This is a genomic window from Cupriavidus phytohabitans (genome assembly GCF_017815025.1).
GTDB lineage: Bacteria > Pseudomonadota > Gammaproteobacteria > Burkholderiales > Burkholderiaceae > Cupriavidus.
Window position 1 is genome coordinate 1 of sequence record NZ_JAGIQB010000032.1, and the last position, 57,212, is coordinate 57,212.

Here is a 57,212-nt window from a genome sequence, read left to right on the forward strand (position 1 = left end):
GTATGGCGAGCGATTTACCGCAGCCCGAGGCTAACCGAATTCAAAACTGCCTCGCACACAAAAATACGGACAGGTCCGCCTGCGGTTTTCAGGGGATATCACCAGCGATAACGTCGTGCGAGCGCAGCGACGCAGTCCTGCCCCAGCCGCCTCCCCCGCGATACTGAGCCGCGCGCAGCGCAGCCGAAGGCGATGATGCGAGAGCGCCGGCAGCAGGCGGCCTACGTCCGTCCTGGGGATCGTTCAAAAGTGGGAATTCGCCAGGCACCCACACTCACTCACCTGGCGTAGCAGGGTCGAACCGGGACCACGCGTCACTGAGACCAAAGCCGCCCATATGACCGGAAGCGCCAAATTGGCTCAGCCAGCCGCAGGCGACGCGCTTTTGCCTACTTTTGCCGCTCGGGCAAAAGTAGGTCGCCCCTTTAGGGGCGAAACCAGGGCATATCAACATCTACCAGATGCCAAGCCGCAGGCATAAACCAGCCCCCCCACCCCCATTCCCTACTACGCTACTCAGGTAGCCCCCATGCAACTCCCCACGGTCTTACATCCAAAAACCCATTGATTTACTTAAGTTTTCCAACCACAACTCTTATATAAGATATAAGACATTTGACCAGAACCCGACGAAGGACTACAATCGCGACGTCAACAGAAGATTTTCTAAACCTAATTACTCAGCAGGTTCCCATGCTTGAAAACTATCGCGCACATGTGGCCGAGCGCGCCGCGCTTGGTATCCCTCCTCTGCCCCTGACCGCCAAGCAGACGGCCGAGCTGATCGAACTGCTGAAGAACCCGCCCGCCGGCGAAGAGCAGAACCTGGTCGAGCTGATCACCAACCGCGTCCCCGCCGGCGTGGATGACGCCGCCAAGGTCAAGGCCTCTTACCTGGCCGCTGTCGCCCTGGGCAAGGAAACGTGCGCGCTGATCTCCCGCGCCAAGGCCACCGAACTGCTCGGCACCATGCTGGGCGGCTACAACATCTCGCCGCTGATCGAGCTGCTGGACGACGCCGAAGTCGGCACCGTCGCCGCCGACGCGCTGAAGAAGACCCTGCTGATGTTCGACGCCTTCCACGACGTGAAGGAAAAGGCCGACAAGGGCAACGCCAATGCCAAGGCCGTGCTGCAGAGCTGGGCCGACGCCGAGTGGTTCACCAGCCGCCCGGAAGTCCCGCAAAGCCTGACCATCACCGTGTTCAAGGTGCCGGGCGAAACCAACACCGACGACCTGTCGCCGGCCCCGGACGCCACCACCCGCCCGGACATCCCGATGCACGCGCTGGCCATGCTGAAGAACAAGCGCGAAGGCGCGGCGTTCCAGCCGGAAGAAGACGGCAAGCGCGGCCCGGTCAAGTTCATTGAATCGCTGAAGGAAAAGGGCCACCTGGTCGCCTACGTGGGCGACGTGGTCGGTACCGGTTCCAGCCGCAAGTCGGCCACCAACTCGGTGCTGTGGTTCACCGGCGAAGACATCCCCTTCATCCCGAACAAGCGCTTCGGCGGCGTGTGCCTGGGCAACAAGATCGCCCCGATCTTCTACAACACCATGGAAGACGCCGGCGCGCTGCCGATCGAGCTGGACGTGTCCCAGATGGAAATGGGCGACGTGGTCGAGCTGCGCCCGTATGAAGGCAAGGCCCTGAAGAACGGCGCCGTGATCGCCGAGTTCAAGGTCAAGTCGGACGTGCTGTTTGACGAAGTCCGCGCCGGTGGCCGCATTCCGCTGATCGTCGGCCGTGGCCTGACCGCCAAGGCGCGCGAGGCGCTGGGCCTGGCCCCGTCGACGCTGTTCCGCCTGCCGCAGAACCCGGCCGATACCGGCAAGGGCTTCACGCTGGCGCAGAAGATGGTCGGCCGCGCCTGCGGCCTGCCGGAAGGCAAGGGTATCCGCCCGAACACCTACTGCGAACCGAAGATGACCTCGGTGGGCTCGCAGGACACCACCGGCCCGATGACCCGCGACGAGCTGAAGGACCTGGCTTGCCTGGGCTTCTCGGCCGACCTGGTGATGCAGTCGTTCTGCCACACCGCCGCCTATCCGAAGCCGGTCGACGTCAAGACGCACCACACCCTGCCCGAGTTCATCAGCACCCGCGGCGGCATCTCGCTGCGCCCGGGCGACGGCGTGATCCACTCGTGGCTGAACCGCATGCTGCTGCCCGACACCGTCGGCACCGGCGGCGACTCGCACACCCGCTTCCCGATCGGCATCAGCTTCCCTGCAGGCTCGGGCCTGGTCGCCTTTGCCGCTGCCACCGGCGTGATGCCGCTGGACATGCCGGAATCGGTGCTGGTCCGCTTCAAGGGCCAGATGCAGCCGGGCGTGACCCTGCGCGACCTGGTCAACGCGATTCCGCTGTACGCGATCAAGCAAGGCCTGCTGACCGTGGCCAAGCAAGGCAAGAAGAACATCTTCTCGGGCCGCATCCTGGAAATCGAAGGCCTGCCCGACCTGAAGGTCGAGCAAGCGTTCGAGCTGTCGGACGCCTCGGCTGAGCGTTCGGCCGCCGGTTGCACGGTGCGCCTGAACAAGGATCCGATCATCGAATACATCAACAGCAACATCACGCTGCTGAAGTGGATGATCGCCCAGGGTTATCAAGATCCGCGCAGCCTGCAGCGCCGTATCCAGGCGATGCAAGGCTGGCTGGCCGAGCCGAAGCTGCTGGAGCCGGACGCCGACGCCGAGTACGCCGCCGTGATCGAGATCGACCTGGCCGACGTGCATGAGCCGATCGTGGCCTGCCCGAACGACCCGGACGACGTCAAGACCCTGTCGGACGTGGCCGGCGCCAAGATCGACGAAGTCTTCATCGGTTCGTGCATGACCAACATCGGCCACTTCCGCGCAGCCTCCAAGCTGCTGGAAGGCAAGCGCGACATTCCGGTCAAGCTGTGGGTGGCTCCGCCGACCAAGATGGACCAGAAGCAGCTGACCGAGGAAGGCCACTACGGCGTGTTCGGCACCGCCGGTGCCCGCACCGAAATGCCAGGTTGCTCGCTGTGCATGGGCAACCAGGCACAGGTCCGCGAAGGCGCCACGGTGATGTCGACCAGCACCCGCAACTTCCCGAACCGCCTGGGCAAGAACACCAACGTGTACCTGGGTTCCGCCGAACTGGCTGCGATCTGCTCGCGTCTGGGCCGCATCCCGACCAAGGACGAGTACATGGCCGATATTGGCGTCATCAACCAGAATGGCGACAAGATCTACAAGTACATGAACTTCGACCAGATCGAGGACTTCAAGGAAGTGGCTGACCAGGTGACGGTGTAAGCCGGGTAGCCAGATTGGCATGAAGAAGAAGGGGCCCTGCGGGGCCCCTTTTGTGTCTGGAGCGGGGCGCCGGCACGGATTGCGCCGGCGGGCTATCATCCTCCGTTTCCGCCATCCGTTGCCCGCCGTGCTGCGGGCAGCGCGCCACTGGAGCCCACGTGCCAGAGCCTTCCGACTTCCCGATCACCCGCAAATGGCCGGCGCAGCACCCCGACCGCATCCAGCTCTATTCGCTGCCGACGCCCAACGGCGTCAAGGCATCGATCATGCTCGAAGAGACCGGCCTGCCGTATGAGCCGCACCTGGTGCGCTTCGACACCGACGACCAGCTCTCGCCGGAATTCCTGTCGCTCAACCCGAACAACAAGATCCCCGCGATCCTCGATCCCAACGGCCCGGGCGGCAAGCCGCTGCCGCTGTTCGAATCGGGCGCGATCCTGCTGTACCTTGCCGAGAAGTCGGGCAAGCTGATTCCGGCCGATCCGGCGCGGCGCTACGAGACCATCCAGTGGCTGATGTTCCAGATGGGCGGCATCGGGCCGATGTTCGGGCAGGTCGGCTTCTTCCACAAGTTCGCCGGCAAGGCCTATGAAGACAAGCGTCCGCGCGACCGCTACGTGGCGGAAAGCCGGCGCCTGCTCAACGTGCTCGAGCAGCGCCTGGCCGGCCGCGCGTGGATCATGGGCGACGAGTACACCATTGCGGACATCGCCACCTTCCCATGGGTGCGCAACCTGGTCGGCTTCTATGAGGCAGGCGACCTGGTCGGCTTCAAGGACTTCGCCAACGTGCGGCGCGCGCTGGACGCGTTCGTGCAGCGTCCGGCGGTGGTGAAGGGGCTGGATACGCCGCATCGGGGCTGAGCGCCGCCGCAAGCGGGGCGGGCGTGGGCATTGTCCTACGCCGGGGCTTCCCGGACGCCTACAGAGGGGCTGCCGGCCCGCTCCTATAGTCCAGAAGCGGGCGCATCCTGCCTTGCCCGAGGAGTCCGGACCATGCCGCTGCCCAAGCCCTTCCCGTCTTCGTTCCGCTGGTCTTCCCGCTGGTGCGGCGCAGCGCTGCTGGCGGGTGCCGCCGTGGCGCTGGGCGCGTGCGGCGAATCGGCCAAGCTGCCCTCCGAGGCGGGCTTCGGGCCCACGCCGCAGCTGCCGCCGCCGGACCAGACAGCCATCCCCACCGTCAAGATCGCGCCCGCCGTCGGCTGGGCCGAAGGCCAGCGCCCGGTGCCGGCCGAGGGCATGGCGGTGACCGCCTTCGCCGACAAGCTCGATCATCCGCGCTGGGTCTACGTGCTGCCCAATGGCGACGTGCTGGTGGCCGAGAGCAATGCCCCGCCCAAGCCCGACGACGGCAAGGGCATCAAGGGCTGGATCAAGAAGAAGATGATGAAGCGTGCCGGCGCCGGCACGCCCAGCGCCAACCGCATCACGCTGCTGCGCGACAGCAACGGCGACGGCGTTGCCGACCAGCGCTCGATATTCCTGAAGGACATCAACTCGCCGTTCGGCATGGCGCTGGTCGGCAATGATTTCTACGTGGCTGCCACCGACGCGGTGCTGCGCTTCCCGTACCAGCCCGGCCAGACGCAGATTGCCGCGGCGCCACAGAAGGTGGTGGACCTGCCCGGCGGGCCGCTCAACCACCACTGGACCAAGAACATCATCGCCAGCCGCGACGGCCGCAAGCTCTACGTGACGGTGGGCTCGAACAGCAACGTGGCCGAGAATGGCATGGACAAGGAAGCAGGCCGCGCCGCGATCTGGGAGGTCGATCCCAGGAACGGATCGCACCGCATTTTTGCCAGCGGCCTGCGCAATCCCAATGGCATGGCGTGGGAGCCGGTCACCGGCGCGCTGTGGACCGCGGTCAATGAGCGCGACGAGATCGGCAGCGACCTGGTGCCCGACTACATTACCTCGGTGCGCGACGGCGGCTTCTATGGCTGGCCGTACAGCTACTTCGGCCAGCATGTCGATAATCGCGTCAAGCCGCCGGCGCCGGACCTGGTGGCCAGGGCCATCGTGCCTGACTACGCCGTCGGCGCGCACACCGCGGCGCTCGGACTCGCGGCGGCCACCGGCAACAGCCTGCCGGCGCGCTTCAACGAGGGCATGTTCGTGGGCCAGCATGGGTCCTGGAACCGGCGGCCGCTGGCGGGTTACAAGGTCATCTTCGTGCCGTTCAACAACGGCCGCCCGCACGGCGCGCCCTTCGACGTGCTGACCGGTTTTGTCGACGGCGAGGGCAATGCGCGCGGCCGGCCCGTGGGCGTGGCGATTGACAAGCGCGGCGGGCTGCTGGTGGCGGATGACGTCGGCAATGTCGTCTGGCGTGTGAGCGGAGCGAAGTAAAGGCCGTGCCCATGCCGGCCAGCGCCGGCGCGGCCGCGCCACTAGAATGGGCCGGGTCCCCGTTCGCTCCGATCCCGCGCGGCTGCGCGCGTCCGTGCCATGTCCCTGACCGTCTTCGCCGTCGTCCTGCTTGCCGCCTTCCTCCATGCCGCCTGGAATGCGGTGGTCAAGGGCGGCGGCGACAAGATGCTGTCGACCGTGATGGTCGCCATGGCGGCCGGCTTGCTCGCCGCCGTGGCTTTGCCCGCGCTGCCGCAGCCCGCCCCTGTCAGCTGGCCCTTTATCGCGGCTTCTGTCGGCGTGCATGTGGTCTATTTCGCGCTGGTGGCGCGCATCTACCACGTCGCCGACATGAGCCAGACCTATCCGCTGATGCGCGGCTCGGCGCCGCCGCTGGTGGCCGTGGCCAGCGTGGCCTGGCTGGGCGAGCACCTGTCGGCGCTGGCCTGGTGCGGCATCGCGGTGATCAGCGCCGGCATCCTGGCGATGGCGGTGCTGCCGGCCGCGTGCGCGCGTACCGGGGCCAGCCGTGAAGGCATCTGGCTGGCGCTGCTGAACGCGGTGGTGATCGCCGGCTACACGCTGATAGACGGCAACGGCGTGCGGCGCTCCGGTGCGCCGGTTGCCTATGCCTTCTGGATCTTCGTGCTGACCGCGCTGCCGCTGGCGGCGTGGGCGCTGATGTCTCGACGTGCGGCGCTGGCCGGCTATGTGCGGTGCAACTGGGTCTTCGCGCTGGTCGGCGGTAGCGGCACGCTGGCTTCGTACGGACTGTCGCTGTGGGCGATGACGCGCGCGCCGGTAGCGCCGGTCGCCGCGCTGCGCGAGACCTCGATCCTGTTCGGCGCGTTGATTTCCGGGCTGTTGCTCAAGGAGCGGGTGGGGCCGGCGCGGCTGGGCGCCGCCTGCCTGATCGCTGCCGGGGTCGCTACGCTGCGCTTCGCGTGAGCGCAGCCCATTGCCTGGCCATTGCCTGGCAATGGGCACCGCCGCGCTGACTATACTTCGCCTGGAGGGGGGCGCGGCGCATCAATCGTGCCCGCTTCGTCCCCGCGCAAACCGCAGCCTGGACACCGACGCCTGGGAGGGGGGCATGGATCACACCGGAGATTCGTTTCGCGCCTTTGAGCTGGCTGGCTGGGAAGACCCCGAAGTCGTCAGCCGCTACCAGGAGCACCTGTCGCACGTGACCCGGCAATCGATCGGGGCGTTGCTGGACGAGGCGCGCGCCGGCAGCGGGCTGCGCGTGCTCGATGTCGCCAGTGGTTCGGGGCATATTGCCGCGGCGGCGGCGCGGCGCGGCGCCGAGGCCATTGGCATCGATTTCTCGATGGCGCAGGTGCAGCTGGCGCGCAAGCTTTATCCCGACATCGATTACCAGCAGGCCGACGCGCAGGCGCTGCCCTTTGGCGACGCCAGCTTCGATGTCGTGGTCAACGGGTTCGGCATGTGCCACCTGTCCGATCCCGATGCCGCGCTGCGCGAAGCCTTCCGCGTGCTGCGTCCCGGCGGGCGCATCGCTTTCACGGTGTGGGATGCCCCCGAGCGCGCGGTGGGCTTCGGCGCGGTCTATGCCGCCATCCGCGCCTATGGCTCGATGGAAGTCGACCTGCCGGCGGGGCCCAATTTCTTTCTCTTCAGCGATCCCAACCAGTGCCGCAGCGCCTTGCAGCAGGCCGGCTTTGTCGCCGCGTCGTGCCGGCACGTGCACCAGGTGTGGCGCTTTTCCACGCCGGACCAGCTGTTCGATGCGCTGGCGCAGGGCACCGTGCGCGCAGCCGCCACGCTGCGCGCGCAGACCCCGCGGGCGCGCGACGAAATCCGGGCCGTGCTGCGCGGTACGGTCGCCGGCTATATGCGCGGCAGCGGCTTCGAGGTGCCGATGCCGGCGGTGCTGGCCGCGGCCGTGAAGCCCTGAACTGCGGGCGGTGTTGGAGGGATACCGACAGCTTTTCGCTGGTCGTCGGTCCGGTCCCAACGGGTGATCGTGGGAAAGGCCCGGGAAAGTGCACCACACTCCGCTGCAGGCGGCGCAGTGGTGGTGGCACGGTCATTGCGGAATGGAGAGCGAGCGCGGCGCCGATGCTCGTTGTCCCACCCGCCAGCAATGGCTTCCCGGAGAACACCGATGAACCCCCAATCCCCCTGCCAACGCGGGCAGGCCGCATCGCGCCCGCAAAAGACATTGCTGCACCGCCCGCGCCGCGCCATCGCGCTGCTGCGCATACTGGGGCTGTGCCTGAACAGCGTCGCCTGCGCACAGGTCGAAGCGCCGCAGCCCGCCACCCCGGTGGTCGTGGCTGTCACCCCTGAACAGAAATTCGCCCCCGGCTACCTCGAGGCCGTGTCCACTGGCTATGACAATGGCGTGGCATGGCAGGAGCCGGAAGGCATTGCGCCACTGCGGCAGCCGCGCGAGGCGCGTGGGCCGGCTAGCGGAGATGCCGGCGCGGCGGTGCGACCGGTGTCGGCAAAGCCGCCAGTCCGTTGAGCGGGGTCCGAGGAAGTCATCGAGAGATTTCCGATTCTCGGTTGGGATCTGCCTACAATGCGTCACATCGGCCTCACATCGGCCCAATGCAGCCCCGACCATGGACATCGAACTCGCCCGCACCTTCCTGCAAGTCGTGCGTACCGGCAGCCTGCTGGCGGCCGCCGACAAGCTGCACGTCACGCAAACCGCGGTCACGGCCCGTATCAAGAGCCTGGAGTCACAGCTGAACTGCCGGCTGTTCGACCGCAACAAGGCCGGCGCGCGCCTGACTGCCGACGGCCAGCGCTTCCTGGGCTATGCCAGCCAGCTGGTACAGACCTGGGAGGCGGCGTGCCGCGAGCTGCCGCTGCCGGCGGGGCTGGAAAGCCTGTTCCGCTTCGGCGCGGAGATCAGCCTGGGCAATCCGCTGGTATTGCTGTGGGCCACGCGCCTGCGCCAGCAGATGCCGGCGCTGGCGGTGCGCGCTGAAGTGGGTGAGGGTGAGGCGCTGCAGTACAAGCTGCAGTCGGGCACGCTCGATGCGGCGCTGGTCTACCAGCCTGAGTATGCGCCCGGCATGCACGTCGAGGCGCTGATGGAAGAAACGCTGATCCTGATCCGCTCGACCCAGCGCGACGGTCCCTATGTCTACGTCGACTGGGGGCCGGAGTTCCGGCGCCAGCATGACAGCGTGCTGCCCCAGCATGCGCGCGCATCGCTGTACTTCAACCTGGGGCCGCTGGCGTTGCAGTACATCCTGCAGTTCGGCGGCAGCGGCTATTTTCGGACGCGGGTCGTGCAGAGTTACCTGGACACCGGCGTGCTGGAGCGCGTCGACAGCGCATCGGAATTCTCGTATCCGGTGTTCCTGGTCTGCGCCAGGAAGCCAGCCGGCACGACGCAGGAGGCCGTGCGCATCCTGCGCGATATCGTGCGCGAAGAATCTGACTGGTCGCAGCGCTGGGACGTGCCGCTATAGCCGGAGCCACCGGCATCAGGCGCGCACTGGCACGGGCTGGGCCAACCCCGCCCAGCCGGGCGTGACCCCGGGCACCAGCCGGTATTGCCGCACGCGCTTGCCGCCGCGCGGGCGGCGGGGCGGCCTCGGTTCCAGGCCGGCGAAACGGCCATGACGCTGCGCGCGCTCGAATACCGGCTCCGGTACCCGCGTGCCGACCAGCCAGGTGACGGTGCCTCCCAGCGCCACCAGCATCAGCGCCAGCGCAATCCAGAGGATGGCTTCCATGCTTTCCCGCTCCATCGAATAGGTGTCTGAGCTTCCAGTATCGGCACAAAGCATGCCCGTGGGTAAATGAAAGCTATCGCAGGTTCATATCAATAAAATTGCATTGAATGGCCTGTCCCGGCAATCCCGGCGCGGGCACGGCTGGTAGAAAAATCATCTTTTCCGACGAACCTCAGACAAGCGGCACGGCAGACACTCAACCGATCCGCACATCAAACCAGAAGGGGACGCCAGCCATGCAACGCCTGATCTTCGAAGCCGAACACGACGCCTTCCGCGAATCCGCCCGCCGCTTCTACCAGCGCGAGGTCGGGCCGCACGGCGAGCGCTGGCGCGAGCAGGGCTGTGTCGACCGCGAGGTGTTCCGCAAGGCCGGCGAGCAGGGCTACCTGCTGATGTGGGCCGACGAGAAATATGGCGGCGCCGGCGTCGACGACTTCCGCTATGAGCAAATCCTGATCGAGGAAAACGCGCGCCATGGCGACTCCGGTTTTTTCGGCACGCTCCATTCGCGCCTGGTGGCGCCGTATATCGGCCGCATCGGCAACGAAGAGCAGCGCCTGCGCCTGCTTCCGGCCGCGGCGCGCGGCGAGGCCATCTTCGCCATCGCCATGACCGAGCCGCAGACCGGTTCCGACCTGGCCGGCATCCGCACTCGCGCCGAGGATCGCGGCGACCACTGGGTGCTGAACGGCGCCAAGACCTATATTTCGAACGGCCAGCTGGCCGACTACGTGGTGGTGGTGGCGCGCACCGACCCCGAGCGCAGCCACGGCCTGACGCTGTTTATCGTCGAGCGCGGCATGCCGGGCTTCGAGCGCGGCCGCAAGCTGCGCAAGATGGGCCTGCATTCGCAGGACACCTCGGAGCTGTTCTTCGACAACGTCAAGGTGCCCAAGGCCAACGTGCTGGGCGAGCCCGGCCAGGCCTTCCGCTACCTGACCCGCCACCTGGCCGAGGAACGGCTGATTGGCGCCTGTGGCTACATGGCGTCGGCGCAGGTGGCGTTCGACCTGACACTGGATTACGTCAAGGAGCGCAAGGCCTTCGGCCGGCCGATCGGCACCTTCCAGAATTCGCGCTTCAAGCTGGCCGAGCTGCGTGCCCAGCTCGACGCGATCCAGACCTTTGTCGACCAGTGCGTGCTGCAGCATAACGCCGGCACGCTGACGGTGGAGACGGCGGCGTCGGCCAAGCTGCTGACCTCCGAGCTGCAAGGGCGCGTGGTGGACGAGGGCGTGCAGCTGCACGGCGGCGCCGGCTATATGGAGGAGTACCGCATCTGCCGGATGTACGCGGATGCGCGGATCTCGCGTATCTACGCCGGCAGCAGCGAGATCATGAAAGAGATCATCGGGCGCAGCCTGGGGCTGGACGACCGCGTCAAGGCGTAGGCCCCGCCACAATAGCCAAAGCTGAATAACGGCCCGGAAGCCGCTGACCCATGCGTCGGCGATTCCCGGGCCGTTTGCTTTTTTGATCGAAGTCGCACGGGAATGGAGTTTTCACGCAGTTAAAGGCTTTTGTCAGCTATATGAAAGCCGTTTGTAAAGCGATTCGGTTTGAATGCCGTCGGGAGATCGTGTCCGGGTGGCGTTTCGAACATCGGGACAACGGGCGAGGGTGCGGCAAGACGGCCCAGCCGGGCGGCCGCGGAGACAGCCGCCTCGACGGATGAAAACTCGTCCGTCGGTGCACCGCTTGGCGGGCACGGTCGTTTACCGCAGACCGTTGACCGCAAACCGCTTTCGAACCGAGCCTGACTGACCGTGCCTGTCGTCTTTACCCGTGCCGCCGCGGGAACCCTGTTCCTGCTGGGCATTCTCGCCACACCCGCGGCCAGCATTGCCGCCGAACCCCAGCCTTCAGCCGATACCGCCGATTCGGCCGGTCCCTGCACGCCACCGCCCGCGGGCGCCACGCTGACGCTGGCCCAGGTGCGCCTCGACGCGCTGCGCTGCAACCGCACCATCATTGCCGCGCGGCGCGGCGTGGAAGCCAGCCAGGCCGATGTGCAGATCGCGTCGCAGCGGCCCAACCCGGTGCTGAGCCTGGGTGTCGAGAACATCAACCCGCACGCCGGCGTCGGCTCCGGCAACCTGCGCAGCAAGACAGTGGACTCCAAGCTGCGCGTCGACCAGCTCATCGAAACCGCCAACAAGGGCAACCTGCGCGTCGATGCCGCGCAAAAGGCCAGCGCCGCGGCGGGCGAGGCGGTGCAGGCCGTGGTGGCGCAGCAGACCGCGGCGGTCGAGCAGGCCTTCTTCGAGGCGCTGGTCAGCCAGGAACGCGTGGCGGTGCTCCGGGAAACGCTGGGTTTGTACGAGCGCACGCGCCAGGCCAGCGAGACGCGCCTGAAGGCCGGCGACGTGGCGCGCGCCGACGTGAACAAGCTGCAGCTCGACGTGTTGCGCGCGCAGAACGACATGCGCCAGGCCATGACCGACCACTACAGCGACAAGGCAGCGCTGGCGCAGGCGATGGGGGTGCCGGGCACGCTGTCCGACAATCGCCTGTTCGCCGACTGGCCTGCGCTTGATACGCAGGCGCCGCAACCCGATCCCTACCTGCTCGAGCGCCGCCCCGACGTGACTGCCGCCGAGGCGCGCCTGGCCGCGGCGGCCGCCTCGCGCGACCTGGCCCGCGCCGGACGCGTGCCTGACGTAACCATCGGCGCGCAGGCCGAGCACTACCCGGTCTCCCCCACCAACTCCTATGGCACCGGCAACAGCTTCGGCGTGTTCCTGTCGATCCCGCTGTTCGTGCGCCACCGCAACGGCGGCGAGGCGCGCCGCGCCGAGGTCGACTACTACGCCGCGCTGGATGACCGCAACCGCGTGATGCTGGAGGCCGGCAATGAAATCGACCGGCTGCGCAGCCAGCTCGAAACCGCGCGCCAGTCGCTGCGCCAGATGCGCGACGAGGTGCTGCCCGCCGCGGAAAGCGTCGCCGGCAGCGCCGAGTTCGCCTACAGCAAGGGCGCCACCGGCGTGCTCGACCTGCTCGACGCGCGCCGCGCGCTGCGCCAGACCCGGCTCGATGCCGTCGAAGCGCAGGGTGCATACGCCAAGGCGTTGTCGGCCTACCGCGCCGCTTTACAGACCTCCGAGACCTCTGCCACCACGGGCGCACCCGTGGCCTCACAGGCACGTCCCTGAACCCGCAGTTCCCGCGCATTCTTCATGTCTCACTTGTCACGCATGTTCCGCCGCACGTCCTGCACCCGTCGTTCAGTTTTCCCAGCCGATTCCGCACGGCTGTCTTCAGTCTGCGCCGTGGCGCTGTGCGCGCTGGTGCTTGCCGCGTGCGGCAAGTCCGAGCCGCCCAAGCCCGATGACGATCCCAAGGTCAGCGGCAACACCATCCAGTTCCCGGCCAGCGTGAAATCGCTGCCCGGCATTGCCGGCGAACCCGCCAAGGCGGGCGGCGAGCGCATGCTGAACCTGCCGGGCCGGCTGGTGTGGAACGAAGACAAGACCGTGCGCGTGTCCACGCCCTTCGCCGGCCGCGTGACCGAGGTCCTGGTGCAGCCGGGCGCCACCGTCAAGGCCGGCCAGCCGCTGGCCAGCCTGACCTCGCCGGATTTCGGCGTGGCCCAGGCCGACGCGCGCAAGGCCGCCGCCGACAGCGCGGTCGCGGCCAAGGCGCTGGCGCGCCAGCGCGAGCTGTATGGCGCCGGCGTCATCGCGCAGAAGGAGCTGGAACAGTCGCAGGCCGACGCGGCGCGCGCTGCCGCCGACCTGCAGCGCACCCAGGCGGCACTGCGCCAGTACGGCGCTGCCGCAGGCAGCGACGGCGTGAACCAGCGCTTCGCGCTGCGCAGCCCGATCGATGGCCTGGTGGTCGAGCGCAACATCAACCAGGGCATGGAGCTGCGCCCCGACCAGCCGCCAGCCGCGCCGCTGTTCCTGATCACCGACCCGACCACGCTGTGGGCCCAGGTCGATGCGGCGGAGTCCGACCTCAGCCTGTTCCGCGACGGCGTCATGGTGCAGGTAGTCACCGCCGCCTACCCCGGCGAAACCTTCACCGGCACCGTGGTCAAGATCGCCGACTATGTCGACCCGACCGCACGCAGCATCAAGGTCCGGCTGAGCGTGCCCAATCCAGGGCGCCGCCTGAAGGCCGAGATGTTCGTCACGGCGCGCATGCCCGCGGCATCGTTCGAAGGCATCGCGGTGCCGTCCAAGGCCGTGTTCCTGGCCGACAACCGCAACTATGTCTTCGTGCGCACCGCCGCCAACACCTTCCAGCGCCGCCAGGTGCGCGTGGGCGTGACCATGCCGGGCACCACCGAACTGCTGGAAGGCGTGAAGGAAGGCGAGACCGTGGTGACCGAGGGCAACCTCTACCTGCAGGACATCCTGCGCGATGCCACCGCTGTCAATGCGGCGCGCGCGGCCGACAAGAAGTGAGGACGGCCGCCACATGATCTCGCGCATCGTCAGCTTTGCCCTGCACCAGAAGCTTTTTGTCTGGCTGGGGCTGCTAATCTTCGTCGGCGGCGGCCTGGCCGCGTTCAAGAACCTGCCCATCGAGGCCTTCCCCGACGTTTCCGACATCCAGGTCAACGTCATCACGCTGTACCCCGGCCGCGCCGCGGAAGAAGTCGAGCGGCAGGTCACCATCCCGATCGAGACCGCGCTGGCCGGCACGCCCAACGCGGTGCGGGTGTTCTCGCACACCCAGTTCGGCCTGTCGTTCATGATGGTGACCTTCAATGACCGCGCCACCGACGTGACCGCGCGCCAGCAGATCCTGGAGCGGCTGCGCAGCGTCGACCTGCCCGACGGCGTGCATCCCGACCTGGCGCCGCTGTCGACCGCGATCGGCGAGATCTTCCGCTTCCGCCTCACCGGCAAGGGCTATACGCCGCAGGAACTGCGCACGCTGCAGGACTGGGTGGTCGAGAAGAACCTGCGCCAGGTGCCCGGCGTAGCCGACCTGGTGACGATCGGCGGCACCATCAAGCAGTACGAGGTCAACCCCAACCTCGCGCGCATGCGCGACGCCAGGATCTCGCTGTCGCAGCTGTTTACCGCGCTGCAGCGCGCCAACGCCAACGCCGGCGGCGGCGCCGTGGCGCACGGGCGCCAGCAGTTCCTGCTGCGCTCGCTGGGCAGCTTCCGCACCTCGGCCGACATCGCCAACGTGGTGGTGGCCGAGAACAACGGCACGCCGATCCTGGTCAAGGACATCGCCGACGTCAAGGTCGGCAGCGCGCCGCCGCAGGGCCTGATGGGCCAGGACGACGAAGAGGACATCGTCTCGGGCATCGTGGTGATGCGCAAGGGCGAGAACCCGTCGGCGGTGCTGGAGGCACTGAAGGCGAAGATCGACCTGCTTGACGACCAGATCCTGCCCAAGGGCGTGAAGATCGTGCCGTACTACGAGCGCTCCACGCTGATCGACAAGACGCTGCACACGGTGTTCGGCAACCTGGTCGAGGGCGCGCTGCTGGTAATGGCGGTGCTGTACCTGTTCCTGGCCAACGTGCGCGCCGCCGCGATCGTGGCGCTGGTGATCCCGCTGGCGCTGCTGTCGACCTTCATCGGGCTGACCTGGGTCGGCATCCCGGCCAACCTGCTGTCACTGGGGGCGATGGACTTCGGTATCATCGTCGATGGCGCAGTGATCGTGGTCGAGAACATCTTCAAGCGGCTGGGCGAACTCAAGGAGCAGCAGATCCGCGACAGCAAGGCGCGGCTGCACGCGATCCTGCAGGCCACCACCGAGGTGGGCCGCCCGACCGTGTTCTCGATGGTCATCATCATCGCCGCGCACATCCCGATCTTCACGCTGCAGCGGCACGAGGGCAAGATCTTCGCCCCGATGGCCTATACCGTGACGGGCGCACTGATCGGTTCGCTGATCATCTCGCTGACGCTGGTGCCGCTGCTGTGCCACCTGCTGCTGACGAAGAACATCGCGCACGACGACAACTTCATCGTTCGCCATTGCAAGCGGCTGTACGAGCCCATGCTGGGCTGGGCGCTGGACCACAAGAAGCTGGTGATTGGCGCTGCGCTGGGCCTGCTGCTGGTGACGGTGGGCGTGGGCAAGTTCCTCGGCAGCGAGTTCCTGCCGGAACTGGACGAAGGCTCGATGTGGGTCAGCTTCGACCTGCCGGCCTCGGTCTCGATCGACGAGGCGCGCGACCAGGCGCGGCTGCTGCGCAGCGTCATCCGCAAGACGCCGGAGGTCAACAGCACCATCTCCAAGGTGGGCCGCCCCGATGACGGCACCGATCCCAAGCTGATCAACACCGTCGAGATCCTGGTCGACCTCAAGCCCGAGAAGCAGTGGCGCGATGGCTTCAACAAGCGCGCCATCATCGGCGAGATCGACAGGAACCTGCGCCAGCTGCCCGGCATCGAGCCCAATTTCTCGCAGCCGGTGCGCGACAACATCCTGGAAAGCATCTCGCAGATCAAGGGCCAGATCGTCATCAAGGTGCAGAGCGACAGCCTCGAGCAGAACAAGAAGGTGGCCGACCAGATCCTGGCCAACGTGCAGTCGGTCAAGGGCGTGATGCGCGCCTTCATCGACCGCGACGGCGAGCTGCCGCAGTACGTGCTGGAGTTCGACCGCGCCCAGGCGGCGCGCTACGGCATCAACGTGGCCGACGTGCAGGACCTGATGGAAACCGCGCTGGCCGGCAAGGCCGCCACCGAGCTGTGGGAAGGCGAGCGCCACTTCAGCGTGGCGGTGCGCCTGAAGCCGTCCGAGCGCGAGCTGCCCAACCTGCCCCATATCTTCATGCAGACCGCCGATGGCGCGCAGGTGCCGCTGTCGCAGCTGGTGACCTTCCGCGCGGCGTCGGGCGCGATGAACATCAGCCGCGAGAACGGCCAGCGCACCACCTCGATCGGCATCTTCATCCGCGACCGCGACATGGGCAGCGTGGTGAAGGACATGCAGGCACTGGTGAAGAAGAACGTCAAGGCCGACGACGTCAAGATCAGCTGGTCGGGCGAGTTCGAGAACCAGGAGCGCGCCATGGCGCGGCTGGCGATCGTGGTGCCGCTGTCGGTGCTGATGATCTTCCTGCTGCTGTTCAACGCGTTCAAGTCATTCAAGAGCGCGACGCTGATCATCTCGAACATCCCCTTCGCGCTGATCGGCGGCGTGTTCGCGCTGTTCCTGACCGGCATCCCGCTGTCGGTATCGGCGGCGATCGGCTTTATCGCGCTGTTCGGCCAGGCGGTGCTGAACGGCGTGGTGATGGTGACCTACTTCAACCAGCTGCGCGATGAGGGCATGCCGGTGCGCCAGGCCGTGCTGACCGGCTCGATGGACCGGCTGCGCACGGTGCTGATGACCCCGCTGCTGGCAATGCTGGGCCTGTTCCCGATGGCGATCTCGCGCGCGATCGGTTCGGAGACGCAGCGCCCGCTGGCCATCGTCATCATCGGTGGCCTGATCACCGCCACGGTGCTGACGCTGATCGTGCTGCCGACGCTGTATGAATGGATGGTCGGCCGCAACTGGCCGGACGAAGAAGGCGAAGCGCCTGACGAGAACAAGCTGACGCCGTCGATCTCGGGCTGAAGTTTTCAGGTTGGTGTGCCCCCTGTTCCGCGAGCGGTACAGGGCAGCCTTCTTCACGCGCGATCTCCCGCAAGTGCCGCCCCCGGACCCTGATGTCGGAATAGTCTGACGCGCCTTTCGGAGCCCAACGCCTGCTTGCCATCACCCCTGCAGCCTACGCTGTACATACGGCGTGGCCAGCAGCGCATCGCCGCCGGCCCCTTATGCGTACGACTACGCATTCAACTGGAAAGGAGCTCGACATGATGAAGAAATGGCTGACAGCAGCAGTATGTTCGATGATGGTCGCGGCCCCCGCGGGCTATGCCCTGGCGCAAGCGACGGCACCTGGCACGCCGCCATCCACCACGGCCGCCACCGGCACCCGCGCCGACTACGACGCCGCGGCCAAGCAGGCTGACGCGGACTACAAGGCTGCCACCGCCAAGTGCGACGGCATGAAGGACAACGCCAAGGACGTTTGCAAGGCAGAGGCCAAGCGCGACCGCGACGTGACCAAGGCCCAGGCCGAAGCCCGGCGCGACGGCACGCAGAAGTCCATGGCCAAGGCCGAGAAAGTGAAGGCCGATCGTGACTATGACGTCGCCAAGGAAATGTGCGACGACAAGAAGGGCAATGACAAGGACGTTTGCAAGAAGGACGCCAAGACTGCCCACGAAAAAGCCCTGACCGCCGCCAAGGTCGACAAGGCCGCGGCGACCGGCTCGCGCACCGATGTGGCGGAAGCCCGCGCTGATGCCAAGAAGGACACCATGGACGCCGCTTACAAGGCCGACAAGGAACGTTGCGATGCGATGTCCGGCGATACCAAGGACAAGTGCCAGGCTGACGTAAAGGCTAAGTACGGCAAGTAAGCCGCAAGCAAGCACGTGCCGGCGTCTTCGCCGGCATGGCCCAGCCGGGCCGCCCGCCAGCCGTTGGCGGACTCATCGACGCAAAGACGGGCGGGCACCGCGCGCGGCGCCGTCCGCCCCGCATGAAGGAGCACACCATGAACTGGGACCAGATTGAAGGCAAGTGGGAGCAGGCCAAGGGCAAGATCAAGGAAAAGTGGGGCAAGCTCACCGACGATGACATCGCGCAGATCAATGGCAAGCGGGACCAGCTCGCCGGCCGTATCCAGGAGCGCTATGGCTACTCCAAGGAGCGCGCCGAGGAAGAGATGAAGGCGTGGGAGAACGACACGCGCTGGTAAGCCGGTTTGTCACGGCAGCAAAAGGCGGGACGCCCCAGGGCGTCCCGCCTTGGTTTTTGCAGGAGTAGAGCTTGGATACCCCCATGATGTGGGGAGTGGTCCACGTGGCATTAAGCAGACGTTAGCTCTGTATGCAAAGAAATGAAGCACGCATCACGCGCAGGCGTCATAACATGTCGCCTCGCGGCAGCGTGCGAGGGACAGGCGCCAACCTCCCGCCGCACACCTGCTGACTTGTCCGGCTTGTCCGGCTGTCTTTCCTGTCCGGCCTGTACCCGCATTGCGCATGTACGCTGCCCTGCCTGCCTTCGTCTCGTCCACCTTCCTCGGTTACGGCCTCTACGTGCTGGTGACCAAGGGCGTCACGCGCGTGTCGGCATCGTTCTTCCTGCTGTGCGTGACCACCTTTGCCTGGCAGGGAACGTGGGTCTTCCTGTACCAGGCCACGCACCCCGACGTGGCGCTGTTGCTGGCCCGCCTGGGTTACCTGTTCATCCTGTTCCTGCCGACGACGTTCTACCATTTCATCGCCGAAGTGACCGAGCGCCGCCAGGAGCGGCCGCTGCTGCTGGCGTCCTACGGGGTCAGCCTGGTGCTGGCGGTGCTGCTGCTGACCACCGGGCAGGTGGTGTCGGGCTACTACACCTATTTCTTCGGCGACTATCCCAAGGCCGGGCCGTTGCATCCGCTGCACCTGGCGCAGACCATGCTGGTGGCGATCCGCAGCGCGTGGATCCTGGCCGAGGCCCGCCGCAACGCCGCCGCCGAACGCCGCAAGCGCTACAACCTGTGCCTGGTGGCGGTGGCGCTGTATTCGCTGGCGGCGGTCGACTACCTGGTCAACTACGGCGTGGCCTTCTACCCGCCTGGCGTGGTGTTCGTGGCGGCGAGCCTGGGCATGCTGGCCGTCAGCGTGGTGCGCTACGACCTGATGCATCCCTATTCGCTGGCGGCCACGGTCGCGCATGAAGTGCGCACGCCGCTGGCGACCATCCGCATGCAAGCGCAGGAGCTGGCGCGCACCTGGCCACAGGTGCTGCAGGGCTACCAGCTGGCGGTCGAGCAGGGCCTGTGCGAAGACCGCATGCGCCCGGGGCAGCTCGAGCGCGTGTCGAGCCTGGTCGGCGCGATCACGCGCGAGGTCGACGGCACCAGCACGGTGATCGACATGGCGCTGGCCTCGGTCACGCTCGAGCGGCTGGACCGCAGCACCTTCGCGCCGCACGGCATTGCCGACTGTGTCCATGCGGCGCTGGACCGCTACCCGTTCCAGGGCGACGAACGCGGCTGCGTGCATGTGCGCGGCATCGATGCCGGCTGGCGCTTTGTCGGCTCCGACACGCTGCTGGTCTACGTGCTGTTCAACCTGCTCAAGAATGCGCTGCACGCGATCCGCGCCACCGGCGGCGGGCGCATCGACATCACGGGCGCGACCGAAGGGCAGCACCATGTGATCCGCTTCCGCGATACCGGCCCGGGCATCGCGGCCGACGTGCTGCCGCGCATCTTCGAGCCGTTTTTCTCGACCAAGGCGCATGGCCTCGGCGCCGGCCTCGGGCTGGCCTTCTGCCGCCGCGTGATCGAGGCCTTCGGCGGCCGCATCGAGTGCGAATCGATCCCTGCTGTGCATACCACCTTCACGCTGCGGCTGCCGCGCTTCATCCCGATGGCCGACAGCCGGCTGCGGACCCGCACCGCCGGCTGAACCACACCGGCGGTACGGGTCTTGCAGCAACGCCTTACCGCGGTTCAGCGGATATCAGGCGGACACTGGCGCAGGCCGCGCCGCCACGGCTTCAGCTGGCAAACTCAGGCAACGCCAGCTCGTATTCCTTCACCCGTTCGATGATCCCCGCCGGGAAGCGCGATATGCGCTTCTTCCGGTCGGCAAACACGATCTGCTGGTAACCCAGCGATACCGGCTTGCCACCCACGCAGAAGCGGAACAGCAGGTAGGCGGAGCACCGGCGCACCTGGAAGGTGTTCAGGTAGCAGTCCACGCGCTGGAACGGGAAGGTCTCCTCGACATACTCCTGATGCGCGCGCTTGGTCACGAAGACGCCGCCCGCGGCAAGCAGGTTGTCGTGGATGCATTCATGGAACCACCTTTCGCGGCAGATGCCCTGCCATTCGAAATAGCGCGCGAAGTACGTATTCATGAAGGCATTGGAATCCTTGAGGTAGATGTCGATTGCATGGTGGAAGGTCTTGTGTCCGCCCGCATCGAGCGAGCCTGGCTCCGGCATCGCCGTTGCGTGGTTCAGGACTTGGGGGATCACGTCTCGCATCAACATGTGTTGACTCCTTGAAAGGGCTGCAGGCGGCAGCCGCGCCTGCCCCGGGGAGGTTGGGGCATGGTGGCATTCTGGCCGGATGCGCAGCGCTGAGGTGCATGGTGTGACATGCGGCGGAGCTACCCTGTGACATGCCGCGTACGCTGATATCGTCGGCGGTGACAACCCGCCAGCCCGCACACCGAGACATGGACAATCAACAAGCGATGAACGGCGCCGAAAGCCTGGTCAAGACCCTGCTGGCCAACGGCGTGGACACCTGTTTTGCCAACCCCGGCACCAGCGAGATGCATTTCGTCGCGGCGCTCGACCGCATCCCGGGCATGCGCTGCGTCCTGGGCCTGTTCGAAGGCGTGGTCACCCGGCGCCGCCGATGGCTATGCACGCATGGCCGACAAGCCCGCCGCGACGCTGCTGCATTGCGGCCCAGGCCTCGCCAACGGCCTGGCCAACCTGCACAACGCGCGCCGGGCGCAAACGCCGGTGGTCAACATCATCGGCGACCAGGCCACCTACCACCGGCCGCTCGCATGTGCTGGCACGGCCCGAAGAGGTCTGCGCTCGACATGCTGGACATCGGCAACCCGGACCTGGACTGGGTCAAGCTGGCCAACGGCATGGGTGTGGAAGGCGCGCGGGCTGGCCGCGGCGTTCAGCGCCGGTCAGGCGCGTCGCGCCGCGGCGCCTCCGCGTCATACCCCAGCAGGCTCGCCAGCAGCGGCCAGCGCCGCGCCGCCGCCCGCGCGGCGCGCAGTTCCTGGTGGTCGAAGTAGCGGCGCGGGTCGAAGCCGTCGACCTCGCTGCCCAGGACGTCGATATCGCTGCGCGCCAGCGGCAGCCCGCGTGCATTGGCCGGCTTCATGGCTTGCCCTCGATCCAGACCCCGTCCGGCGTGCGCACGACATAGCCGTTGCCTTCGCGCATGGTCACGGTGGCTTCGTTCTCGCCGACCATCTGCGTCTGGGGGAGGTCGCTGGCGTAGGTGGCCAGAGGCGGCGCCTGCGCGGTGAACGGGTTCCCGGCAATCAGATTGGACAGCAGCTGCGACAAGCCCAGGTAGCTGGTCGGTGCATCGATGGTGACGGTACGGTCGTTGGGCCTGGGCAGCCCCACCAGCTTGACGCCCACCGGCACGTTGATGATGCGCGGGGTCGGGATCTCGCGCATGCCGGCGATCTGGTTGGCGTCGCCGCGCAAGGCCGCGCCATGCTCGGGCACGAACACGATCACCGCGCGCCGGCCCGACTGCGCCACCATCTCGATGACCTTGTCGATGTCGCCCAGCAGCCGCGACAGCCGCAGCGGATAGGACTCCAGGCTGGACAGCCGGTTGTCGGTCATGCGGTTGCCGTCGTGCAGCGTCACGGAGTTGTAGTACAGCGCTTGCGGCCCGCCGCCGGCCTGCTGGCGATCGCGGAACCAGCGCTGCAGCACGTCGAAATCGCCGATGACGGGCGAGTTGTCGAACGAGCGCATCGCCACCGGCAGGCCGGTGTTGGGAGGCGGCGCGACGCCGTCGACGCCGATCTCCTTCTGCACCTCCTTCAGGAAGTTGTCGAAGTGGCCATCGTGGTTGAGCAGCATGCGGGTGGAGAAGCCCGCATGCGCCAGCGCCTGGAACAAGTGGCACTGGCCCGGCGCCTGCTCGTACAGCGCCTTGTGCTCGGGCTGGCCGCAGGCCGCGCGCAATACGCGGATCGCCGCCGGGCCGCTGTAGCTGGCCGCGGAGCTGAAATTGGTGAACAGGAAATCGAAGCGCTGCAGCAGCGGGTTGTCGCGCGCGCGCGCGGTGTCGAGGTCGTCCCATGACAGCGAGCAGATATGCAGCACGATCACGTCGTACTGCGGGTTGGACGCCTCGGACTTGTCGGGCGTGGCCGCCAGCCGCGGGAAGCTGACCTGGCGCAGCGCTTCCTGGTTGCGGAACGCGGCCAGCCGGGCATCCGGGCCGCTTGCGGCGACCTCGGCGCCGCCACCGGCCAGCGCCGCGCCTGTGGTCAGTGCCGCGGTCGCGGTGCCGGCGCGGGCGCCTGCGATGCCGCCCGGGCCGCCGGCACCGTCCAGCGCCTGCCACAGCGGCACCGCCACCAGCGCGCCCAGCACCAGCGTGGTGACCCGCACCCAGCGGTTCACGAGCCAGAAGATCACCAGCGCCGCCAGCGCAACCAGCAGCATCTCGCGCGTGACGACGCGCTGCGCCAGTTCCAGCATGTACGCGGGCGTAAACGCCTGCAGGTTGGTGAACTGCGAAACCACGCGCGAGAACGGCGGCAGGTCCGATTCACGGTACATCAGCGCGGCGCCCGCCACCACCGCCAGCACATGCCGCAGCGCGGACAGCGCCGGATGGCGGATGCGCACCACCAGCAGCAGCGCGAACAGCAGGTTCAGCAGCCATTGCGGATGCAGCCGGCCGAGATAGAACAGGTACAGCTTGGCGATAAAGTAGAGGTTCCAGATACCCATTGTCCGAAGCGTGGCGTTGCCGCGTTTCCGTTGTGTTTGAGGTCAGAGCCGGCGCGGGCGCACGCGCCCGGCCAGCGCCGTGGCGGCGCCGCGGAACGCATCGACCAGCCGCAGCAGCCCCTGGTAACCCATCTCGATGACTTCCTTGAGGCCGCGCAGCGGCACGTCCACCGGCTGTTCGTCGATCCAGTGGATCCAGGCGTCGGCGCGGCCAAAGGTGCACTGGATCAGTTGCTGCTCGGTGCGCGCGTCCATGCCGTCGAAGCGCACACCCATCTGCCGCTCGACATTGCGCGTCACCACCGCCGGGAAATGGTAGCTGCGGGTGCCGCGCGACAGGCACACGCCCACGTGCGTCCCGGGCTCGACCTTCGCTTCCACCGGCAGCGCCAGGCCCAGTCCGCCGAGCGAATAGTTCTCGGTCTTGCAGGCGAGCGTGCGGCCGTCGGGGAGCAGCAGCGTCGCCGGCACGCGCATGGGGATGCGGTGCGACACGCGCACCTGGCGCGCCTCGCGCGCCACGCCGATGGCCGCGCCCAGCATCACCAGGTTGGCCAGCGCCCAGCCCAGGTTCATGATGATCGCCGTGGGCTCGAAAGCAGGATCGAACAGGATCCGCCCGAAGCCCAGCAGCAGCGCGATCGTATTCAGCGCCAGCAGCACCAGGTAAGGCTTGGAAATGGTCCAGTCCAGGTATTCCTCGCGGATCTGTCCGCCCTTGGCCGTGACATTGAACTTGCCCAGCTTCGGGTTGATGAACGCCATCGTGGTCGGCAGCACGATGTACCACGCCAGCACCGATTCATAGACCTCTGCCCAGAACGAATGCCGGTAGCGTCCCTGCAGGCGCGAGTTGGTGACGTTGGCGACGAACAGGTAGGGCAGCACGTAGGCCATGATCAGCACCGCCGAGGTGTGGATCACATGCAGCCCGAAATACAGGTACGCGATCGGCATGGTCAGGAAGATCAGCCGCGGTATGCCATAGAAGAAATGCAGCATCGCGTTGGTGTAGCACAGGCGCTGGAACAGGTGCAGGCCCTTGCCGAACATCGGATTGTCGATGCGGAAGATCTGCGCCATGCCGCGCGCCCAGCGGATGCGCTGGCCGATATGGCCGGCCAGGTTCTCGGTGGCGAGTCCGGCGGCCTGCACGATGCGGATGTAGGCGCTGTTGTAGCCGCGGCGATGCAGTTTCAGCGCGGTGTGGGCATCCTCGGTCACGGTCTCCACCGCGATGCCGCCGACTTCTTCCAGCGGCGCGCGCTTGATCACCGCGCACGAACCGCAGAAGAAGGTGGCATTCCAGAAATCGTTGCCGTCCTGGATCAGCCCGTAGAACAGGCTGCCTTCATTGGGCACGCGACGGAAGGTGTCGAAGTTGCGCTCGAACGGGTCCGGCGAGAAGAAATGGTGCGGCGTCTGCACCATTGCGCATTTGGGGTCCGCGATGAACTCGCCCATCGTCATCTGCAGGAAGGAGCGCACCGGCATGTGGTCGCAATCGAAGATCGCGACGTACTCGCCCTGCGTGTGGCGCAGTGCCGAATTGATATTGCCGGCCTTGGCGTGGGCGTGCTCGGTGCGCGCCAGGTAGCCAACGCCGGCGTCGCGCGCGAAGTCGCGCACTTCGTCGCGGGCGCCGTCGTCGAGGATGTAGATGCGCAGCTTTTCCTGCGGCCAGTCCAGTCCCAGCGCGGCGTAGACGGTCGGCTGCAGCACCCGCAACGGTTCGTTGTAGGTAGGGATCAGGACGTCGACAGTGGGCCAGGTGGCGGGATCGGGCGGCAGCTGCGCCGGCTGTCGGTTGAGCGGCCAGATGGTCTGCACGTAGCCGAGGAACAGCACGATCCAGGTATAGAGCTCGGCCGCGAACAGCAGGTAGCCAAACACGGCTTCCGGCACGTTCTCGAACTGCAGCGTGGTGGTGATGCGCCACCAGATATAGCGGCCGGCCATCAATACCGCCAGCGCGGCCATGGTCAGCGTGGCGGCGCGTCCGGGGATGCGGCGCAGCACCAGCAGGCCGACGATGATCAGCATGGCCAGCAGGAACTGGTCGCGCAGTGGCAGCGGCGTGGTGCACATCAGGATGCCCGCGGCGGCGGCCAGCGACAGCAGTGCCGGCATCAGCCACGGCACGCCGGACAAGGTGGGCGACAGCGACTCGAGACGCAGTCCCACGCGTTTCCAGTCGATGCCCGGCAGCCGCGCCAGGATCCGCCGGCGCAGCCGCTTGGCGCGGAAGTAGACCGGTTCGAGCCAGCCGCGGAACCAGCGCCGCAGCGCGCTGGGCTCGGGCGGCGGCTGCGGCTTGCGGCGCTGGTGCACGTCGGCGGCGAGCGGTGCCAGCGCGCCTGGCGGCCGCAGCAGCGCGCGGCGCAGCCAGATGCCCGCGCCGTGCTGGTGGCTCGGGATGTCCAGGCGCTGGCGCAGGCGCCGCCGCGCCCAGCTGGCGGTGAGAAGCGCCACGTCAGGGCGCCCGCGCGGCGGGGTGCGGAAGAACACCCGCAGCAGCCACAGGCTGACCGGAGCCTCGGCGGCCACGCCCAGCTCGCGCGCGAGCGCGTGGCGCAGCGCCTGGAGCCAGTCGGCCGCGCGCCGGCGCAACGGCAGGGGCAGCAGCGCGCGCATCATGTCTGGCCGGCCTCGGTGGCCATGGAGCGGGCGCCCATGTCGCGCACGCTGTCGGGGCCGGCCTTTCCGCGCGCGGCGAGCAGGCTCCAGCCCGATACCCACGAGGCCAGCCCCTGCAGGTCATGCGCCGCCTGCGAGTAGGGCGTGCTGCGGCAAAAGCTCTCGCCGCGGGCAAAGGCTTCGGGCACGGCGGCGTCCTCGTGCACTTCATACGGCAGCAGGTCGCCGTCCAGCGTGGCGCGCAGCAGCACCGAGATATCGGTATGGAGCTGGCGCGCCGGCTGCAGCCGCGTGACCGCCCAGGCCACTGCGGCGCCGGTCTCGCGCAGCGCCGCGCGCAGCGGCGGCAGCGTGGCGCAGGTCTGCGGCTGGGGCGGCACCAGCACCAGCACGAGATCCGCCGCCGCGATGGCCTGGCGCGCATACGGCGACGGCCACGGCGCGCTGTCGACCAGCGCGAGCGCATTGGCGGGCAGGTCTACCTGGGCCAGCAGGCCGCGCAGCCAGTGCGGATCGCGCTCCATCCGCTCGGCCATGCGCCCTTGCTCGGCGGCGCTGCCGGGATCGCCCCACGGCACGAACAGCACGCCGTCATCGCTGCGCTGCCCCGCTTCATTCCAGTTGGCGGTGTTGCACAAGCCCGCGCCGGCCGGCGCGCGCAGGCCAAAGTGGAAGCCAAGCAGCCCGCGCGGGTCGCATTCGACCGCCAGCGCCGGATGGCCGTGCCAGGCCAGCAGCGTGGCGAGCTCGGCGGTGACGGTGGTGCGGCCCGCGCCGCCAACGGTCGAGACGATGGCTACGGTCTTCATTCGCGCTCTCCGCTTGCTTCGCGCCAGCGCCGGCCGCGGATCACCACCGGCTGCAGCTGGGGCGGCAGCCGCACCGCGCGGCGCGCGCGCGGCAGGCGCCAGCGCGGCAGCAGGCGCAGCAGCCGGAAGTGCCAGACGACCCAGGCCACCGGCACTGCCAGGATCAGTCCCCAGATGAAATAGCCGAGAAACAAGTCCATGGTGGTTTCCTGTCGGGTTGCCTAGCGTTGCCGCTTCAGCGGGATGGCAAAAGCCTGCGGCTGCGCGCGCCGGCCGCGGCGCGCGCGCGAGGTCGCTGGCAGCGGGATCGGCGCGTCCTGCGGCGGCAGTTCCGCCGGCGCCGCCACCGGCGACGGCCCGGGCTGGCTGGCCAGCCAGCCGCTGTAGTCCTGCACCGGGCGCTGCGCGATATCGGCTTCGAGCCGCTTGAGCGAGCCCAGGATCGATTCGGGATCGCCGCAGCGCAGCTCGCCGCCGAACAGCTCGGACATCGGCCGCACGAACACATGGCGGCACGCGGTCTCGACGTTCTCCATGCGGCAGGCGAAGAAGAAGGCGTAGACCGCGTTGCTGCCGGCGGTACAGAGGTCGCCGGCATCCTGCATCTGGCACGCGCGCAGCGCGTCGACATGTGCCACCTCGGGCAGCAGCGGCAGCTCCAGCAGTACGTGCGGCAGCCGGATCACGCTGCTGCGCTCGAGCGTGGTGCGCACCAGCGAGATCAAGTCGGCGGGCGGCACGTAGCCCGTGGCGGCGGTGGCCACCACCGCGGACAGCGCGCTCTTGTAGTCGGGCAGGATCGGGCGCGAAAACACCTGGCCCTGGATCGCCTCGATCATGGTCTGCACGCGCGCGAACGGCGTGTTGCGGTGGATCACCAGGCTGGCACCCAGCGTCATCATCAGCAGCTCGTAACGCTGGCGCAGGATCTCATGGTCCTCGCGCACCACGATCTTGAGCGCCTTGCCGCCGTCGTGGCGCAGCTGGTGCACCTGGCCGGCCAGGGTCTCGAGCTCGGCGATCTGGCCGTAGTGCAGCACCACGGTGGCAGCGACCGCACCGGCGGCGGCGGCCACCGCGGCGGCGTTGTCGTCGACCACCTGCCAGTGCGCGGGGATCCAGCGTTCGCGCAGCACGGCTGCGCGGCTGACGATGATGCGGTCCTCGTCGGGGGCCAGCAGCGTGGGCGCCTCGCCGGGCGCGATGGCGTCGTCGGCGCCGCTGCCGGCCACCAGGCCATGGTCGGCCGGCGAGAAGCGCAGCGGCACCACCTCAGGCGGCAGGATCGCGTCCTTGTGGCGCCAGAAGCCGACTTCCCAGACAAAGTGCCCATACTGCTGCGCCAGCCGCGCCACGCCGGCGAAATGGCGGTGGAACCCGGCCAGCGACGGCAGCTGCAGCGCCGCCGCGCCGCCGGGCGGCTCGAGCACCAGCAGCACGCCGCAGCCGTTGGCGCTGCACCATTGCGCCAGCAGCTCGCCATCATCGGCCAGCGCGACCGGGTCGTCCCAGCGGAAATACCCCTGCGCGCCTCCCACCAGGAACTGGCTGCCCTGTGCGCCGCACTGGTCCACCACGGCCTGCAGCGCTTCGGTCAGCACGCCGATGCCGGAACGGTCGGGCACGCCGCGCAGCGTGCAGACATTGGCGCGCGGATGCAGCGTGCGCGAGCGTTCGATGTCGAGCCCGTGCGCGCGCAGCATGTCGGCGATTTCGGCCGGCTCGCGCGGCGACAGCACCGTGGTGCGCGCGCGCAGCAGCCGTGCCGCGCTCTGCCAGAACAGCGCGTCGCAGGCGGGCGTGGCGTCGGCATAGACCACGTGCACGGCGGCGGGCTCGAGCGCCGCCAGCGCCGGCGGCAGCGCATCGATGGCCAGCGCCGGACGCGCCTGCAGCCAGGCGCGCGGCTTCTTGCGCGAGCGCGGCGGCGGGGCGGTGGAGCGGCTGGCGTCGTTCATGGCGTGGCTATGTGGCTCAGTAGGTGGAGTATGGCCGCACCGTGGTGGGCGGGTAGGGCACGGGCCCCTGCTGCTTGTCGAAGACATAGCGCACGTAGGCCTGCGCGCGGTTTGGCGCGTAGTCGCGCGAGCGGTCGATCTCGAACACCGCGCCGGCGACCCAGTGCGGGGCAAAGCGGTATTCGATCGCCGCGCCGATGGTGTAGCTGAAGCCGCCGCCGGAGCCGCCGCCATAGGTGGCATTGCCGGAGAGTTCCTGCAGCCGGGAATCCGTCGGGTAGTACGGCATTGACTTCTCATACGTGCTCGACAGCCCCACGGAGCCGCGCACGCGCCAGGACAGCTTGTCGCGCCGCCCGGTCCAGTCCAGCGGGATGCCGAACGACAGGTAGCGCTGCGGGCTGTAGTAGCCGCCGTGGCCGAAGCTGTAGTAGCGCTCGTTCTCGCTGTAGCGCCAGTAGTTCAGCACCAGGCCGCTGGTGAGGCGCTGGTCGCGCCGCACGAAGACGGGCACGTCGAAGCCGGTGCGCACGGTGAACTCGCGGTTGGTCAGGACATTGTGACCAGTGTAGATGCCGTAACCGAGATCGGCGAACAGGCCGAAGCGCCCCACGTCGCGCGCATAGCGCACATGCACGCCGTTGCGCACCACGCCGCCCCAGGTGGCAGCGGGCGTGACTACGCCGGTGGCCGGGTCGACATGGGCGGGATCGGTGGCGCCCGCGTACGACACCAGGCTGCTGGTGACGGCGCGCCGCGATACGTCGATGGTGGTCGATGCCGGCCCCATTTCTCCGCGCCAGCGCAGCCCGCCGACGATGTTCTGCCGCAAGAAGCCCAGCGGCGTGGTGCCGATGTCGGCACGCCAGCTGTTGTAGGCGCCGTTGAATTCGTAGCCGGCGGCCATTGCCACGCCGCGGTCGTTCTGGCCGATGGGGCCGAGGCCGGTATTGCCGAGCGCGCGGATGCGCCCGAAGTCGCGCGAGGCGAGCTCGTTGTCGGCGGGCAGCGTGCCGGCTTCGAGCTGCACCGTGTCAGCATGGAAGAAGGTGTGGCCGGTGTAGCCGTGCGGGATGCGCACGTACAGCGGGATCTCGGTCGCCAGCAGGCGCGAGATGCCGGGATCGCCGGTCTTGTGCGAGAACAGCACCGCCGAGGCCACCTGGCCTTCGCGCCGGGCTTCGAGCGAGGCGAGCGCGCGGCCGGCCGCGGTGCCCTCGGCAGTGTCGTCCAAACGCGGGCTGACGCCCTCGCGTTGTTCCATCACGCGCGCCTCGCGGTACAGCGCCGCGGCCTCGTCGAAATCGCCGCGCGACTGCGCGATGCGCCCGGCCTGCACCGCGATGTCGGCGCGCTCGGGATAGCGCTGGCGCAGCGGGCCGACCACCGCCAGCGCTTCGTCCTCGCGCCGCATCGCGGTGAAGCGGCGCGCGATCGACAGGCGCGTGTCGATGTCGTCCTCGGCGGTGTCGGCGAGCACCGCGCGCACGATCTCCAGCGCCTGCTTCTCGTCGCCCTGGTGCTCCAGCATGTTGGCCACCATCAGCCGCGCGCCGGCGTCCCTGGGGTTGGCCGCGAGCACCTGGCGCGCGGCGTCGGCGGCGCCGGCATAGTCGCCCCGGGCCTCGCGCAGGTCGGCCAGCGCCAGCAGCCAGCGGCGCTCGCGCTGCTGCGCTTCGGGCACTGCCATCAGCGTGCGCTGGGCCCCGGAGAAATCGCCCTCGGCAATCAGGCGGTCGCTCTCTCGCACCGCCAGCCGCAGCGACTGGTCGTCGAGGTCGGCGCGCTGCGCGGCGTTCAGGCCGGGACGCGCGCGCACGTCTGCGATCCACGCGCGCAGCGCATCGTCGCGCTCGGCCGCGGCCAGCAGTTCGCCGTAGCGGATGCGCACGTCGATGGCGGGATCGTCCGGATGCGCATCGAGCCAGTCCGTGACCAGCTTCAGGCCGGTGTCGGGCTGGCCCAGCGCGATCCATTCGCGCCCGACCGCGGCCAGCATCTGCGGATCGTCGGGCACCTCGGCCGCGGCGGCGCGCAACCTGGCCGTCGCTTCGTCTTCGCGGCCCTGCGCGGAGAGCTGGCGCGCTTCGCGCAGCAGGCGCTGCGCGGCCAGGTTGCCGGACAGGCGGCGCATGCCGTCGGAGCGCGCGGCGTCCGGTACGCCGGCCAGCAGCGCACTGGCGGCGTCGATGTCGTCGACCGAATTCAGGTACAGCGCCGCGGCATAGCGCATCTCGGCGTTGTCGGTTGCGGCCACGCCTTCGTCCATCACGCGCCGCCCCAGCACCGGCAGGCCCAGGTCGCGGTAGGCGCGCGCCAGCGTGAAGCGCGTCCAGGGATCCTGCGGCGCCAGCCGGATCGATTCTTCCAGCCGCGCCAGCGCCGGGCTCTGCTTGCGCTGCGCCAGCAGCTGTTCGCCCTGCAGCGCGAGCAGTTCGGCGCGCAGGCCGCGCAGTTCTTCGGACGAACCCGTGAGGCGGCTCGCGGTGCTGGCGATCAGCGGTCCGCTCTCGTCGCCGCGGCCGCTTTCGTTGAGCAGCTTCACCAGCGTGCGCAGGCTGCCGATGTCGGGCTCGGGGCCGGCCAGGTTGGCGCGCAGCAGGCGTTCGGCCTCGGCCGGCTGGTCCTGCGCGATCAGCGCGTCGGCAAGGATGGCGCGCGCATTAGCGTTGTCCGGCTGATGATGCAACGCCTGGCGCGCCAGCGCTTCGGCCTGCGCCGGCTTGCCCTGGGCGTTGGCCTCGCGCGCGCGGGCCAGCGTGCCCCAGAACGTGGCGGTGCCCTGCAGGCTGCGCCATTTGCCGCGGTTGCCGGTATCGAGCTCGGCGGCGCGCGTGAACAGCTCGCGCGCTTCGTCGTGGCGTCCCTGGCGCAGGCGCACCAGCCCCAGGTTGCCAAGCGTTTCGCCTTCGTCGCGGCGCTTGCGGTTGGCGCTCTCCAGCGCGGTCTCGGCCTCGCGCACATTGCCGCGCGCCAGCTGCTTCTCGCCTTCGCGCCGCGCCTGGTAGGCCGGGCTGGCCTGCTCGCGCTGGCGCACAGTGGTGCGCTTGCCGAGCTCGGCAAGCGTCTGCCGCGCGGCGTCGTCGTCCGGCACTTCCTGCAGGTAGGCCTCGTACCACTTGTAGTACGCGGGATCGTCGCTGACGTTGTAGAGCGTGCGCCGCCACATCTCGAGCGCGCCCTTGCGGTCGCCGTCGGGCCGCCGGGCGATGCGCTGCAGGATGCCGAGCCCTTCCTGGCGCGTCGCCTCGCGGTCGGTCAGCAGGCTGGCCAAGGCCATCTGCAGGCGCAGGTCGTCCGGGCTCTGGCGCACGCGCGTTCGCAGCTCGGCGATGGTGGCCGCGCGCCCGGCGGGCGTGCCGGCCAGGATGCGGTAGTAATCGATCGCCAGCTCGCCACGCGGGGCGCCGCGCGGGAACAGCTGGCGCAGCCGGGCAATGGCCTCGTCGGACTTGCCGGCGCGCGCCAGCAGCCGGATGCGCGCCATCTCGGCCTTGTCGCGCGTGGCGATGCGCCAGGCGTCTTCGAGTTCGAGCGTGGCGGGGTGGCCGGGATTGGCCTGGCGCAGCCGGCGCAGGATCTTCTCGGCTTCGAGCGGGCGGTTGGAGCGCAGCTCGATCAGGCCCATCAGCATCAGCGCGTCGGGCTGGTTTGGATCGATCAGCAGTGCCTTGTCGAGGATGCCGCGCGCCACGTCGGTGCGGTTCTTGGCATCCCACATGCGCGCCGCGGACAGCAGCTGCGCCAGCTCGGGCGAGGGAGTGGCGGCCTGCTGGGCCAGCGCCAGCGGCGCCACCGCGGCGGCGCCGAACAGTGCCGGCATCAGCATCGGGTTCAGCGCGCGGGGCATCCGGTCTTCCAAGCAGGCAGCAGCGCGCCGTCCCTGGCGAAGCGGTACTGGCCCTCGAGATAGCCGAGCCCGAACAGCGTCAGCACCTGGGTGTAATAGCCGGCCTGGCCGCCGGGCTCGCGCAGCGCCAGCTCGCGCGTGCGGCGTGCCTGCGCGGCGGCCTGGTCGGCGCGGCCGAGCGCGGCCAGGTATGGCGCCACCGCGGCGCTGAAGCCGCCGTTGCCCGCGTTGGGGCCAGGCTGGCCGGTCTGGGTATCGATGCGCTCGGGCGGATAGCCCCTGGCGGCGACATAGTCGGCCAGCGGCGCGAAGGTGCGCAGCAGCGCGGCGCGCTGGGGCTCGTCGGCGGCCAGCGTGCCGGCCCAGAGGTAGACGCGGATCGCGTTGTAGGCGGATTCGGCGCGGGTTGCCGTGTCGGGCAGGAAGCCGCGGCCCGCTTCGTATTCGACCCAGTCGGGCGAGAAGCCGCGTGGCGCGGTGTCCAGCATCAGCCGGGCCGTCGTGCCGACCATCTGCTGCCACGCCGGCTCTTCCGGCAGCGCTGCGGCCAGCCGGCGCATCACCTGCAGCGGCACGTAGCTGGGGTTCAGGCGCCAGCGCTTGTCGCCCAGCCTGAAGCCCTGCGGTCCCGGCAGCACGGTGCGGCCCAGGCCGGGCAGCACCGCGGTTTCCTCGCGCAGGATGCGTCGCGCCAGCAGGGTGCCGAGCGCGGTGAAGCGTCGCTCCTGCCACAGTCGTCCCGCTTCCAGCAGCGCGTAGGCGATCCACAGGTCCGCGTCGGATGCCGGGTTGCTGTCGATCACGCCCCAGCCGCTGCCCGGGTTGCCCCGGTTGTCAGCGTGGCCGGTGCTGGCTGCCTGCCCGGGCGTGAGCCTGCCCCAGATCCACGCGGGCAGGTGCGAGACCAGGTCGCCCCGCGCCAGGTTGTTCTCGGTCCAAGCCAGCAGCTTGTCGAAGCTGGCGCGGTCGTTGGCCACCAGCGCGAAGAACAGGCCGTAGGCCTGTCCTTCGGACACGGTGGCCTGCTTGTCCGAGCTGCGGTCGATCACGCGCCCGTCGGCGCTCATCAGGTGCTGGCGGAAAGCTTCCCAGTCGGCCCACTTGCAGGCCGGCGCGGGCGTGGGCGCAGCAGCGGCGGCCAGCGAGGCACAAGCCAGCGCACCGGCTGCCAGCCATCGGCCCAGGCCTGTCAGCATGCGCCGCATGTCAGCTCCCGCCGCGCCGCGCAGCCAGCCTGCCCAGTGTCCAGAACAGCGACAGTGCCACCACCAGCCCGGCCAGCAGCCCGCCGATCGCCAGCAGGCTCGGGAAGGCCGACACCCGCACCCAGATGCGCGCGTACCACGGCAGGTCGCCGACGTAGTAGCGCTCGCCCAGGCGCAGCCCATCGACCTGGTCCTGGCGGATCACGGTCAGGTCGCCGCGCATCTGCGCCACCTTGCCGGGGTTCTCGAGGGCGTCCAGCACGTCGGCCACGCGGCGGTCCTCGGTGGCGGTCAGCGCGACCACGGTGTTGCCGTCGGCCAGCGGCGATTCGAAGCCGACCAGCGCCGCTACCGGGCCATCGGCGGACAGGATGGCGCGCCCCACGGGCGCGACCGGGTCCTCGCGCACGCCGCCCAGCCAGTTCGACCGGATGCCGGTGCGCTGGTCGCGCAGCGAGATCTCGGTCTTGCCGCGCGCGATCAGCATCGGCAGCGACTTGCCCCATTTTTCCAGCGTGGCGGCGCCGCTGCCGGTGCCGATCAGCAGCAGGTTATGGTCGCGCACGCTGTCGATCTTCGACGTCGGCACCACCGTCACGCGCAGCGACGGCAGGCCCGTCCACTTGCCCATATGGCCCAGCAGCGACAGCAGCGCTTCCTGGTCCATCGCGGTCGGCGCGTCGGGCATGACCACGGCCGTGTCGGCGAGGTCGGCCAGCCGGGTGAAGGGATACCCGCTATTGGCGAAGTACGCCAGGTTGGGCAGCCCGGTGTAGTGCGAGAAGCGGCTGAAATCGATGGTCGAGTCGGGGTCGATCGCCGCGCGCGCCACATCGGTCGCCGTGCCGCCGCACAGCGCCGTCTTCTGCGAATCGATATGGAACTGGAACTGCATCTGGTTGTTGCTGCCGACGCGGAACGCCGGGATGCCGACCCGCTGCGATGCCGACGCGGTGGTGCCCGACAGCAGCGGCACGCTGACCACGTTGTGGTCGTCGGTGCTGGCCAGCGGGCGCAGGCGGTACGAGCGCACCAGCTGGTCGTTGATGTCGATGCTCAGTACCGAGTCGTTGTAGGTGGGCGGCGCGGTATAGCGGTAGCGCAGGTTCAGCGGCACGCTGCTGCGGGTCCAGTCGTACAGGTCCGCCGGCACGCGCAGGTTGACGCGGATCGGGTTCGGATCGCTGCCGGCCACCTGCAGGTCCTGCGGGTCCGGCACCAGTTCGCGGAACAGCACGGGGCGGTCGGTCGGCGCCCAAGCCGGCGCGTCATAGGGCCGGCGCGGCTTGCCGATGTCCACCGATTCCACGCGTGCGCTGTTGCCGGCCATGGCCGCCTTGCCCAGCACCAGGGCATTGACCGCGGTCTGCAGCTCCTGCGCATTGCGCCCGGCCACCACCAGCAGCTTGCGGTCCGGGCTGGCCGGGCTGGGCATGAGGCTGACGGTCGGGCCGGTGATGGCCGGCAGGTTCAGGCCCGCCGGCATGGTCTGCGGCGTGACGAAGGCGATGGCGTCGCTGCCCGCCGGCGTGGTCCGCGCCACCGGGAAGCGCGCCTCGCGCCAGGCGGCCAGCGCGCCCAGCCATGATGCCGCGACGCCGGCGGCGCGCAGCGTCGCGCCGTCGGCGCCGGCCGGCAGCACGAACGGCACGGTCACGCGGCGGTTGTCGCGGCGGTCGAAGAACGGTGCCGGCAGCAGCGCGAGGTTGTCCGGCAGCGTCACGCGCGAGGTCTTGAGCGTGACCGTGGTGGCCGGGCTGATATCGGCCCACAGGCTCGAGTGCAGCGGATCCTCGCAATGGTCCAGCGTGTAGTGCGCGATCAGCTGCACCCGCAGGTGGTTGAAGTCGGTGAAGAAGCGCGGGTCGATATCGACCTCGCGCGTGACCAGGCGCCCGGCTTCCTTTTCTTCCAGCGGCAGCGTGGCGATGACTTCGTCGTTCAGCGTCAGCTTGATATGCGACAGCGGGAACACCAGCGCCGGCGAATAGGTAAAGGCCAGCCTGAGCCTGGCCGCCGTGACCACTTCATCGAGCCGCACGCCGATGTCGAGCTGCCGGGCGTGGTCCACGCCGCGCAGCGCGATCGGGCCATAGGCGCCCATCTGGCGCAGGGTGAGGACATGGGTGGCGGTATTGGCCGAAGCGGTTGTGGCAGGGCCGGCAACGGTGGCCGGCTGCGTCGCGGCCGGCATGGGCGGCATGGGCGGCGTGGCGCCCACGGCCGGAGCTTGCGCGCCCGCCGGCCATGACAGGCACGACAGGGCGAGCAGGCTGGCTGCGCATAGCGGGAGGCGGTGGAAGCGGGACGGGACGGAGCGGGTCATGGGCAGGATTGCGATTCCTTGCATGCTTCCTGGGGCGGGCGGCGCACGCGGCGCGCAAGTCTATACCCGCCGCGGGCCTGACGCAATGTTGCGGCAGGCTGTAAAAATTCCGCCGAATACGGTCGGGGAAGTGTAACGGCAAAAGCACCGCGGGCTCCGCATCACGCCCGTGCTCAAAAAAAGATTCAACAACGAATAAAAAAAGCGGAAACGCTACCCTCTTGCCAAAGGGGACATTTCCGCTCCGGGGTTGTAGGAGAAGCACCGGCACTTGCGCGCGGCAAGCGCCCTTGCTTCACTCAGCCGTGCCGCTTATCCGCAGGTGTCGTCGGCCCGGCAAACGCCGTGCACCACCATCTCTCCCATCAGGTCCAGCGCTGCCTGGTCGGCTATCGCATCGCGCATGGCGTCCAGCGCGGCGTCGTGCGGATCGCCGGGGTTGCCGGCCGCGAGCGGCGTGTCATGCCAGCGGCGGGGCACGGCGGCGGGATCGATGTCGACAGCGGCGCCCTCGGCCAGCGCGTCCAGCACCGCCTGCTCGGCCGCGGCGATGGCATCGGCGGTCAGGCGAGTCGCATGATCGGGGCCAAAGCTGTCGAAGACGCGCGCCGGCGGCCCGTCCAGCAGCTTCCACAGTGCCAGTTCAGTCAGCGGCGTGCAGTTGATGGTTTGCCCTGCCTGCACCAAACCGTGGAGCTGCTGCCGGTTGGCATTGCCCTGTGCAAGGCCGCCGTCGCACCGCACCATCACCGCGCCGTCCGTCACGCCGGCCAGGCGGAAGGCACCGCTGGCGTCGGTTGTCGCCTGCCGCACCTGGCCTTGCGTATCGTGCAGTTGCACCGATGCGCCCGCCAGCGCCGCGCCGACCGCGGCGGTGCCGCTGATGTCGCGCGATGCGTCGTCCCCGCATGCCGCCAGGGCCGCCACCGCGCATGCGGGTAAGAGGTAGCGCCAGTTTCCGAGATGCTTGCCCATGATCTCGTCCTCAGGGCGCCAGCGCGGCCAGGTCGCGGTGCGAGCGGTTGAACAGGCCGCGCGCAAGCGGCGTCGGGCGGAAATCCACGTCGAGCGGCGAGATGGTGATGAACTTGGCAAGGAAGGCTGGCGTCTCGGCGGTGCGGGCGAGCGCTTTCAACTCGGTTTCCGCTGCGCCGGCTTCGATGGACACCGTGTTGTCGGCATTGCGCTTGTACGCGGTGGTGAACGAGTCCACCGTGCCCGGCACCGTCAGTCGCACCCCCGCAGGGGCTTGCCCGCCAGCGGCGATCGGGTAGTTGATGCTGAGCGGATGGGCCACGGGCAGCAGCGGCTGGCCGGCGCGACGCGTGGCTTCCAGGCTGGCAATCACGCGGGCCAGGAAGGCCCCGGCCTTGGGGAAGGCGGCCAGCGTCGCGGGAAAGCCGCTGCGGGCTTCGGCAAAGTCGACGCCGACGCTCAGCGCGATGGCCGGCACGCCGCGCCGCGCGGCGAACAGGACGTTCATCACCGTTCCCGAATGCGGGATCGAGTCCGACAGGTTCTCGCCGAAGTTGGCGCCGGAGACGACGAGGTCGGGCGTAAAGCCGCTTTCCGGGCCGACGATCTTCAGGCCCATGGCGGTGGCATCGACCGGCGAGCCGCTGCCGATGTAGTCGGCGTTGGTGGCATCGAGCGCGCCGCTGGCCACGTAGGTGGGCTTGACCCGGTGCACGCAGTACGTGTCGGGGCCGCCGGCGAGCGGTTCCACCACCAGCCGCGTGCGTCCATCGGGCACGGCATAGGCGGCACCGGAGCCGCTCTGGTTGCTGGCCGGGCCAACCGTGATGACGCGGTGGCCCGCATCCTGCAAGGCCTTGCGCACGGCGGTGATGCCGGGCGCGGCGCAGCCATCGTCATTGGTCAGCAGCACGTTGAGCGCGTGGGCGGGGGTGGCCGCCGCGGCCAGGGCCGCGGCAGCGAGGCTGAGCCGCAAGGGGGCCGGAAGTCTGAGCATGGAACCTGTCTCCTCATTCTGATGGGTATGGAAAGCGCTGCATGGCCGCGGCGCCAGCGGTGAAGCAGCAAGCCGGCGCCCTATGCCGCGAGCAGTCCCCGCGCGCGCGCCAGCGTGATCGCCGTGTCCTCGATCATGTCTTCCTGCCCGCCCACCAGGCGCTGCCGGCCCAGTTCGACCAGGATCTCGCGCGCGGGGATGCGGTATTTGGCCTCGGCGCGCTTGGCGAACAGCAGGAACGACGAATACACGCCGGCGTAGCCGAGCGTGAGCGCGTCGCGGTCGATGCGGATGGGGTGGTCCATGATCGGCACGACCAGGTCTTCGGCCACGTCGGCGATGCGGAACACATCGACGCCGGTCTCGATGCCCATGCGCTCGCACACCGCCACCAGCACCTCCATGGGCGTGTTGCCGGCGCCGGCGCCCAGCCCGGCGGCAGCGGCGTCGATACGCGTGGCACCCGCGGCGATCGCGGCGAGCGAGTTGGCGACGCCCATGGCGAGGTTGTGATGGCCGTGAAAGCCCAGTTCGGTCTCGGGACGCAGCGCCTGGCGCACCGCGGTCAGCTTCTCCGTGACGTCCTGCGGCAGCATGTGGCCGGCCGAGTCGGTGATGTACAGGCAGTTGGCGCCATAGCTTTCCATCAGCAGCGCCTGCTGCACCAGCGTCTGCGCCGGCGCCATGTGCGCCATCATCAGGAAGCCCACGGTATCCATGCCGAGCTTGCGCGCCATGCCGATATGCTGCTCGGACACGTCGGCCTCGGTGCAATGGGTGGCGACGCGGATGGTCTGCACGCCGATGTCGTGCGCCATGCGCAGGTGGTCGACGGTGCCGATGCCGGGCAGCAGCAGCGCGGACACCCGTGCATGCTTCAGTTCGCCCAGCACCGCGCGCAGGTATTCCTCGTCGCTGTGCGCGGGAAAGCCGTAGTTGACCGAGGCGCCGCCCAGGCCATCGCCGTGGGTCACTTCGATCAGCGGCACGCCGGCGGCGTCCAGGCCGCGGGCGATGCCCTTCATCTGCTCCAGCGAGATCTGGTGGCGCTTCGGGTGCATGCCGTCGCGCAGGGTCATGTCGTGCAGGGTGATGCGTTGGCCCATGGCGTGGCTCCTCAGGCAGTGGTGGTGGCGGGGGTGGCGGGGGTGGAGGACAGCATCGCGGCGGCAATGCATTCCGCGGTGCGGGCGGCGGAGGCGGTCATGATGTCGAGGTTGCCGGCGTACTTGGGCAGGTAGTCGCCCAGGCCCTCGACCTCCAGGAAAATCGATACGCGCTTGCCGTCGAACACCGGGCCATTCTTCAGCGTGTAGCCCGGCACGTACTTGCGCACCTCGGCGATCATGTCGTGCACCGACGCGGTTATCGCCGCGACGTCGGGCGCCTCGTCGGTCAGGCAGTGGATGGTGTCGCGCATGATCAGCGGCGGCTCGGCCGGGTTGATCACGATGATGGCCTTGCCCTGGCGCGCGCCGCCCACGGCTTCGATCGCGCCCGCCGTGGTGCGCGTGAATTCGTCGATATTGCGGCGCGTACCCCGCCCGACCGAGCGCGACGACACCGTCGCCACGATCTCGCCATAGGCCACCGGTTGCACGCGCGACACCGCATACACCATCGGAATGGTGGCCTGGCCGCCGCACGTGACCATGTTCACGTTCATCTCGTTGCTGCCGATGTGGGCCTCAAGGTTGACAGGCGGCACGCAGAACGGCCCGATCGCCGCCGGCGTCAGGTCGATCACGCGCACGCCGCGCGCAGTCAGCCTGGCCGAGTGCTCGGCGTGGACGTAGGCCGACGTGGCATCGAAGGCGATGCGGATATCGTCGGCCTCCAGGTGCGGCAGCAGGCCGTCGATGCCGTCGCTGGTAGTCTTCAGGCCGAGTTCGCGCGCGCGCGCCAGGCCCTCGGATGACGGCTCCACGCCGACCATCCAGACCGGTTCCAGGATGTCGCTGCGGCGCAGCTTGTAGAGCAGGTCGGTGCCGATATTGCCGGGCCCGATCAGGGCGCATCGGATCTTGTTCATGGTGTCTCGCGTGGCGGGTGAAAGGAATCAGGAAGTCAGCAAGGGAGTCAGCAAGAAATTCAGCAAAACGCGGCGCTGCAGCCGCCGATGCCCGTGATGTGCATGGACAGCCGGTCACCGGCCTGCACCGGGATCAGCGCGGCGAGCGAGCCCGACAGGATGGCCTCGCCGGCCAGCAGCGGGATGCCGAAGCTGCCCAGCGTGTTGGCCAGCCAGGCCACCGCATCGGCGGGATGGCCGAGCGCGGCGCTGCCCAGGCCCGTGGCCACGCATTCGCCGTTCTTCTCCAGCGTCATCGCGCAGGCGGCCAGGTCGAGGCCGTGTGGACTGACACGCTCGTCACCGAGCACGTAGACGCCGCAGGATGCGTTGTCGGCGACGGTGTCCTCGATGCGGATGCGCCAGTCGCGGATGCGCGAGTCGACGATCTCGAAGCACGCCGCCACCGACTCGGTCGCGTCGAGCACGTCCTCGCGCGTCACGCCCGGTCCACGCAGGTCGCGCCGCAGGAAGAAGGCAATCTCGCCCTCGGCGCGGGGCTGGATCAGCGTGTCGGTCGGAATGGGCTGGCCCGCGGCGTAGTGCATGCTCTGCAGCAGGATGCCGAAGTCCGGCTGGTGTACGTCCAGCATCTGCTGCACGGCTTTGCTGGTCACGCCGATCTTCTTGCCGGCGACGCGGTCGCCCGCGGCGAGGCGGTGGGCGATGAAGCCCTGCTGGATGCGATAGGCGTCGTTCACATCGAGCGCCAGGCCGCGGCCGCTCAGTGGCGGCACCGGCGAGCGCGAGACGAGCGCGTGGTGGAGTTCTTGACTGAGCGTGGCGATCTGGTCAGCGTGCATGGCAGGAAACGGGTTGCGCTGCCGCGGCCTGGTGCCGCGGCAGCCTGGGACAATGCGGGCGTCAGAACGAGTACTTGGCGTTGAAGGCCACGTAGTCGCGATCGGCCAGCGGGCGGTTGGTAATGCTCGGCCCGCCGATAAACGCCGCGTAGGTCAGGTTGAGTTCCAGGTTGTTCAGGTACTTGAAGGTCACCCCCGCACTGGCGCGCCGGTCGCCATAGCCCATCAGCGTGCCGAAGGCGCCGGCCACTGCCGAGCGGCCGCTGAACTGGTGCGCATAGGTGAGCGGCACGGTCAGGTCCCAGCCGTCGAACACGTTGTTGTAGGTCAGCGACCAGCCCAGCTGGAACGCCGCCGAGTTGCGCGTGTTGGTCAGCTGGCTGAAGCCCATCACCGGATCGACGCTGAGCACATGCAGGTAGGCAATTTCACCGAGCAGCGCCTGCGAGTTGGCGAGGAAGGTGGGCCCCACCGAGTAGATCGCGGACAGCTGCCCCTGCAGCGCCTTGCCGCGCGACGCGGTGGGCGAGCCGGCCACGTCCACCAGCATCGGTATGCCGTCCTTGTAGCTGACCTCGCCGGCGATGTTTGCGCCGAGCATCTGCGTGGAGAAGCTGGCGCCGGTCAGGTTGATGCCGCCGTAGAACGTCTCCTGGTATTGCAGCGTAGGGAACATCGAGGTCACGACGCTCGGGTTCTTGTCGTGGTAGCGCAGCTGGTAGAGCCCGACCTCGGTGCCTTCGAACACGCGCCAGCGCGCGCCCACGCCCCACTGTCCCCAGTCGGACGGGCGGATGTCCGGCCCGCGCGGAATGCGGAAGCCGGGCCCGATGATGAACTCCGCGCCCGGGCCGACCAGGTCGCTGGTGCTGAAATAGCTGCCCGGCGCCGACAGCTGGTTCGGCTTGAAGGTGAACTGGTAGTAGCCCATCAGGCTGAATGACGGCGTGACCTGCAGTTGCAGCGATGCCTGCGGCACCGGCAGCAGGATGTCCTTGACCTCGGCGCCCGGCACGAAGGCCTTGGTGGCATCGGCAGGCCCCTGCGCGCCGGCGATATTGGCGAAGAACAGGCTCTCGCCCCATGCCACCACCTGGTTGCCCAGCTTGAAGCTCAGCTGGGTGCCGCCGACCGGCGTGGTGCCGTAGACATAGGCATCGAGCAGCTGGGCGCGGTGCTCGTGGTAGTCCTGCGCCGATTCCGTGAACTGGTTGAACGGGCCGCTGTGGTTGACGGTGAACGGCGCGTTGTTCGAGTTGGTGCCGCGGTAGGCCCAGTCGTAGAACACGCTGCCGCGCACCAGTGCGCCGAAGGCGCCGTGGCGCAGGTGGGCTTCGCCCAGCAGCGACACGCGGTTGGCGATCATGTCGCCGGGCTTGAAGTTGCGGTCGCCGTCGTCGCCGTTGATATTGGCCGGGCTCAGCAGCGTGTCGCTGCGGTGGCCGGTGCGCACTGCCGCGCCGTAGGACGCGGTGACGCTGTAGTCGAGCGTGGTGTCGCGGCCGAATTCGATGGTGTCGCCGGCATATGCGGCAGGCGCGAGCAGCGTGGCCAGTGCCGTCATCGCGGCCATGGCGATCGGCCGCAGCCGGCTGCGGCGCTTCACTGGGCCGCGTGGTGGTTGTTGCATGGTGGTCTCCCCTTGGTTTCGGTGGTGGTTCATGGCCTGGCACTTCGAATGGCGCGCTCTGGCCGCAAGCGTAGAGAGGGGGAGACCTGCACAAATCGGCAGAATGGACTAGTCCGCTGCGTCAGTCGAAAAGCACCCCCGATGGACTACGCCTCAAGGCCGCATGCGTCGTTGCAAATGCTCGCAATAGCCGTGCTATTGCTGCGCTTTGCGCCTAGCCTGCAACCTTGAGGCGCAGCCCCTCGGGGGCGTTTTCTCTGACGCAGCGGACCTGCGGTTTCCCTACGCGGCGCGGTTCAGCGAAGCCGCGCCAAGAAAGGCCGGACGTTCACCGCCGCCATCGATCACGAGGTTGGCGCCGGACACGTATGACGCCTGCGGCGAAGCCAGGAACAGGCAGGCGCTGGCGATATCGTCGGGCTGCGCGAGCCGGTTCAGCGGCACCGTCGCCGCCATCGCGCGCAACGCCTCGGGATCGCCGTAGTGCTGGTCGCGCGAGGTGTCGGTCAGCACCATGCCCGGGCTGACCGCGGCAACGCGTACGCGCGGCGCCCATTCCACCGCGAGGGTGCGCACCGCATTGAGGATGCCGGCCTTGGCGGCGCCATAGGCCGCGGTGCCGGGCGAGGGCCGCAGCGCGCTGACGCTGCCGACAAACAGCTGCGTGCCGCCGCCGGGCTGCTGCTGCATGCGGGCGTTGACGCGCTGCGCCAGCTGCAGCGGTGCCACCAGGTTCAGCCGGATCACCGATTCCAGCAGGCGTGGCGAGGCATCGGCGACCAGTGCGTACGGCGAGCCGCCGGCGTTGTGGATCACGACATCGAGCGTGGGGCTGGCCTGGGCGATCGCGGCAAGCATGGCATCGGCCTGTTCGAGGTCGCGGATGTCCGCGGCGATGAAGCGGGCACTGCGCCCGTTTGCGCACGGCAGCTCGCCGTCGTGCGCGGGCGCCGTGCGTCCGCAGACGAAGACCTGCGCGCCGGCGCGCAGGAAGGCTTCGCTGATGGCGCGGCCGATGCCGCGCATGCCGCCCGTCACCAGCACGCTCTGGCCGGTGTAGTCGAATCCTGTCATGGGGTCCCCCTGATGCATGGAGGGCCCATCGTAGGAGAAGTGGCCGGATCGCTCGTAGTCCGAATGAACGATGCCCGGCATGCCGGGGCTGCGCAATATCGCTGGCAAACACCGCTCGCAGATATCGCTCGCAGATATCGCTCCAGAAATCGGTCGCAATCACACGGGAGACACCCCTTATGTCCGCTACGCCGCAGCAAACGCCTTCATCCCTGCATCCGAACCTGCCGGTCGGGCGCTTCGTCACCACTTCCGGGGGCCTGCGGCTGCACTGCCTGGACGCGGGCAGTGGCGAACCCGTGGTCTTTATCCATGGCAGCGGGCCGGGGGCGAGCGGGCACAGCAATTTCCGCTTCAACGTGCCGGCCTTCGCCGCGGCAGGCTTCCGTACCGTGGTGGTGGACCTGCCAGGGTATGGCTTGTCGTCAAAGCCGGACGACGTCGAATACACGCTGGACTTTTTCGTCGCCGCGCTGCGCGAGCAGTTGCTGGCACTGGAGCTGCCGCGCTGCGTGCTGGTCGGCAATTCGCTCGGCGGCGCGATCGCGCTGCAGTACGCGCTGGACTATCCCGACCATGTGAGCCGGCTGGTGATGATGGCGCCGGGCGGCGTGGAGGAGCGCGAGACTTATTTCCGGATGGAAGGCATCCAGCGCATGGTGTCGCTGTTCACCGGCGGGCACATGAACCCGGATACGATGCGCCAGTTGCTGCAGTTGCTGGTCCATGACGCCAGCCTGGTCACCGACGCGCTGGTGGACGAGCGCATGGCGGTGTGCCGCGAGCAGCCGCGCGAGGTGCTGGCCACCATGAAGGTGCCCAACCTGACCGCGCGGCTGGGCGAGATCCGCTGCCCGGTGCTCGGTTTCTGGGGCACGGAAGACCAGTTCAATCCTGCCTCGGGCGCGATGAAATTCCTCGGCGGCTGCGCCGATGCCCGCTTTGTCATGATCAACCGCTGCGGGCACTGGGTGATGGTCGAGCACGCCGCGTATTTCAATCGCGAATGCCTCGCTTTCCTCGCCGATACCGCCCAGGCCGTCGCGGCATAATTGGCGCGCCCATACCCATACAACGACACCCGAGGAGACATCATGGAATACCCGTATAGCCTGTTCGACCTGCGCGGCAAGGTGGCTGCCATCACCGGCGCCGCGCGCGGCATCGGCGCGGAAACCGCCCGTGTGCTGGCGGCGGCTGGCGCGAAGGTCGCCGTGCTCGATGTGCTGGAAGCGGACGGCAAGGCCACCGCCGAGGCCATCTGCGGCGCAGGCGGCGAGGCCGCGTTCTGGCAGCTCGACGTGACCAGCGAGAGCGACGTGGCGCGCGTGCTGGATGCGGTCGCGGCGCGCTTCGGCGGGCTGGACATCCTCGTCAACAACGCAGGCATCGAAGGCCCGAACGAACCGACCCACCAGGTGGCGCTGGAGCAATGGCAGCAGGTGATGGCGGTGAACGTGACCGGCACCTTCCTGTGCACCAAGCATGCGATCGCGCACATGGAGCGCGCGGGCAGCGGAGCCATCGTCAACGTGTCGTCGATGTACGGCATTGCCGCGGGGCCGGACGTGCCGCCTTACCACGCGTCGAAGGCCGCGGTGCGGATGATGGCCAAGACCGACGCCATGCTCTATGCCGCCAAGGGGATCCGCGCCAACTCTATCCATCCGGGCTACATCCGCACGCCGATGCTCGAACACGTGGCGCAGGTCTCGGGGCAGGGCGAGGCGCTGTTCGGCTACCTTGGCAGCCAGACGCCGATGGGCAAGGTCGGGCAGCCGCGCGACATCGCGGCGGGCATCCTCTATCTGGTGTCCGATGCCGGACGCTACGTCACCGGCGCCGAGCTGGTGATCGACGGCGGCTACACCGCGCGCTGACGGACAAGGAGAGGACGATGCCAGATAGCGCCGCGATGAAGGCCACCCTGCTTGCCTATGTCGAACGCTTCAATGCCGGCGATGCCGAGGGCGTCGCCGCGCTCTACGCGGACGATGCCACGGTGGAGGATCCGGTCGGCACACAGCCGCTTGCCGGCAAGCCGGCCATCCTCGCCTTCTACCAGCATGCCACTTCGCGCGGCGCGCGCCTGGAGGTGGTTGCGCCGGCGCGCGGATCGCACGGCAACGCCGCGGCGCTGACCTTCGCGGTCCATGCGCGGCTTGATGGACGTGCGGCACGCGTCGACGTGACCGACATCATGACGTTCGGCGCGGACGGGCGCATCCAAAGCATGCGCGCGCACTGGGGGCCGGACGACGTGCATTTCGTTTAAGACGGCATCCTCCGCACCGATGGCCCGGCGTAGCCGCGACGATGCCGATGCCACGCGTGGGCGCATTCTTGCCAGTGCGCAGCAGCTGATGCGCCAGCGGGGCGTGCATTGCGTCACGCTGGACGACGTGGCCCGCGCCATCGGCATGACACGCGGGGCGGTCTATGCGCATTTCCGCTCGCGCGCTGCATTGATGGGCGCGCTGCTGTCTTGTGCCGAAGCGGATCTTGCGGAACGGCTCGCCCCGCTGTCCCGGCACCACGCCGGCGCGGGCGTGGACGGGCTGGAGCCGACGCTCGCCGCCTTGCTCGATGGCGATGGCATGGCACGCCATGTCAGCCTGCTGGCGTTCCTGCTGCAGCACAAGTGCGGCGCTGACTGCGCGCTGTGTCCGCTGCGGGCGCGCGTGCTGCAGGGTGCCGGGATCTTGCGTAATGCGCTGGCGGCAAGAATGGCCGAGCCAGGACAGGCGGGCCTGCTGGTCGCGCACCTGTGGGGCTTGCTGAGCGCCCACGCGCTGCAGTTGGCGCCCTCGGGCTTGTCCGGATGCGCGGCAGCGCTCGCCCGGCTGTATGCGGCGCCGGGTATGCAACGCGGTGCATGGCCGGATACCGCCTGCGGCGCGGCCTTTCCTCGGGATACCCCCTAGTCTGCTCGGACGAAGAGACGGCGGCGGACGCCGCCTACCATGCTGTCAAAGGACCCGGAAAGGGTGCGGAGGAGACAGCGATGAAGCGGCTCGGATTTCGTTGGGTGGCCGGGCTGGCCGCGGTTGGGGCTGGCTTTGGCGTGGCCTGGGTGCTCGCCGGCGGCAATGGGGTTGCCGTGGCGTACGGTGGTCACGATGATGTCCGTGCTGCCGGCACGGGTCCGGATGGGTGCGACGCAGCCTGTGTGCGTAGCAGGGGCGTTGCGGCCATGGTGGTACTCAGCCAACGCCCGCCGCAATGATGGCGGCGGGATGGTCTTCCACGCTGCTGGTCAGCACTGGCGCTGCGCGTGCAGCGCTTCTGCGCGTGCCTTGACATCCCTTGCCACCTGGTCGAAGCCCTGTTTTACCCAGGCGCCGTGTTCGCGCATGATGGTTTCGGCGTTCAGGCCCAGGAACAGGTCAGTGGTGAAGTAGCGGGTGCGGCCGGGGGCGATCGCTTCGATGTACTGGTCGCGGCGGGCGGCATCCTTGTTTGCGTCCGTGGGGCGTTGCTCCCACGACAGCAGGCGCTCCGGTTCCCACGCCACCAGGGTCTCGTTGACCGGGATGATCTGGTCCGTGCCAGGGATGCGGACCTGCATGTGGACCATGTCGCCCAGCTTCGCTGTTGTTTCCAGGCCGGGGCAGAAGGTGTTCCATTCGGCGTAGCGGGGGAAGTCGGTCAGGACTTCCCATACCAGGGAAGCGGGGGCTTCGATTTCCACGGTGATCGAGGTGACGAGGTTTGCGGGCTTGGCCATTTCGTTGTCTCCTTTCATTCTTGGATCGGGAGTACAACACTAGGGCTGGGATGTGGGGTGCGCATACTCTGAATGGACGAGTCCGGGTGGACGAAGATGTTTGCGCGTGGCTGCGGGATATTGTCGGTATGCTCCGCGAGTCTCCAACTGCTGTGAGCTTGGTGCCGGGCTGGGGGTGATGGTCCGGCATTTTTTTGCTTATTTGTTTGATGGTTGGGTTGGGGGCTTGCGGCTGGGCATCTGGTAGCTATTTGATATCCCCTGGTTTCGCCCCTAAAGGGGCGAGTCACTTTTGCCCGAGTGGCAAAAGTAACCAAAAGCGCGTTTACGGCCCTGCGGGCGGCCACTTTTATCGTAGTGGGCGACGTTTTTCGTACGGGGCTGAGCTTCGTCGCAGCATAGGACCGCTTGACGCCGTGGTGCGCCACGGTGGCTTAGGTTTGATGCGGTGTTTGAACGAGCCCAGAGCTGTAGGTGGCCCCTGCTGCTGGCGGCAACGTAGGGACGCCTTCGGCTGCGCTGCGCGCCGGCCCTAAGGGCAAGGCTGCCGCCCACGTCGTCGCCCCGGCTTCGGGCCCGGCGTCATTTGCGACGGCGCTGTGCGAGCGCATCGACGCTCTCCGTGCCCGTGCCCCCGACCTACGATACTGAGCGCGCGCAGCGCAGCCGAAGGCGTCCTCGCGTTGACGCCAGCAGCAGGCGGCCTACGCCCGGCATGGGGATCGTTCAATAGTGGGTCGACGCAGCCACTATCCCAAACTCACCTGGCGTAGCAGGTTCGAAGCACTAGCCACATCGAACGGAAATCACCACCGCCCGAACCACCCACGCCGATAAATTGATAGCCAGCCGCTCAGGCGACGCGCTTTTTGGTTACTTTTTGCCGCTCGGCAAAAAGTGACCCGCCCAGGAGGGCGGAACCAGGCGGTTCAAAGGCCGACAGCATGCCACCAGCCGCGACAACAGCAGAACACCAAAAACAAAAAACCCCACATACCCGCGCCGGGGAAGAGGGCCGGCGCTCCCACGAAGTCCCGCGCCGACGGATGCAGAGGGATCGATTCACCCCATCCCCATCACGCTCGACAACAACATCTTCACCAGCACCGCCTGCCGTGTCGCCCCGGTCTTGGCAAAGATCCCGCGCAAATGCGCGCGTACGGTGTTCTTCTTCACGCCCAGCCTGACGGCCGCCTCATCCAGCGTCAGGCCATCGACCATCAGCAAGGCGAGCTCGATCTCTGTCGGCGTCAGGTGGAACAGCTTGCGCAGGCTGGCATGCGTATTCCGCGGCGACCCGGCCGGATCGCGGATGAATACCGCGACCGCGGGGCGGCGGGCCTTGTCTTCGGTGCGATAGCTGAGCGGGATCGGCCGCACCAGCACGCTCAGCGGCGTGGCAGCCGCGGGGCGGCTTAGCAGCGTGACTTCGCTGCGCGATGTGGCCAGTGCGTGGGCCTGCGCGGTGTCTTCGAGGATCTTGCGGAAGCGGCGGCTTTCGACCGGGCAGTGTGCGTGCAGCGTGCCGTCCGCCAGGTAGAGGCCGTCGCGCGCCTGCAGCAGTCGCCTGGCGACGTCGTTGCTGCGGATGGCCTTGCCGTGCTCGTCGAGAATGATGGCGCCGACCAGCAGGCGATCCACGGCTTCCGCGTACAGGGCGCGCTCGGATTGCAGCAGGTCGAACGCGGCATGCAGGTCGACCGCGCGCTTCAGGTGCGGAAGCAGGCCTTGCAGCACGGCCTTCTCGGTGGCGCCGAAATCATCGCTTGCCTCGCCACGGCTGATGAACAGCGCGCATTCCACGCCGTCGGGCGTGACAAGGTTGGCGGCGAGGATATAGCGCAGCTTGAGCGGCGCCAGGTACTGCGCATAGAACGGATGTGCCAGCCATCCCGCTTCGCCGAACAGCTCGTCCGCGCTGAACAGGCGGTCTGGATGCAGGTCGAGAAAAGGACACAGCGCGTAGTACCGCTCGCTGTACGAGGGCTCGCCCGGCAGGTGCGGGCCGTAGGCGGAGGCGTTGACGATCAGGCCGGGGCGATCGGTGGCGGGGTGGCGCAGCACCAGCGTGACGAAGACGGCGTCGAGGCGCTGGCGCACGGTTTCGAGGAAGCCGGCCCAGGGCACGGCTTCGGTGGGGCCCTGGTAGAGCTGGGCGAGGAGGGCGCTGAGTTCGGCGGCCGGCAAGGGGCCTGAGGGCATGGCGGCAGTCCGATGGTTTGCGCCCCTCTCCCACTACGCGGGAGAGGGGTGTGTATGCGGCGGATGGCGGCAAGCGTCAATGCCCTCGCATATCGGCCGTTCGCTCCTGCGTGCATCGTACCCACCCCCCACCACCGCCTCATCGTCCGTTCAGCCTAAGGCTTATCCCGCAGCCACGCCACGATCCGCTCCGCCGCCTGCTCCGCCGTGTTGGCGGTCGTGTCGATGCGAAGTTCGGGCCGCTCGGGCGCTTCATACGGCGAATCGATGCCGGTGAAGTTCTTCAGCTCGCCGCGCCGCGCCTTGCGGTACAGGCCCTTGGGATCGCGCTCCTCGGCCACGGCCAGCGGCGTATCGATGAAGACCTCGACGAATTCGCCGTCGCCCGCCAGCGTGCGCGCCATCTCGCGCTCGGAGCGGAAGGGCGAGATAAACGACACCAGCACGATCAGCCCAGCATCGAGCATCAGCCTCGCCACTTCCGCCACGCGCCGGATGTTCTCGACGCGGTCGGCCTCCGAGAAGCCCAGGTCCTTGTTCAGCCCATGGCGCACGTTGTCGCCGTCGAGCAGGCAGGTGTGGTGGCCCAGCGCATGCAGGCGCTTCTCCACCAGATTGGCGATGGTGGACTTGCCCGCCCCGGACAGCCCGGTGAACCAGACGATGCGCGGCGACTGGTGCTTAAGCGCGGCGTGGGCGCGGCGGTCTACGTCGATGGCCTGCCAGTGGACATTCTGCGCCCGGCGCAGCGCAAAGTGCAGCATGCCCGCGCCGACGGTGTTGTTGGTCAGGCGGTCGATGACGATGAAGCCGCCCAGCTCGCGGCTGCGCGCATAGGGGTCGAAGGCCACCTGCCGGTCCAGGTGCAGGTTGCACACGCCGATCTCGTTGAGTTCCAGCGTGCGTGCCGCCAGGTGCTCGAGCGTATTGACGTTGACCTTGTACTTGGGCTGCGCGACAGTCACGCCCACGGTGCGCGTGCCGAGCTTGAGCAGGTAGGGGCGTCCCGGCAGCATCGCATCCTCGCTCATCCACACCAGCGTGGCTTCGAACTGGTCTGCCACCGCGGGCGGGTCTTCCGCGCACGCCAGCACGTCGCCGCGGCTCACGTCGATCTCGTCGGCGAGCGTCAGCGTCACCGCCTGGCCGCGTACCGCATGCTCGCATTCGCCATTGGCGCCGACGATGGCGCTCACGCGGCTCTCGCGGCCAGAAGGCAGCGCGCGCACCCGGTCGCCGCGGCTGATCTCGCCGGCGCTGACGGTGCCGGCGAAGCCGCGGAAATCCAGGTTGGGCCGGTTGACCCACTGCACCGGCAGCCGGAACGATTCGTCCTGCACGGGGGCCATGTCGATCGGCACGGTCTCCAGGTATTGCATCAGCGTCGGGCCCTGGTACCACGGCGTGTTGGCGCTGGGCGCGGTGATGTTGTCCCCGCGCAGCGCGGACATCGGGATGCAGGTGATATCGGTCAGCCCGATCTGGGTGGCGAATTCGCGATACTCGGTTTCAATGCGCGTATACACCTCGCGCGAGTAGTCCACCATGTCGAGCTTGTTGACCGCGAGCACCACGCGCCGGATGCCCAGCGTGGACACCAGGTAGCTGTGCCGGCGTGTCTGCGTCTGCACGCCGCGGCGCGCATCCACCAGCAGGATGGCCAGCTCGGCGGTGGACGCGCCGGTGACCATGTTGCGGGTGTATTGCTCGTGCCCCGGCGTGTCGGCGACGATGAACTTGCGCTTGTCGGTGGCAAAGAAGCGGTAGGCCACGTCGATGGTAATGCCTTGTTCGCGCTCGGCGGCCAGGCCGTCCACCAGCAGCGCGAAGTCGAGGTCCTCGCCCTGCGTGCCCATCTTCTTCGAGTCGGCTTCGAGCTGCGCCAGCTGGTCCTCGAACAGCATCTTCGACTCATACAGCAGGCGGCCGATCAGCGTGCTCTTGCCGTCATCGACGCTGCCGCAGGTGATGAAGCGCAGCAGGCTCTTGCTTTGCTGGGCGTGCAGGTAGTGGGCGATATCGCCCTGCGTGCCCTCGGGTTGCGCCATCGGCGGCGCGTTGTCGATCAGGGTTTCCATCAGAAGTATCCCTCCTGCTTTTTCTTCTCCATCGAACCGGCCGAATCGCTGTCAATCAGCCGTCCCTGGCGCTCCGACGTGGTCGCCAGCAGCATTTCCTGGATGATGCCGCCGAGCGTGTCGGCTTCGCTCTCGATCGCGCCGGTCAGCGGGTAGCAGCCCAGCGTGCGGAAGCGGACCTTGCGCATCCGCGGCGCTTCTCCGGGGCGCAGCGGCAGGCGCTCGTCGTCGACCATGATCAGCGTGCCGTCGCGCTCGACCACGGGGCGCTCCCTGGCAAAGTAGAGCGGCACGATGGGGATGTCGTTGAGGTAGATGTATTGCCAGATGTCGAGCTCGGTCCAGTTCGACAGCGGGAACACGCGCAGGCTTTCGCCCTTGCGCTTGCGGGTGTTGTACTGGCGCCAGAGTTCGGGGCGCTGCATCTTCGGGTCCCAGCGGTGCTGGGCGGTGCGTACCGAGAACACCCGCTCCTTGGCGCGGGACTTCTCTTCATCGCGGCGCGCGCCCCCGAAGGCAGCGTCAAAGCCGTAGTGGTCCAGCGCCTGCTTCAGGCCCTGCGTTTTCCATACGTCGGTGTGGACGGCCGAGCCGTGCTCGTGCGGGCTGATATTGCGTTCCAGCCCTTCGGGGTTGATATGCACGCGCAGGTCCAGGCCGAGCCGGTCCGCGGTCTGGTCGCGGAACGCGATCATCTCGCGGAACTTCCACGTGGTATCGACATGCAGCAGCGGGAACGGCGGCCGCGCGGGATGGAAGGCCTTCATCGCAAGGTGCAGCATCACGGCGCTGTCCTTGCCGATGGAATAGAGCATGACGGGGTTTTCGCATTCCGCCACCACCTCCCGCATGATGTGGATGCTCTCCGCCTCCAGTTGCTCCAGGTGGGTCAACATCGCTTTCTCCTTTTGGTCCTCTTGGTCCTCTTGGTTGTGCCGGCCCCTGGCAGGGATCTGGCATGGCCACAAGGTAGCGAGCCGGGGCCCCGCGCCACTTCGTCCGGGCGGACTAAGAAATCGCGGGCGGCGGCATGCAATTCCTAGTCCGCCCGGACGAGGAAGCGCTTGCCCTGCACTGGGTATCGTTGCTTCGCCGACGAACCACGGGAGCAGGCAGATGGCGACCTCCGCCGAAGACCAATTGCTGAGCGGCCACACCTGGGCCGAGTTTTGCGAAGTGCTCAAGCGCAGCGGGCAGCAGATCCTGCGCCCGGAAGCGCCGACCGACGCGCTCACGCGCGCCGAGGGCTTCCGCTACCTGAGCCGCTTGCTGCGCATTGCGCTGGAGATGCACGTGGAATTCGCCGATCCGGCGTTTCCCGGCTTCTTCTCGCCGTCGCACGAGACCGCCAAGATCGGCGCGGACAATCCGGACAACCTGTACCGCTACGCGCGCCTGGACGGCAATGCGGCGTACCGCATCCGCGGCCGGCGCGGCACGGTGGCGTACCTCAGCTTCGGCACGCAGAAGGGTGGCTACGAAACGGACGGGCGCATGGTCCAGACGGGCTTTATCGACAGCAACAAGCTGGAGGTGGCGTTGGACGGCAGTTTCGAGATCATCCTCAGCGCACAGCCACGTGACGGCAACTGGGTGCGCATGGAACCGGCCACCAATGCGCTGGTGGTGCGCCAGACCTTCCTCGACCGCAAGGCGGAGACCCCGGCCGAACTGCATATCGAGCGCATTGACGGCGACGGCAAGCCGCCCGCGCTGAGCGCCGAGCGACTGCACGGCGGCCTGCTGCGCGCCGCCGGCTTTGTCGAAAGCACCGCGCGCATCTTTGCCGACTGGGCCAGGGGTTACGGCGGCCATGTCAACGCCCTGCCGCCCGCTGACCAGGCCGTTTGCCAGGCGGCTGGCGGCGATCCCAACATCTTCTACTACCACTCCTGCTGGCGGCTCGCGGATGACGAGGCACTGGTGGTCGAGGTCGACCGGGTGCCGGACTGCGAGTTCTGGAACTTCCAGATCAACAACTACTGGATGGAGTCGCTCGACTACCGCTACCACGACATCTGCATCAACAAGCACGGGGCCCGGCTCGATGCCCGTGGCGGCGTCACCGTCGTCCTCAGTGCGCGCGATGCGGGCCTGCCCAACTGGCTGGAAACCGCCGGCCATCGCAACGGCACCATGTGCTGGCGCTGGGTGGGCGCGGCGCAGCCGGCGCATCCGCGCACACGCGTGGTCAGGCTTGCATCGCTCAGTGAAGAGTTCAGGGAGAACAACGCATGAATGCCATCAACGTAAAGGACTTGCTTGCGCGGGCGAGCGAGCAGGCCGGCGGCCTGGCCGACTTTGGTCCGGGCAACTACCGCGAGGCGCTGGAGGTGCTGTCCGATTCGCTCGCACGCGAGGCCGGCCTGTCGCCGCAAGGCGCGCAACTGCTGGAAGGCAAGCTTCTGGCGCAACTGGTGAACCGCCTGGTGATTCAGGACTACTGCCGGCGCCATCCGGAGATCCTGCAGGAGCGCGTGGAAGACCCGCTGGTCATCGTCGGCCTGCCCCGCACCGGCACCACGCTGCTGCAGCGCATGCTGGCCACCGACGCGCGCTTCTGCTCGGCGGCGTGGTGGGAAACCCGCTATCCCGCGCCGCCGCCCGGGGAGGACGCGCGCGACGCCAGCCGGCGCATTGCGCTGGCGCGCGACGAAGTCGCGCAGATGATCCGCTTCATCCCGGACATTCTCGCCATCCATCCGCTCGACGCCATGTCCGCCGACGAGGAATTCATGCTGATGGAGCATTCATTCCTGTGCGCAATGGATTCCTACGCCAACGTGCCCGGCTACACCGGCTGGCTGGCGCGCCAGGACCACACGGAGGTCTACGCGTACCTGAAGACCATGCTGCAGTTCCTGCAGTGGCAGAAGCGCCAGCGCGCAGAGACACCGGCGGCGCCGGCGCAGCGCTGGGTGCTGAAGACCCCGCAGCACCTGCATACGCTGGAGGTCCTGTTCCGGGTGTTCCCGGGCGCGCAGGTGGTGCTGACCCACCGCGACCCGGTCCAGACCATTCCGTCGATGGCCAGCATGGCGCATACGCTGTGGAAGATGTACGCCGATGCGCCGGATCCGATCGCGGTGGGCCGCCAATGGAGCGAACAGATGCGGCGCGGCACCGATCACGCCATGGCCGTGCGCGACGCCATGCCCGCCGAGCGCTTCCTCGACGTGCGCTTCGAGGACACGGTGCGCGATCCCTTCGGCGTGGCGCAGGCGGTCTATCGCTTCGCCGGCATGCCGCTGACCGAGGCCGCGCGCGCCGGCATGTGGGCATGGATGGAAAGCAATCCGCGCAACCAGCGCGCTGCGCATGCCTATACGCCCGAGCAGTTCGGATTGAGCCAGGCACAGCTCGAGCGCGACTTCGCGGGCTATCGCGCGCGGCACATCCTGAACCGAAACTAATCCCGAAAGACATCGAGGAGACAACCAAATGCTGCTGAAAGACAAGATCGTCATCGTGTCCGGCATCGGACCCGGGCTGGGCATCAAGCTCGCCGTGGAAGCCGCGCGCGAAGGTGCCCGCGCCGTGGCCATTGCCGCCCGTACCGCCGCGAAACTGGATGAAGCCCAGGCGCGCATCGATGAGCTGGGCGCCGATTGCGAGGTCCTCAAGGTGGTGACCGACATCACCGACCGCGCCCAGTCCCGCCATCTGGCCAGCGAGACCGTGCGCCGCTTCGGCCGCATCGACGCGCTGGTCAACAGCGCCTTCCAGCACGGCAATTTCCCCGAGCCGGTGGAAGCGGCCGACCTGGACGTCTGGCGCCAGGTGTTCGACACCAACGTCTTCGGCACCATGACGCTGACGCAGGAGGTGGCCGCACTGATGAAGCCGCAGGGCGGCGGCGCCATCGTGATGATCAACACCCAGGCCACGCGCAAGCCGATGCCCGGCGAATCCGGCTATGCGGCGTCCAAGGGCGCGCTGGCGGTGGCGGTCAAGTACCTGGCGCGCGAGCTGGGGCCGCACGGCATCCGCGCCAACAGCATCTTCATGGGCTGGATGTGGGGCGCGCCGGTGCAAAGCTATGTGCGCCACGCCGCGGCCGAGCAGGGGGTCGGCGAGGACGCTATCATCGCACCGGTGGCCGCGCAGATCGCGCTGGGCCGGATGCCGACGGACGACGACTGCGCGCGCGCGGCGCTGTTCCTGGTGTCGGACTACGCCCGTGCGATCACCGGGGCCTCGCTGGATGCCAATGGTGGCGACTTCATGCCCTGATCACCCCGGACAAACTGCCATGACCCGCTACTTTGCCTTCAACGGCGACGCCGACGGCCTGTGCGCCTTGCAGCAGCTGCGCCTTGCGCATCCGGGCGATGCGACGCTGGTCACCGGCGTCAAGCGCGATATCCGGCTGCTCGAGCGGATCGACGCCTGCGCCGGCGATACCGTGACGGCGCTGGACATCTCGCTCGAACAGAATCGCGGCGGGCTGCTGCGGCTGCTCGCCGCCGGTGCGCGGGTGGACTACTTCGACCACCACCACGCCGGCGACCTGCCGTCTCATGCCGGTCTGCACGCGCATATCGACGAAGGCGCGGCGGTCTGCACCAGCATCCTGGTCGACCGCCACCTCGACGGGCGCCACCGGCGCTGGGCCATCACCGCCGCCTTTGGCGACAACCTCGGCGACGTGGCGCGCACGATGGCCGCGCAGCTGGGCCTGGATGCATGCCAGACGGCGGTGCTGGAACGGCTCGGCACCTGCCTGAACTACAACGCGTATGGCGAGTGCGTGGCGGACCTGCATTGCGACCCCGGCGAACTGGCGCAGCACATGCTGCCGTTCGCCGATCCGCTGGATTTCGCCGCGCAGTGCGCCACTTACACGCTGCTATGCGATGGCTACGAGGACGACATGGCACAGGCGCGCCGCCTGTCGCCCGTGCATGAAGTTCCCGGCGCCGCGCTGCTGGTGCTGCCCGACGCACCGTGGGCACGGCGCGCGATCGGTGTGCTGGCCAACGAGCTGGCGCGCGGGCGTCCCGGCGATGCGATCGGCCTGCTGTCGCCCAGGTCCGGCGGCGGCTTTGCGGTCAGCGTGCGGGTGCCGCCGCACAGCGTGACCGGCGCGGCCGACTTCTGCCGCGCCTTCGAGAGCGGCGGCGGCCGGCGCCTGGCCGGCGGCATCAACCACCTGCCCGACGCCGAGGTGGAGCGCTTCACGCGCAGCTTTGCCGACTGCTTCGGCGCGCCCCTCAGCCCGGCGGGACAAACTCCGTAACCTCCAGGTCGAATCCGGTGACCGCGCGGTAAGGCACCGGATGGCTGAGCAGGCGCAGCTTGTGCGCGCCCACATCGCGCAGGATCTGCGCCCCGACCCCCAGCGCGCGCTGCGCGAAGGCCGGCGCCGGCGCGGCGGCAGGCGGTGCGGCCAGCCGCGCCAGCCGCTGCTGCGGCGATTCGCGCTCGTCCAGCAGCACCAGCACGCCGCAGCCTTCGGCGCCGATGCGGGCGAGGGAGCGTTCCAGGTTCCAGGCGGGCTGGGAGGTGGACTGGGCCGGCGTGCCGAACGCCAGCACGTCGCGCTGCATCTCCACCGCCTGCACGCGCGTCAGCACCGGCTTGCACGGGTCGGGCTCGCCCAGCACCAGTGCCAGGTGGAGCGCGTCGGCAGGGGCGTCGTGGTAGGCGTGCACGGCGAAGCGCCCGAACGGTGTGTCCAGCCCGGTCGAGTGGGTACGGCGCAATGTGCCTTCGGTCAGCAGCCGGTGGTGGATCAGCCCGCTGATCGAAACCGCCGGTATCCCGTGGCGTTGCGCAAAGGCCAGCAGGCCGGGGCCGCGCAGCAGGTCGCCGTCGTCATCGAGCAGCATCGCGTAGGCGCCGGCGGCGACCCGTCCGGCCAGCCGCGGCAGGTCGGAGCAAGCCTCGGCAAAGCCGGCGCGGCGCAGCACGCCGTCGGCCTGCGCGACCACCGGAAAGATGTGCCCGGGCTGGACCAGGTCCGCAGGCTGCGCGCGCGCGGCCGCCGCCACACGCAGCGTCAGCGCC

At 68.4% G+C, this 57,212-nt stretch carries 45 protein-coding genes and 1 pseudogene (1 of these 46 running past the window's edge); 23 read left to right on the forward strand and 23 right to left on the reverse strand.

The genetic code is table 11. The features are described 5' to 3' along the window. Positions 1-693 precede the first annotated feature (693 nt). The 7 genes from acnB (at position 694) to J8I34_RS21275 (ending at position 9,088) form a co-directional block, all read left to right on the forward strand. Positions 694-3,285: a bifunctional aconitate hydratase 2/2-methylisocitrate dehydratase gene (gene acnB, locus J8I34_RS21245; protein WP_209806914.1), complete on the forward strand. Its 2,592-nt coding sequence runs from the start codon at positions 694-696 to the stop codon at positions 3,283-3,285. 158 nt (positions 3,286-3,443) lie between these two features. Continuing rightward, on the forward strand, positions 3,444-4,148 hold the full coding sequence (locus J8I34_RS21250; RefSeq protein WP_029047095.1) for a glutathione S-transferase N-terminal domain-containing protein: 705 nt from the start codon (positions 3,444-3,446) through the stop codon (positions 4,146-4,148). A gap of 132 nt (positions 4,149-4,280) precedes the next feature. Continuing rightward, entirely contained in the window at positions 4,281-5,636 is a 1,356-nt protein-coding gene (locus J8I34_RS21255) for a PQQ-dependent sugar dehydrogenase (protein WP_245176050.1), read from the forward strand. A 99-nt stretch (positions 5,637-5,735) separates the two neighbouring features. After that, positions 5,736-6,584, forward strand: a complete 849-nt coding sequence (locus J8I34_RS21260) for an EamA family transporter (RefSeq protein ID WP_209777138.1) — start codon at positions 5,736-5,738, stop codon at positions 6,582-6,584. A 145-nt stretch (positions 6,585-6,729) separates the two neighbouring features. Continuing rightward, on the forward strand, positions 6,730-7,554 hold the full coding sequence (locus J8I34_RS21265) for a class I SAM-dependent methyltransferase (protein ID WP_029047098.1): 825 nt from the start codon (positions 6,730-6,732) through the stop codon (positions 7,552-7,554). Positions 7,555-7,764: 210 nt separating this feature from the next. Then, positions 7,765-8,127, forward strand: coding sequence for a hypothetical protein (locus J8I34_RS21270; RefSeq protein ID WP_209806915.1), 363 nt, complete (start codon positions 7,765-7,767; stop codon positions 8,125-8,127). Between the two features lie 100 nt (positions 8,128-8,227). Further along, positions 8,228-9,088, forward strand: coding sequence for a LysR family transcriptional regulator (locus J8I34_RS21275; RefSeq protein WP_029047100.1), 861 nt, complete (start codon positions 8,228-8,230; stop codon positions 9,086-9,088). Between the two features lie 15 nt (positions 9,089-9,103). On the opposite strand, the gene J8I34_RS21280 is transcribed toward J8I34_RS21275, so the two are convergent. Then, a complete protein-coding gene (locus J8I34_RS21280; RefSeq protein ID WP_209806916.1) occupies positions 9,104-9,355 on the reverse strand; it encodes a hypothetical protein in 252 nt (83 codons plus the stop codon). A gap of 236 nt (positions 9,356-9,591) precedes the next feature. On the opposite strand from J8I34_RS21280, the gene J8I34_RS21285 reads away from it, so the two are divergent. The 7 genes from J8I34_RS21285 to J8I34_RS21315 all read left to right on the forward strand — a co-directional run bounded on the left by J8I34_RS21285 (position 9,592) and on the right by J8I34_RS21315 (position 19,806). Beyond that, the gene (locus tag J8I34_RS21285; protein ID WP_209777141.1) at positions 9,592-10,749 is read left to right on the forward strand and encodes an acyl-CoA dehydrogenase family protein; all 1,158 of its coding nucleotides are present in this window, start codon (positions 9,592-9,594) and stop codon (positions 10,747-10,749) included. A 375-nt stretch (positions 10,750-11,124) separates the two neighbouring features. Continuing rightward, on the forward strand, positions 11,125-12,513 hold the full coding sequence (locus J8I34_RS21290; RefSeq protein ID WP_209806917.1) for a TolC family protein: 1,389 nt from the start codon (positions 11,125-11,127) through the stop codon (positions 12,511-12,513). Between the two features lie 24 nt (positions 12,514-12,537). Then, on the forward strand, positions 12,538-13,770 hold the full coding sequence (locus J8I34_RS21295; protein WP_371748114.1) for an efflux RND transporter periplasmic adaptor subunit: 1,233 nt from the start codon (positions 12,538-12,540) through the stop codon (positions 13,768-13,770). A 13-nt stretch (positions 13,771-13,783) separates the two neighbouring features. Beyond that, a complete protein-coding gene (locus J8I34_RS21300) occupies positions 13,784-16,906 on the forward strand; it encodes an efflux RND transporter permease subunit (RefSeq protein ID WP_209806918.1) in 3,123 nt (1,040 codons plus the stop codon). Between the two features lie 242 nt (positions 16,907-17,148). Then, on the forward strand, positions 17,149-17,760 hold the full coding sequence (locus tag J8I34_RS21305) for a hypothetical protein (protein WP_029047106.1): 612 nt from the start codon (positions 17,149-17,151) through the stop codon (positions 17,758-17,760). Between the two features lie 137 nt (positions 17,761-17,897). Further along, on the forward strand, positions 17,898-18,101 hold the full coding sequence (locus tag J8I34_RS21310) for a CsbD family protein (RefSeq protein ID WP_029047107.1): 204 nt from the start codon (positions 17,898-17,900) through the stop codon (positions 18,099-18,101). Positions 18,102-18,387: 286 nt separating this feature from the next. Beyond that, positions 18,388-19,806, forward strand: coding sequence for a sensor histidine kinase (locus tag J8I34_RS21315; RefSeq protein ID WP_029047108.1), 1,419 nt, complete (start codon positions 18,388-18,390; stop codon positions 19,804-19,806). 91 nt (positions 19,807-19,897) lie between these two features. Here J8I34_RS21315 and J8I34_RS21320 read toward each other — a convergent pair whose 3' ends face one another. Next, the gene (locus tag J8I34_RS21320; protein WP_029047109.1) at positions 19,898-20,395 is read right to left on the reverse strand and encodes an acyl-CoA thioesterase; all 498 of its coding nucleotides are present in this window, start codon (positions 20,393-20,395) and stop codon (positions 19,898-19,900) included. Positions 20,396-20,601: 206 nt separating this feature from the next. Here J8I34_RS21320 and J8I34_RS21325 point away from each other — a divergent pair. Further along, positions 20,602-20,923, forward strand: a pseudogene (locus J8I34_RS21325) (thiamine pyrophosphate-binding protein); the annotation flags it as partial. Positions 20,924-21,047: 124 nt separating this feature from the next. Here the strand turns inward: J8I34_RS21325 and bcsR are convergent. The 16 genes from bcsR to J8I34_RS21405 form a co-directional block, all read right to left on the reverse strand. Continuing rightward, entirely contained in the window at positions 21,048-21,257 is a 210-nt protein-coding gene (bcsR, locus tag J8I34_RS21330; protein ID WP_029047111.1) for a BcsR/BcsP family cellulose biosynthesis protein, read from the reverse strand. Beyond that, positions 21,254-22,861, reverse strand: a complete 1,608-nt coding sequence (gene bcsG / locus J8I34_RS21335; RefSeq protein ID WP_209806919.1) for a cellulose biosynthesis protein BcsG — start codon at positions 22,859-22,861, stop codon at positions 21,254-21,256. The genes bcsR and bcsG overlap by 4 nt, the downstream gene beginning before the upstream one ends. Positions 22,862-22,903: 42 nt before the next feature. Beyond that, positions 22,904-25,495 (reverse strand): UDP-forming cellulose synthase catalytic subunit, encoded by a 2,592-nt coding sequence (gene bcsA / locus J8I34_RS21340; RefSeq protein WP_209806965.1) that lies wholly within the window; start codon positions 25,493-25,495, stop codon positions 22,904-22,906. Further along, positions 25,495-26,307, reverse strand: a complete 813-nt coding sequence (gene bcsQ, locus J8I34_RS21345; RefSeq protein ID WP_209777148.1) for a cellulose biosynthesis protein BcsQ — start codon at positions 26,305-26,307, stop codon at positions 25,495-25,497. The genes bcsA and bcsQ overlap by 1 nt, the downstream gene beginning before the upstream one ends. Then, a complete protein-coding gene (locus tag J8I34_RS21350) occupies positions 26,304-26,507 on the reverse strand; it encodes a hypothetical protein (RefSeq protein WP_029047114.1) in 204 nt (67 codons plus the stop codon). The genes bcsQ and J8I34_RS21350 overlap by 4 nt, the downstream gene beginning before the upstream one ends. 21 nt (positions 26,508-26,528) lie before the next feature. After that, a complete protein-coding gene (bcsE, locus tag J8I34_RS21355; RefSeq protein ID WP_209806920.1) occupies positions 26,529-28,265 on the reverse strand; it encodes a cellulose biosynthesis protein BcsE in 1,737 nt (578 codons plus the stop codon). A gap of 16 nt (positions 28,266-28,281) precedes the next feature. Then, a complete protein-coding gene (locus tag J8I34_RS21360) occupies positions 28,282-32,115 on the reverse strand; it encodes a cellulose synthase subunit BcsC-related outer membrane protein (RefSeq protein WP_209806921.1) in 3,834 nt (1,277 codons plus the stop codon). After that, entirely contained in the window at positions 32,100-33,320 is a 1,221-nt protein-coding gene (bcsZ, locus tag J8I34_RS21365) for a cellulose synthase complex periplasmic endoglucanase BcsZ (RefSeq protein WP_209806922.1), read from the reverse strand. Before bcsZ ends, J8I34_RS21360 begins: the two co-directional genes overlap by 16 nt. Before the next feature lies 1 nt (position 33,321). Beyond that, the gene (gene bcsB / locus J8I34_RS21370; protein ID WP_245176052.1) at positions 33,322-35,646 is read right to left on the reverse strand and encodes a cellulose biosynthesis cyclic di-GMP-binding regulatory protein BcsB; all 2,325 of its coding nucleotides are present in this window, start codon (positions 35,644-35,646) and stop codon (positions 33,322-33,324) included. Between the two features lie 312 nt (positions 35,647-35,958). Then, entirely contained in the window at positions 35,959-36,621 is a 663-nt protein-coding gene (locus tag J8I34_RS21375; RefSeq protein WP_209806923.1) for a hypothetical protein, read from the reverse strand. A 10-nt stretch (positions 36,622-36,631) separates the two neighbouring features. After that, positions 36,632-37,618, reverse strand: coding sequence for a 5'/3'-nucleotidase SurE (surE, locus tag J8I34_RS21380; protein ID WP_209806924.1), 987 nt, complete (start codon positions 37,616-37,618; stop codon positions 36,632-36,634). Between the two features lie 80 nt (positions 37,619-37,698). Continuing rightward, positions 37,699-38,724, reverse strand: a complete 1,026-nt coding sequence (gene dmpG, locus J8I34_RS21385; RefSeq protein ID WP_209806925.1) for a 4-hydroxy-2-oxovalerate aldolase — start codon at positions 38,722-38,724, stop codon at positions 37,699-37,701. 11 nt (positions 38,725-38,735) lie between these two features. Continuing rightward, positions 38,736-39,650, reverse strand: a complete 915-nt coding sequence (locus J8I34_RS21390; RefSeq protein WP_209806926.1) for an acetaldehyde dehydrogenase (acetylating) — start codon at positions 39,648-39,650, stop codon at positions 38,736-38,738. Between the two features lie 59 nt (positions 39,651-39,709). After that, positions 39,710-40,492 carry a 2-oxopent-4-enoate hydratase gene (gene dmpE, locus J8I34_RS21395; RefSeq protein ID WP_209777170.1) on the reverse strand — a complete coding sequence of 261 codons (783 nt, stop codon included), beginning with the start codon at positions 40,490-40,492 and terminating at the stop codon, positions 39,710-39,712. 61 nt (positions 40,493-40,553) lie between these two features. Beyond that, complete coding sequence (locus J8I34_RS21400) at positions 40,554-42,122, reverse strand: DUF1302 domain-containing protein (protein WP_209806927.1); 1,569 nt, start codon at positions 42,120-42,122, stop codon at positions 40,554-40,556. A gap of 282 nt (positions 42,123-42,404) precedes the next feature. Continuing rightward, positions 42,405-43,196: an SDR family oxidoreductase gene (locus J8I34_RS21405; protein ID WP_209806928.1), complete on the reverse strand. Its 792-nt coding sequence runs from the start codon at positions 43,194-43,196 to the stop codon at positions 42,405-42,407. Between the two features lie 179 nt (positions 43,197-43,375). On the opposite strand from J8I34_RS21405, the gene J8I34_RS21410 reads away from it, so the two are divergent. The 4 genes from J8I34_RS21410 to J8I34_RS21425 are packed head-to-tail and all read left to right on the forward strand — an operon-like array spanning position 43,376 to position 46,120. Beyond that, positions 43,376-44,248: an alpha/beta fold hydrolase gene (locus J8I34_RS21410; RefSeq protein WP_209806929.1), complete on the forward strand. Its 873-nt coding sequence runs from the start codon at positions 43,376-43,378 to the stop codon at positions 44,246-44,248. 42 nt (positions 44,249-44,290) lie between these two features. Further along, complete coding sequence (locus J8I34_RS21415; protein WP_209806930.1) at positions 44,291-45,076, forward strand: SDR family NAD(P)-dependent oxidoreductase; 786 nt, start codon at positions 44,291-44,293, stop codon at positions 45,074-45,076. Between the two features lie 17 nt (positions 45,077-45,093). Further along, on the forward strand, positions 45,094-45,471 hold the full coding sequence (locus J8I34_RS21420) for a nuclear transport factor 2 family protein (protein ID WP_209806931.1): 378 nt from the start codon (positions 45,094-45,096) through the stop codon (positions 45,469-45,471). 19 nt (positions 45,472-45,490) lie between these two features. Beyond that, on the forward strand, positions 45,491-46,120 hold the full coding sequence (locus J8I34_RS21425; RefSeq protein ID WP_209806932.1) for a TetR/AcrR family transcriptional regulator: 630 nt from the start codon (positions 45,491-45,493) through the stop codon (positions 46,118-46,120). Positions 46,121-46,452: 332 nt separating this feature from the next. On the opposite strand, the gene J8I34_RS21430 is transcribed toward J8I34_RS21425, so the two are convergent. The 4 genes from J8I34_RS21430 to cysD form a co-directional block, all read right to left on the reverse strand. Beyond that, a complete protein-coding gene (locus tag J8I34_RS21430) occupies positions 46,453-46,923 on the reverse strand; it encodes an SRPBCC domain-containing protein (RefSeq protein WP_209806933.1) in 471 nt (156 codons plus the stop codon). 1,062 nt (positions 46,924-47,985) lie between these two features. Then, complete coding sequence (locus J8I34_RS21435; RefSeq protein WP_209806934.1) at positions 47,986-49,125, reverse strand: helix-turn-helix transcriptional regulator; 1,140 nt, start codon at positions 49,123-49,125, stop codon at positions 47,986-47,988. A 155-nt stretch (positions 49,126-49,280) separates the two neighbouring features. Then, on the reverse strand, positions 49,281-51,203 hold the full coding sequence (cysN, locus tag J8I34_RS21440) for a sulfate adenylyltransferase subunit CysN (RefSeq protein ID WP_209775390.1): 1,923 nt from the start codon (positions 51,201-51,203) through the stop codon (positions 49,281-49,283). Next, entirely contained in the window at positions 51,203-52,156 is a 954-nt protein-coding gene (gene cysD / locus J8I34_RS21445) for a sulfate adenylyltransferase subunit CysD (protein WP_348635776.1), read from the reverse strand. The genes cysN and cysD overlap by 1 nt, the downstream gene beginning before the upstream one ends. A 163-nt stretch (positions 52,157-52,319) precedes the next feature. Between cysD and J8I34_RS21450 the strand changes: the two genes are divergently transcribed. Genes J8I34_RS21450 through J8I34_RS21465 form a run of 4 tightly spaced genes read left to right on the forward strand, consistent with a single transcriptional unit; the run spans position 52,320 to position 56,442 of the window. After that, complete coding sequence (locus J8I34_RS21450) at positions 52,320-53,441, forward strand: YyaL domain-containing protein (RefSeq protein ID WP_209775388.1); 1,122 nt, start codon at positions 52,320-52,322, stop codon at positions 53,439-53,441. Beyond that, positions 53,438-54,616 (forward strand): sulfotransferase family protein, encoded by a 1,179-nt coding sequence (locus J8I34_RS21455; protein WP_209775387.1) that lies wholly within the window; start codon positions 53,438-53,440, stop codon positions 54,614-54,616. Before J8I34_RS21450 ends, J8I34_RS21455 begins: the two co-directional genes overlap by 4 nt. Positions 54,617-54,644: 28 nt before the next feature. Next, positions 54,645-55,436, forward strand: coding sequence for an SDR family oxidoreductase (locus J8I34_RS21460; RefSeq protein WP_209806935.1), 792 nt, complete (start codon positions 54,645-54,647; stop codon positions 55,434-55,436). A gap of 19 nt (positions 55,437-55,455) precedes the next feature. Then, a complete protein-coding gene (locus J8I34_RS21465) occupies positions 55,456-56,442 on the forward strand; it encodes an acetyltransferase (RefSeq protein WP_209806936.1) in 987 nt (328 codons plus the stop codon). Here the strand turns inward: J8I34_RS21465 and J8I34_RS21470 are convergent. After that, on the reverse strand, positions 56,417-57,212 hold the 3' portion of the coding sequence (locus J8I34_RS21470) for a 3,4-dihydroxy-2-butanone-4-phosphate synthase (RefSeq protein WP_209806937.1). Its footprint extends 317 nt past the window's final position; only the last 796 of its 1,113 coding nucleotides appear in the window; its start codon lies beyond the right edge, outside the window; it ends in the stop codon at positions 56,417-56,419. The genes J8I34_RS21465 and J8I34_RS21470 overlap by 26 nt on opposite strands.

Excerpts from the sequence above, each read along its gene's own strand:
- J8I34_RS21405 (WP_209806928.1), bottom strand. The coding sequence starts at position 43,196 with ATGACAGGATTCGACTACACCGGCCAGAGCGTGCTGGTGACGGGCGGC.
- J8I34_RS21305 (WP_029047106.1), top strand. The coding sequence starts at position 17,149 with ATGATGAAGAAATGGCTGACAGCAGCAGTATGTTCGATGATGGTCGCG.
- J8I34_RS21460 (WP_209806935.1), top strand. The coding sequence starts at position 54,645 with ATGCTGCTGAAAGACAAGATCGTCATCGTGTCCGGCATCGGACCCGGG.
- J8I34_RS21390 (WP_209806926.1), bottom strand. The coding sequence starts at position 39,650 with ATGAACAAGATCCGATGCGCCCTGATCGGGCCCGGCAATATCGGCACC.
- J8I34_RS21415 (WP_209806930.1), top strand. The coding sequence starts at position 44,291 with ATGGAATACCCGTATAGCCTGTTCGACCTGCGCGGCAAGGTGGCTGCC.
- J8I34_RS21360 (WP_209806921.1), bottom strand. The coding sequence starts at position 32,115 with ATGCCCCGCGCGCTGAACCCGATGCTGATGCCGGCACTGTTCGGCGCC.
- J8I34_RS21280 (WP_209806916.1), bottom strand. The coding sequence starts at position 9,355 with ATGGAAGCCATCCTCTGGATTGCGCTGGCGCTGATGCTGGTGGCGCTG.
- dmpG (WP_209806925.1), bottom strand. The coding sequence starts at position 38,724 with ATGGGCCAACGCATCACCCTGCACGACATGACCCTGCGCGACGGCATG.
- J8I34_RS21410 (WP_209806929.1), top strand. The coding sequence starts at position 43,376 with ATGTCCGCTACGCCGCAGCAAACGCCTTCATCCCTGCATCCGAACCTG.
- bcsA (WP_209806965.1), bottom strand. The coding sequence starts at position 25,495 with ATGCGCGCGCTGCTGCCCCTGCCGTTGCGCCGGCGCGCGGCCGACTGG.
- J8I34_RS21400 (WP_209806927.1), bottom strand. The coding sequence starts at position 42,122 with ATGCAACAACCACCACGCGGCCCAGTGAAGCGCCGCAGCCGGCTGCGG.
- surE (WP_209806924.1), bottom strand. The coding sequence starts at position 37,618 with ATGCTCAGACTTCCGGCCCCCTTGCGGCTCAGCCTCGCTGCCGCGGCC.
- J8I34_RS21350 (WP_029047114.1), bottom strand. The coding sequence starts at position 26,507 with ATGGACTTGTTTCTCGGCTATTTCATCTGGGGACTGATCCTGGCAGTG.
- cysN (WP_209775390.1), bottom strand. The coding sequence starts at position 51,203 with ATGGAAACCCTGATCGACAACGCGCCGCCGATGGCGCAACCCGAGGGC.
- J8I34_RS21320 (WP_029047109.1), bottom strand. The coding sequence starts at position 20,395 with ATGTTGATGCGAGACGTGATCCCCCAAGTCCTGAACCACGCAACGGCG.
- bcsR (WP_029047111.1), bottom strand. The coding sequence starts at position 21,257 with ATGAAGCCGGCCAATGCACGCGGGCTGCCGCTGGCGCGCAGCGATATC.
- J8I34_RS21420 (WP_209806931.1), top strand. The coding sequence starts at position 45,094 with ATGCCAGATAGCGCCGCGATGAAGGCCACCCTGCTTGCCTATGTCGAA.
- J8I34_RS21270 (WP_209806915.1), top strand. The coding sequence starts at position 7,765 with ATGAACCCCCAATCCCCCTGCCAACGCGGGCAGGCCGCATCGCGCCCG.
- bcsG (WP_209806919.1), bottom strand. The coding sequence starts at position 22,861 with ATGGGTATCTGGAACCTCTACTTTATCGCCAAGCTGTACCTGTTCTAT.
- bcsE (WP_209806920.1), bottom strand. The coding sequence starts at position 28,265 with ATGAACGACGCCAGCCGCTCCACCGCCCCGCCGCCGCGCTCGCGCAAG.
- J8I34_RS21260 (WP_209777138.1), top strand. The coding sequence starts at position 5,736 with ATGTCCCTGACCGTCTTCGCCGTCGTCCTGCTTGCCGCCTTCCTCCAT.
- J8I34_RS21435 (WP_209806934.1), bottom strand. The coding sequence starts at position 49,125 with ATGCCCTCAGGCCCCTTGCCGGCCGCCGAACTCAGCGCCCTCCTCGCC.
- J8I34_RS21465 (WP_209806936.1), top strand. The coding sequence starts at position 55,456 with ATGACCCGCTACTTTGCCTTCAACGGCGACGCCGACGGCCTGTGCGCC.
- J8I34_RS21300 (WP_209806918.1), top strand. The coding sequence starts at position 13,784 with ATGATCTCGCGCATCGTCAGCTTTGCCCTGCACCAGAAGCTTTTTGTC.
- J8I34_RS21425 (WP_209806932.1), top strand. The coding sequence starts at position 45,491 with ATGGCCCGGCGTAGCCGCGACGATGCCGATGCCACGCGTGGGCGCATT.
- J8I34_RS21450 (WP_209775388.1), top strand. The coding sequence starts at position 52,320 with ATGGCGACCTCCGCCGAAGACCAATTGCTGAGCGGCCACACCTGGGCC.
- J8I34_RS21455 (WP_209775387.1), top strand. The coding sequence starts at position 53,438 with ATGAATGCCATCAACGTAAAGGACTTGCTTGCGCGGGCGAGCGAGCAG.
- bcsQ (WP_209777148.1), bottom strand. The coding sequence starts at position 26,307 with ATGAAGACCGTAGCCATCGTCTCGACCGTTGGCGGCGCGGGCCGCACC.
- J8I34_RS21430 (WP_209806933.1), bottom strand. The coding sequence starts at position 46,923 with ATGGCCAAGCCCGCAAACCTCGTCACCTCGATCACCGTGGAAATCGAA.
- J8I34_RS21275 (WP_029047100.1), top strand. The coding sequence starts at position 8,228 with ATGGACATCGAACTCGCCCGCACCTTCCTGCAAGTCGTGCGTACCGGC.
- J8I34_RS21315 (WP_029047108.1), top strand. The coding sequence starts at position 18,388 with ATGTACGCTGCCCTGCCTGCCTTCGTCTCGTCCACCTTCCTCGGTTAC.
- J8I34_RS21255 (WP_245176050.1), top strand. The coding sequence starts at position 4,281 with ATGCCGCTGCCCAAGCCCTTCCCGTCTTCGTTCCGCTGGTCTTCCCGC.
- J8I34_RS21375 (WP_209806923.1), bottom strand. The coding sequence starts at position 36,621 with ATGGGCAAGCATCTCGGAAACTGGCGCTACCTCTTACCCGCATGCGCG.
- J8I34_RS21295 (WP_371748114.1), top strand. The coding sequence starts at position 12,538 with ATGTCTCACTTGTCACGCATGTTCCGCCGCACGTCCTGCACCCGTCGT.
- bcsB (WP_245176052.1), bottom strand. The coding sequence starts at position 35,646 with ATGACCCGCTCCGTCCCGTCCCGCTTCCACCGCCTCCCGCTATGCGCA.
- dmpE (WP_209777170.1), bottom strand. The coding sequence starts at position 40,492 with ATGCACGCTGACCAGATCGCCACGCTCAGTCAAGAACTCCACCACGCG.
- J8I34_RS21310 (WP_029047107.1), top strand. The coding sequence starts at position 17,898 with ATGAACTGGGACCAGATTGAAGGCAAGTGGGAGCAGGCCAAGGGCAAG.
- acnB (WP_209806914.1), top strand. The coding sequence starts at position 694 with ATGCTTGAAAACTATCGCGCACATGTGGCCGAGCGCGCCGCGCTTGGT.
- J8I34_RS21265 (WP_029047098.1), top strand. The coding sequence starts at position 6,730 with ATGGATCACACCGGAGATTCGTTTCGCGCCTTTGAGCTGGCTGGCTGG.
- J8I34_RS21285 (WP_209777141.1), top strand. The coding sequence starts at position 9,592 with ATGCAACGCCTGATCTTCGAAGCCGAACACGACGCCTTCCGCGAATCC.
- bcsZ (WP_209806922.1), bottom strand. The coding sequence starts at position 33,320 with ATGCGGCGCATGCTGACAGGCCTGGGCCGATGGCTGGCAGCCGGTGCG.